The sequence below is a fragment of the Runella limosa DSM 17973 genome (assembly GCF_000482465.1).
GTDB lineage: Bacteria > Bacteroidota > Bacteroidia > Cytophagales > Spirosomataceae > Runella > Runella limosa.
On sequence record NZ_KI519425.1, the window covers coordinates 64561 to 122231 of the forward strand.

Annotated in this window: 43 protein-coding genes (2 of these 43 only partly in view); 17 read left to right on the forward strand and 26 right to left on the reverse strand. The window is 46.3% G+C overall.

The window, feature by feature from the left end; all coding sequences use genetic code 11:
• Positions 1-52: the 5' end (the start) of a hypothetical protein gene (locus K339_RS34580; RefSeq protein ID WP_051398200.1), read on the reverse strand. The gene continues 605 nt to the left of window position 1, outside the view; 52 of the gene's 657 nt are visible here — the first part of the coding sequence; it begins with the start codon at positions 50-52; its stop codon lies off the left edge, out of view.
• Positions 53-131: 79 nt separating this feature from the next.
• Positions 132-842 (reverse strand): ATP-binding cassette domain-containing protein, encoded by a 711-nt coding sequence (locus tag K339_RS0123480; protein WP_028525793.1) that lies wholly within the window; start codon positions 840-842, stop codon positions 132-134.
• Between the two features lie 142 nt (positions 843-984).
• Here K339_RS0123480 and K339_RS0123485 point away from each other — a divergent pair, with 142 nt between their 5' ends.
• A complete protein-coding gene (locus K339_RS0123485) occupies positions 985-3471 on the forward strand; it encodes a T9SS type A sorting domain-containing protein (RefSeq protein WP_169731893.1) in 2487 nt (828 codons plus the stop codon).
• Positions 3472-3540: 69 nt separating this feature from the next.
• Here K339_RS0123485 and K339_RS0123490 read toward each other — a convergent pair whose 3' ends face one another.
• A complete protein-coding gene (locus K339_RS0123490) occupies positions 3541-5049 on the reverse strand; it encodes a DUF4301 family protein (RefSeq protein WP_028525795.1) in 1509 nt (502 codons plus the stop codon).
• A gap of 200 nt (positions 5050-5249) precedes the next feature.
• On the opposite strand from K339_RS0123490, the gene K339_RS34585 reads away from it, so the two are divergent.
• Positions 5250-5705, forward strand: a complete 456-nt coding sequence (locus K339_RS34585; protein WP_051398201.1) for a (deoxy)nucleoside triphosphate pyrophosphohydrolase — start codon at positions 5250-5252, stop codon at positions 5703-5705.
• A gap of 3 nt (positions 5706-5708) precedes the next feature.
• Here the strand turns inward: K339_RS34585 and K339_RS0123500 are convergent, their stop codons facing one another.
• The 3 genes from K339_RS0123500 to K339_RS0123510 form a co-directional block, all read right to left on the reverse strand.
• Positions 5709-6446, reverse strand: a complete 738-nt coding sequence (locus tag K339_RS0123500; protein ID WP_157607721.1) for an RpnC/YadD family protein — start codon at positions 6444-6446, stop codon at positions 5709-5711.
• Between the two features lie 94 nt (positions 6447-6540).
• Positions 6541-9438 (reverse strand): metallophosphoesterase, encoded by a 2898-nt coding sequence (locus tag K339_RS36195; protein WP_051398202.1) that lies wholly within the window; start codon positions 9436-9438, stop codon positions 6541-6543.
• A 47-nt stretch (positions 9439-9485) separates the two neighbouring features.
• Positions 9486-10472, reverse strand: a complete 987-nt coding sequence (locus tag K339_RS0123510) for a hypothetical protein (RefSeq protein ID WP_028525797.1) — start codon at positions 10470-10472, stop codon at positions 9486-9488.
• A gap of 135 nt (positions 10473-10607) precedes the next feature.
• On the opposite strand from K339_RS0123510, the gene K339_RS0123515 reads away from it, so the two are divergent.
• Positions 10608-11252, forward strand: a complete 645-nt coding sequence (locus tag K339_RS0123515) for a hypothetical protein (protein WP_028525798.1) — start codon at positions 10608-10610, stop codon at positions 11250-11252.
• Between the two features lie 205 nt (positions 11253-11457).
• Here K339_RS0123515 and K339_RS0123520 read toward each other — a convergent pair whose 3' ends face one another.
• The 3 genes from K339_RS0123520 to K339_RS34595 form a co-directional block, all read right to left on the reverse strand.
• Complete coding sequence (locus K339_RS0123520) at positions 11458-11793, reverse strand: hypothetical protein (protein WP_157607722.1); 336 nt, start codon at positions 11791-11793, stop codon at positions 11458-11460.
• A gap of 12 nt (positions 11794-11805) precedes the next feature.
• Complete coding sequence (locus tag K339_RS0123525) at positions 11806-14256, reverse strand: penicillin acylase family protein (RefSeq protein ID WP_028525800.1); 2451 nt, start codon at positions 14254-14256, stop codon at positions 11806-11808.
• A gap of 69 nt (positions 14257-14325) precedes the next feature.
• Positions 14326-15414: an AI-2E family transporter gene (locus tag K339_RS34595; protein WP_037301776.1), complete on the reverse strand. Its 1089-nt coding sequence runs from the start codon at positions 15412-15414 to the stop codon at positions 14326-14328.
• Between the two features lie 141 nt (positions 15415-15555).
• On the opposite strand from K339_RS34595, the gene K339_RS0123540 reads away from it, so the two are divergent.
• The gene (locus tag K339_RS0123540) at positions 15556-16404 is read left to right on the forward strand and encodes an SdiA-regulated domain-containing protein (RefSeq protein ID WP_028525801.1); all 849 of its coding nucleotides are present in this window, start codon (positions 15556-15558) and stop codon (positions 16402-16404) included.
• Positions 16405-16513: 109 nt separating this feature from the next.
• Here the strand turns inward: K339_RS0123540 and K339_RS0123545 are convergent, their stop codons facing one another.
• From K339_RS0123545 to K339_RS0123555, 3 genes are all read right to left on the reverse strand, one after another.
• The gene (locus K339_RS0123545; RefSeq protein WP_028525802.1) at positions 16514-18043 is read right to left on the reverse strand and encodes a flotillin family protein; all 1530 of its coding nucleotides are present in this window, start codon (positions 18041-18043) and stop codon (positions 16514-16516) included.
• 57 nt (positions 18044-18100) lie between these two features.
• A complete protein-coding gene (locus K339_RS0123550) occupies positions 18101-18670 on the reverse strand; it encodes a serine protease (protein WP_028525803.1) in 570 nt (189 codons plus the stop codon).
• Between the two features lie 139 nt (positions 18671-18809).
• Positions 18810-20153, reverse strand: a complete 1344-nt coding sequence (locus K339_RS0123555) for an ATP-binding protein (RefSeq protein ID WP_028525804.1) — start codon at positions 20151-20153, stop codon at positions 18810-18812.
• A gap of 193 nt (positions 20154-20346) precedes the next feature.
• Between K339_RS0123555 and K339_RS0123560 the strand changes: the two genes are divergently transcribed.
• Both K339_RS0123560 and K339_RS0123565 read left to right on the forward strand, forming a co-directional pair.
• Complete coding sequence (locus K339_RS0123560; RefSeq protein WP_028525805.1) at positions 20347-21357, forward strand: sterol desaturase family protein; 1011 nt, start codon at positions 20347-20349, stop codon at positions 21355-21357.
• A gap of 328 nt (positions 21358-21685) precedes the next feature.
• Positions 21686-23005, forward strand: coding sequence for a TolB family protein (locus tag K339_RS0123565; RefSeq protein WP_028525806.1), 1320 nt, complete (start codon positions 21686-21688; stop codon positions 23003-23005).
• A 471-nt stretch (positions 23006-23476) separates the two neighbouring features.
• On the opposite strand, the gene alaS is transcribed toward K339_RS0123565, so the two are convergent.
• Entirely contained in the window at positions 23477-26128 is a 2652-nt protein-coding gene (alaS, locus tag K339_RS0123575) for an alanine--tRNA ligase (RefSeq protein ID WP_028525807.1), read from the reverse strand.
• 187 nt (positions 26129-26315) lie between these two features.
• Between alaS and K339_RS0123580 the strand changes: the two genes are divergently transcribed.
• Positions 26316-26729, forward strand: coding sequence for a DUF3592 domain-containing protein (locus K339_RS0123580; protein ID WP_028525808.1), 414 nt, complete (start codon positions 26316-26318; stop codon positions 26727-26729).
• A gap of 17 nt (positions 26730-26746) precedes the next feature.
• Here K339_RS0123580 and K339_RS0123585 read toward each other — a convergent pair whose 3' ends face one another.
• From K339_RS0123585 to K339_RS34600, 5 genes are all read right to left on the reverse strand, one after another.
• Complete coding sequence (locus tag K339_RS0123585; protein ID WP_028525809.1) at positions 26747-26995, reverse strand: DUF4926 domain-containing protein; 249 nt, start codon at positions 26993-26995, stop codon at positions 26747-26749.
• Between the two features lie 5 nt (positions 26996-27000).
• On the reverse strand, positions 27001-27315 hold the full coding sequence (locus K339_RS0123590; RefSeq protein ID WP_028525810.1) for a DUF6883 domain-containing protein: 315 nt from the start codon (positions 27313-27315) through the stop codon (positions 27001-27003).
• A 44-nt stretch (positions 27316-27359) separates the two neighbouring features.
• Complete coding sequence (locus tag K339_RS0123595; protein WP_028525811.1) at positions 27360-28526, reverse strand: AIR synthase related protein; 1167 nt, start codon at positions 28524-28526, stop codon at positions 27360-27362.
• 88 nt (positions 28527-28614) lie between these two features.
• Complete coding sequence (locus K339_RS0123600) at positions 28615-29958, reverse strand: Gfo/Idh/MocA family protein (RefSeq protein WP_028525812.1); 1344 nt, start codon at positions 29956-29958, stop codon at positions 28615-28617.
• Between the two features lie 131 nt (positions 29959-30089).
• Entirely contained in the window at positions 30090-31628 is a 1539-nt protein-coding gene (locus K339_RS34600) for a serine hydrolase domain-containing protein (protein WP_037301825.1), read from the reverse strand.
• A 257-nt stretch (positions 31629-31885) separates the two neighbouring features.
• Between K339_RS34600 and K339_RS0123610 the strand changes: the two genes are divergently transcribed.
• Positions 31886-32398, forward strand: a complete 513-nt coding sequence (locus K339_RS0123610; RefSeq protein WP_051398204.1) for a methyltransferase family protein — start codon at positions 31886-31888, stop codon at positions 32396-32398.
• A 3-nt stretch (positions 32399-32401) separates the two neighbouring features.
• Here the strand turns inward: K339_RS0123610 and K339_RS34605 are convergent, their stop codons facing one another.
• The gene (locus K339_RS34605) at positions 32402-33913 is read right to left on the reverse strand and encodes a sulfatase family protein (protein WP_051398205.1); all 1512 of its coding nucleotides are present in this window, start codon (positions 33911-33913) and stop codon (positions 32402-32404) included.
• A gap of 63 nt (positions 33914-33976) precedes the next feature.
• Between K339_RS34605 and K339_RS0123620 the strand changes: the two genes are divergently transcribed.
• Positions 33977-34687 (forward strand): SDR family oxidoreductase, encoded by a 711-nt coding sequence (locus K339_RS0123620; RefSeq protein ID WP_028525814.1) that lies wholly within the window; start codon positions 33977-33979, stop codon positions 34685-34687.
• 209 nt (positions 34688-34896) lie between these two features.
• On the forward strand, positions 34897-35535 hold the full coding sequence (locus tag K339_RS0123630; protein ID WP_028525815.1) for a porin family protein: 639 nt from the start codon (positions 34897-34899) through the stop codon (positions 35533-35535).
• A gap of 67 nt (positions 35536-35602) precedes the next feature.
• Here K339_RS0123630 and K339_RS0123635 read toward each other — a convergent pair whose 3' ends face one another.
• Positions 35603-37456 carry a vWA domain-containing protein gene (locus K339_RS0123635; protein WP_028525816.1) on the reverse strand — a complete coding sequence of 618 codons (1854 nt, stop codon included), beginning with the start codon at positions 37454-37456 and terminating at the stop codon, positions 35603-35605.
• Positions 37457-37692: 236 nt separating this feature from the next.
• On the opposite strand from K339_RS0123635, the gene K339_RS0123640 reads away from it, so the two are divergent.
• A complete protein-coding gene (locus tag K339_RS0123640; protein ID WP_028525817.1) occupies positions 37693-38274 on the forward strand; it encodes an RNA polymerase sigma factor in 582 nt (193 codons plus the stop codon).
• Positions 38267-39487: an energy transducer TonB gene (locus tag K339_RS0123645; RefSeq protein WP_028525818.1), complete on the forward strand. Its 1221-nt coding sequence runs from the start codon at positions 38267-38269 to the stop codon at positions 39485-39487. Before K339_RS0123640 ends, K339_RS0123645 begins: the two co-directional genes overlap by 8 nt.
• 14 nt (positions 39488-39501) lie before the next feature.
• On the opposite strand, the gene K339_RS0123650 is transcribed toward K339_RS0123645, so the two are convergent.
• Positions 39502-40206 carry an SDR family NAD(P)-dependent oxidoreductase gene (locus K339_RS0123650; RefSeq protein ID WP_028525819.1) on the reverse strand — a complete coding sequence of 235 codons (705 nt, stop codon included), beginning with the start codon at positions 40204-40206 and terminating at the stop codon, positions 39502-39504.
• A gap of 69 nt (positions 40207-40275) precedes the next feature.
• On the opposite strand from K339_RS0123650, the gene K339_RS0123655 reads away from it, so the two are divergent.
• Entirely contained in the window at positions 40276-41229 is a 954-nt protein-coding gene (locus K339_RS0123655; RefSeq protein ID WP_028525820.1) for an aldo/keto reductase, read from the forward strand.
• Here the strand turns inward: K339_RS0123655 and K339_RS0123660 are convergent.
• From K339_RS0123660 to K339_RS0123670, 3 genes are all read right to left on the reverse strand, one after another.
• On the reverse strand, positions 41199-42467 hold the full coding sequence (locus K339_RS0123660) for a sterol desaturase family protein (RefSeq protein ID WP_028525821.1): 1269 nt from the start codon (positions 42465-42467) through the stop codon (positions 41199-41201). The genes K339_RS0123655 and K339_RS0123660 overlap by 31 nt on opposite strands.
• A gap of 98 nt (positions 42468-42565) precedes the next feature.
• Complete coding sequence (gene arsS / locus K339_RS0123665; protein WP_028525822.1) at positions 42566-43627, reverse strand: arsenosugar biosynthesis radical SAM (seleno)protein ArsS; 1062 nt, start codon at positions 43625-43627, stop codon at positions 42566-42568.
• Between the two features lie 39 nt (positions 43628-43666).
• The gene (locus tag K339_RS0123670; protein ID WP_028525823.1) at positions 43667-44002 is read right to left on the reverse strand and encodes an arsenosugar biosynthesis-associated peroxidase-like protein; all 336 of its coding nucleotides are present in this window, start codon (positions 44000-44002) and stop codon (positions 43667-43669) included.
• A gap of 121 nt (positions 44003-44123) precedes the next feature.
• On the opposite strand from K339_RS0123670, the gene rnr reads away from it, so the two are divergent.
• Positions 44124-46451 carry a ribonuclease R gene (gene rnr / locus K339_RS34610; RefSeq protein ID WP_037301827.1) on the forward strand — a complete coding sequence of 776 codons (2328 nt, stop codon included), beginning with the start codon at positions 44124-44126 and terminating at the stop codon, positions 46449-46451.
• 136 nt (positions 46452-46587) lie between these two features.
• Here rnr and K339_RS0123680 read toward each other — a convergent pair whose 3' ends face one another.
• A complete protein-coding gene (locus tag K339_RS0123680) occupies positions 46588-51561 on the reverse strand; it encodes a hypothetical protein (RefSeq protein WP_028525824.1) in 4974 nt (1657 codons plus the stop codon).
• Positions 51562-51657: 96 nt separating this feature from the next.
• Here K339_RS0123680 and K339_RS0123685 point away from each other — a divergent pair, with 96 nt between their 5' ends.
• Both K339_RS0123685 and K339_RS0123690 read left to right on the forward strand, forming a co-directional pair.
• Positions 51658-52932: a DUF2851 family protein gene (locus K339_RS0123685; RefSeq protein WP_028525825.1), complete on the forward strand. Its 1275-nt coding sequence runs from the start codon at positions 51658-51660 to the stop codon at positions 52930-52932.
• An 85-nt stretch (positions 52933-53017) separates the two neighbouring features.
• Positions 53018-54484 carry a M20/M25/M40 family metallo-hydrolase gene (locus K339_RS0123690; RefSeq protein ID WP_028525826.1) on the forward strand — a complete coding sequence of 489 codons (1467 nt, stop codon included), beginning with the start codon at positions 53018-53020 and terminating at the stop codon, positions 54482-54484.
• Between the two features lie 114 nt (positions 54485-54598).
• Here the strand turns inward: K339_RS0123690 and K339_RS0123695 are convergent, their stop codons facing one another.
• Complete coding sequence (locus K339_RS0123695; RefSeq protein ID WP_028525827.1) at positions 54599-55234, reverse strand: DUF1361 domain-containing protein; 636 nt, start codon at positions 55232-55234, stop codon at positions 54599-54601.
• Positions 55235-55644: 410 nt separating this feature from the next.
• Between K339_RS0123695 and K339_RS0123700 the strand changes: the two genes are divergently transcribed.
• Positions 55645-57671: the 5' portion of a SusC/RagA family TonB-linked outer membrane protein gene (locus K339_RS0123700; RefSeq protein WP_037301779.1), read on the forward strand. It continues 1150 nt past the right edge of the window; only the first 2027 of its 3177 coding nucleotides appear in the window; it begins with the start codon at positions 55645-55647; its stop codon lies beyond the right edge, outside the window.

Consider the following 57671-nt stretch of genomic DNA (forward strand, 5'->3'; position numbering starts at 1 on the left):
CTCCAAATGCCCATAAGGAGGCCACGACCAATCCCAAAAATAATTTTCTCATAGTCTCAAATATAAAAAACGTTCAAAAGAGATTACGTTCAAAGGAACAATTCTGTTTCAAAAACGAAAAAAAAGGAGGGCTATTGCGTGGTAAGTTCTCGGAAGACTTCTTCCAACGGTTTACCTTCGCTGCGTAAATCGGCAAGTGTACGATTGGCCACGACTTGTCCCCGATTGATAATGACTGCACGATCGCAAATGGCCTCTACTTCCTGCATGATGTGCGACGAAAAAAGTACGGTTTTTTCTTTTCCAACGCTTTTAATGAGTGTCCTAATCTCAAGAATTTGGTTGGGGTCGAGCCCCGTGGTGGCTTCGTCCAAAATCAAAACGGGCGGGTTGTGAATCAGGGCTTGGGCCAAACCAACGCGCTGGCGATAGCCTTTGGATAATTGCCCGATTTTTTTGTTTTGTTCAAGCTCTAGTCCACATATTTCTACCATTTCACTCACCCGCTGGCGCAGTTTTTCGCCTTTGAGACCATATAAAGCCCCCACAAAACGTAAAAACTCTTTGATGTACATTTCGGTGTAAAGCGGGTTGTGTTCAGGTAGATAGCCAATCGAGCGGCGTACTTCCATCGACTGCTTCGCTACGTCAAATCCACACACTTCTACGCTTCCGCTGGTGGCGTTGAGGTAGCCCGTCGTGATTTTCATAGTCGTCGATTTTCCCGCGCCGTTAGGCCCTAAAAATCCCATGATTTCTCCAGGCTTTACGTCGAAGCTAATGTCGTTGACGGCTTTTTGAGCGCCGTATAGTTTAGTGAGGTGTTGTATCCGAATGGACATGATTTTTCAGAATTGGGGCGAAAATACAAATTTCTCGTTTAGGGTCTTGTATATTTGCTTGATAGAAAACTACAAAGAGAAGGGATTGTTGTATTGCAATGGCACAATTTTGGCGTATAACAATGTAACGGACTTGCGTTTTATGAGATTGTTTAAACGGATTGGGGTTTTATTATTTTTAGGAGTAATCGCTTGGATGAATACGTGGGCACAAACCCCGACGATTACCACAATGGACGTCAGCGGGGCAACGGCCTGTGCTGGGGCCACTTTGTCGGTGGCGTTTACACCAGCCAATATCCCCACACCAGCCAGACGTACTTACACGGTGCAATTGTCAGGAACGGGCGGGACGTTTACAAGTCCTACGGCGTTGGCATCGGGAGCAACTAGCCCGATTGTGGTCACCTTGCCCGCCACAGCTCTTGGTGGGGAGTATCGCTTGCGCGTTGTTTCGGATACGACGGGGGTTACATCAACGCCAACTTCTATTTTTACCATGCTCAGACGCCCTACTGCCACACTCTCGGGCGATACCACGATTACGTTGGGTGGCACGGCAACCTTGACGGTTGCTTTTACAGGAAATGGCCCTTGGACTTATACATTTACCAATACCAACACAGGTACTACGCTCACAAGTCCGCTCAAAGGGATTGTACAACCTACTGTGAGTACTACCTATGCACTTCAGTCGGTTAGTAATGTGTGTGGTGCGGGTACAGTGGCTGGCAGTGCGCGGGTACGCGTTTTACCTATTATTACCTCTACTTTTGCATCTACTTCCGTTTGTGCAGGCTCGACGGCCACGGTGTCGTTTGTCACCACGGGCACGTTTGAATCAACGGCTGCTGTAACCTATACAGCACAGGTATCAGACTCGACGGGAAGTTTTACCAATTCCGTTGCGATTGGGACAGGCACAGCCAGCCCATTGCAAGTTACTTTTCCAGCTTCGTTGTTAGCAGGCAAAAACTACAAAGTACGCGTTATCGCCAGTGCCTCTGCTTCTTCGGTGAGTAGTGGCGTGTTTGCGGTACAGGCCTTGCCTACGGTTATATTGAGTGGTAACACGACGATTGGGGTAGGAGAAAGTGCAAAACTTACGTTGGACTTCACAGGAGAAGGCCCGTGGACGTACGTTTTGTCCAATGATCAGACGGCCACGGTAAACACTACCCCCGCCTTAGTGACGGTTAGCCCTACGACGACGACGACTTATTCTGTTAAATCAGTTCGTAATGCGTGCGGAACAGCCCCCACGCCGACAAGTACTGTTCTGGTAAAGGTCAATCCGCGGGTGAGTGCAGCCGACGTGGCCTTGGGTTCAGTTTGTGTCGGAAGTGTCATAAGTTTACCTTTTGTGGTAACGGGCACTTTTGAAGGCGCGGTTACTTATACCGTTCAGCTCTCAGATGCAACGGGTTCGTTTACAGCGCCTCGTGCGCTTGCAACGGGGACGAGTAGCCCTATTTCAACGACGATTCCTGCCAACGTTGCGGCGGGGGCGGCGTATCGTTTGCGGGTAGTCGCTAGTGTTACTTCAACATCGGTCAATAGCGCTTCTTTTATAATAAAAGTTAGACCAACGGCGGTATTGTCGGGTGCTGCTTCGGTCAATTTTGGTGAATCAGCAACCCTACCTGTGACACTAACGGGCGATGGCCCTTGGTCGCTTGTATTGTCAGACGGAACCACCGCAACTTCGGAAGTAACTCCTGCTCAAGTAATTGTAAAACCCACTCAAACGACGGTATATCAACTAACTTCGGTTCGAAATTCGTGCGGCGAAGGTACTGTTTCGGGGATTGCTTCGGTGACGGTCATTCCGCGCGTAGTTACCGAAAACATCACCTCAGGTATTTGTAGTGGAAAAGAATTTGAAGTAAAATTTTCGCTTGGTGGCGGAACCCTCCCAGCCAATACCGTATTTCAGGCGCAGTTGTCGGACAGTTTAGGGAGTTTTACCAATGCTGTTATTATCGGGACGGGAAGCCGTAGCCCTATTTTAGCCAATATCCCTGCGATTCCGAACGCCAACGGTTACCGAATTCGGGTAGCGGTGGTTGGAAGTACAACGATTACGTCACAGCCGACATCGCCATTTCTGCTAGGACGCCGCCCTACGGCCGCACTGAGTGGAGGCGTAGCGACGCCGCTCAAGCCTGGGGATGAGTTGCTGCTCGTCGTTCAATTTACGGGAGATGCGCCTTGGACATATATAATGTCGGATAATACGACGGGGACGACCAACGAAACCCCCGTTTTGGTCACGGTCAAGCCTACTTTACCAACGACTTATACCCTCACTTCGGTGAGTAACTCGTGCGGGACGGGAACGGTATCGGGTAGTGTAACGGCCAATGTGGTGATTACGGGGATGGAAGAAGAACAAGAAAAAATCATACTAGGGCCTAATCCACTGACAGATCGACTACGGCTAACCATCGACATCCCTACCGCGACCGAGTGGCAGTTGGTCGATGCCCAAGGGCGTTTATTCCAAAGCCGTCAGTGGACAACGGGTGGATACCGAGATGAAATAAATACCCAAGCTCTACCAACTGGGCTGTATTTTCTTAGAATAAAAGTGGGTGATAAATGGCTTGAACGTAAGCTGTTGAAATAATAAAAACAACCCCTTCTGACTCAGTAAACCGTTCAGAAGGGGCTAAAAAAGGCGTTTTTTCAATAAATCTTACGCTTGATGCTCTTTGCGGAGCAAATCGTTGACAGTTTTGACGGGGTTGAAGGTAATCAACGGAACTTCCACAAACACCGTATTCCAGTCAGACATTGAGCCGTTCCAAAGTCCTGGAAGTTCTTGGGCTTTGAGGTCTTTTCCGTCTTTTGATTTTTGGGTAATAAAACCCGTATTGGAGTCGCGATAGCTCATCAACTCAAATTTCTTGCCTTTATAACCACGGAGAGAGCATACCAAATCAACGGGATTGAAGTGTGTTGCGGTATCGAAAAGCGCTTTTTGTGCAGCATCATCCATGTCAATTTGTGCCGATTCTACCACTTGGAGGGAGGTCGTGCCGTCGGGATTCGCCGCCCAGAAAGGCCCACCACCAGGTTCTCCGACGTTTTTCACCATTCCGCACAAACGCACAGGGCGGTCGAGCTTCATGGCAAAATAAGCGAGTTTCTCGGTGTTTGAAAGCATCCAAAAATCTTTGGTAGGCTGCGTAAACATCGTCGTTTCGTAAAACTCCGACAGTTCGCTGATTAGGCTATCGCTGTTTTCACCTGCTTCGATGCGGGTCAAGAAATCAAAAATTTGCTGGCGGTATTTCAACAACAACGCCCCGAGGACTTTTTTGTACGTAAAAGTGGTGTCTTTGAGACTATCGGGTACTACGTTGTCGATGTTTTTGATGAATACCACATCACCGTCTTGGTCGTCGAGGTTGGCCAAAAGCGCCCCGTGCCCCGCAGGACGGAACAACAAGCTACCATCGGCGTTGCGGAAAGGCGTGTTGTCCATGTTCACCGAAATGGTATCCGTAGAAGGTTTTTGTTCTGAAAAGCTCACTTCATAAGTGACGCTGTATTTTTCTTCAAAAGCAGGCCTTACTGCTTCAATCAGGGCTTCAAAACGGCTGCGGTGCTCAGGTGAGACGGTGAAGTGTAGGCGAACAACTCCATTGGCGTTGGCGTAGTTGGCGCCTTCTACCAAATGCTCTTCTACGGGCGTGCGCGCACCTTCTTCATAGTTGTGGAATTTTAACAAACCTTTAGGAAGATTGCCATAATCTAGCCCTTTGCCACTCAAAATATAATCGGCAATTTGTTGGTAATTGCCACCGCTAATGGCCGTTTCAATGTCAACACCGTCGTTGGCCATGGCGGTTTTGAGGTCTTCAAAAAAAGCAAAATCACGAATCCGCTCGCTAAATTCAGGGATAGATTTGTCGCTTTTTCCGTCGTCTTTGAAGGCAAAAAGAGACTTGAACATCCGCGTGGCAGCGCCCGAAGCTGGGACAAACTTCAACAACGAAACGTTTTTGGCTTGTGCATCAAATTCATCGACAAGAGCGGCACTTTCTTCTTCACTTACGCGCACGATGCCGTCACCTACGGTAGCGGCCTTAAGAACTTTCAAAAAAGGGAAACCCGTTTCAAAATGAGAAATCTGCTGTTGGATGGTTTCAAGCGAAATGCCCTGTTTTTCGATTTGGGCGAGGTCTTTTTCAGTAAACATGGGTTTGAATAAGATTATACTGTTTAAGGTTCGGAGATACAAAATCGTATTATGACTACAAAAACTTGGACTTTGCGCTAAAAATAAGGAAGATTCAGGGATGCAAACTATAAAATATTTGTTAATCCTTCGACCGTTCGATAAAAAAAGCGGTTAGAAATGATTTTCCGTACTAACTTTGTATAAAAAAGCGGCTTTGTATGGCAATCCCACCCGAAAGTTCAAAAAAAATTGTGGTAGTACCCTGCGCTATCTTTGAAAAAGATGGGTGTGTTTTTTCGGCCCAGCGCAAGGAAGGGATGTCACTGGCTCTAAAATGGGAATTTCCTGGCGGAAAAGTCGATGAAGGTGAAACGGAAATTGAGGCACTTCACCGCGAAATTATGGAAGAGTTGAGCGTGGAGATTGAAGTAGGAGTACGCCTTGAACCTGCTTACAAAGAAGACCCCAATCGCATTATCTGCCTTGTACCTTACGTGTGTCGGATGCTTACCTCGCCCATCGTTTTGACCGAACACCAACAATATAAATGGGTGCGCCTAGAAGAGGTTCACAAACTAGATTGGGCCGAAGCCGACTTAGAAGTCATTGAGACTTTTCTTCACTATTTAGGCGTCAGCAAACTTCGTCGCCATAAAACAAAGTTAAAGTGTTGACTATTAGGAGTTTTTTGCCTGTAGTTTTTGTTGGACAGACTTGACAAAGTCCACGGTAGTATCTGCTATATCAGCAATTTGTTCAAAAGTCCTGTTCCCTTCTCTAAGCAGAAAAGCGACAAATTTTGATAATTCTTTTTCCTGTCCTTTGATGAAGAAAGGGTCATTTTCGACATCAAAATATTTTGCCATGTTCTTTATCATATCGTCAAACTTTAAATTCAAGTTACGAAGTTTTGCAAGAATCCTCAACTGTCTATAGTGTTTTTTTAACGTATTTGCATCAGTTTTAGTTTCTTCGAGTCTTTGGATGATTTTTGAGAGCACATTTGCAGGTTGTTCGTTGCCGAAATCTCCCAAAACAGCTAAAATAATTTCTTCAGGGTTTATTGAGTTGAGAAATCGTAAATAATCGAATTGGGTGATGTTGATGAGCTGAAACTGAAAATAATTTCCATCCTCTGAAAGTACAGTTCTCATGGTTGGTTCTTTGTTGCCAATGTAAATAACAAATTGCCTAATGGGAAACTTGTATTTTGATTTTAATAAAACCCAGTAATCTGCCATGCGATACACCATTTTTTTGTAGTCATCTACTTGAAATTCAAGGTGTAAAATAAACTTCCTGCCGCTTGGGTCGGTAATTATTCTCAGAACGTCTGCTTCTTTTTCCTTGGTTTGTTGCAGCTTTTCTTTGATTACCGTCGATTCTAAAACTTTGAAGCCCAAAACGCTATTCATCAACGCAGGAATGATGCTCTCAATATTTTCTTTTACGATACGGTCGTAAATATTACCTTCTCTTTTGTGTTCCATAGTAAAGCAAAAAGGGTGTTTACTGTTTCACTACTTTACGGACAATCGTTTGACCTTCTATCATAAAACGTAAAAGATACGTGCCAGGGGCGGTGTCTTCGAGTGATACGTCAAGCCCGTGCAATGTTCCTTTCCTGAAGTGCCCTTTGTTGAGGATTTTACCTTGGGCGTCCAACAATTCCCAGTCGCCCGATTTTTGACCAAAAAACCTAGCTTCTACTTTGACTTTGTTGTGGGTAGGGTTGGGTAATACCCGCAAGTCTTCTTCAGATATAGGCTCAATGGCCGTAATTAGCACACCCACGCGCGCACTTCCACCGATGCTTCCGTTTCCACATACGTTTGTCACTGATTTTAGGGTATAAGTTGTTTCCAACGCTGGTTTTACGCTGATGGTACTGGCGGAGGCAGATACGCTTGCCGAGCTATTGTCCGACAGAACGTAGGTCACAGGAAATGTACCTTGTACGGCTAATCTTAGCTTTGATTCTCCACCAAAAGCAATCGTAGTATCGCCACTAAGGGTAGCTTTGGCGCGTTGTTTGAGCGAAAAAGCGTCGCTTGGCGTGAGGTTTGCGTTGGCATTTTGGGTAGGCTTGATGCGTAAACGGTAACTGCCGCCGATTTCTACATTGGCAGGAATCGTAACTTTAAGGGGACTTTGGCTACCACTTCCGACAGTGCGGGTGGTGGTAAAATTCCCTTCTTTGTCTGATAATTGAGCTTCAAAGCCAATGCCTGTATCAAACCCTCCTGTGACGGTAAAAGGTAAATCAAAGACCGATTCGTCGCAGACAGTGATTGTGGTGGGTAATTGAGTAACTACTTTGGGGGTTATTTCTACCCGTGCGCTTCCACTTGTCGTACCCGTACCACAAGCATTGCTTACAGAAGTGACGGTATAAATGGTAGTGGTTTGGGGCGAAACGTTGATTGTCAGCGGATTAGTTGATGTAGTGCCCGTAGTGTTGTTAGAAAGTTGGTACGTCCACGGCCCTGAACCAGAAAATTGAAGCGTGAGTTGTGCGCTTTGCCCTGCATCAATGGCGGTTGAACCACTCAAGGTAGCCGTGGGTTTTTGCTGAATACGGAAGCCAAGGGATACGACTGGAGCAATCCCTGCGACGTTGGCCATAATTCGAAAACGATAATTGTCCCCCGAGGGCAATGAGGCAGGAAAAGTAGCTAAAAATGCGTTGTTACTTTCGGTGGATAGGGTAACTGGTTGAGAAAAATTTCCCTGATTATCAGATAATTGCAAGGTGTATTTCCAGCGATTACGGTCAGTGTTGGCAACAGAAAACGGCACAGAAAGTACCTCGCCTGCGCAGGCATTGGCTACAGGTTTATCGAACGAAAGGGCAGGCTTTTCACTCACTGACACTACAAAACGGTCTAACAAACAACCCGCTTCGTCGCGGACTGAAAGCGTGGTGTCGCCCGTGAGAGTGAAGGATAACGTGGGCTCATTGCTGCCATTAGACCATTTTGCAGCGCCTTTCCACGATGGTGTGAGTGCCACAGTTTCGCCGTGACGCGCTTTGAGTTGAGTCGTTTTATTAACGTTTTTGAAAATTGTAAATTGATCACGAACCACGCCGTCGTTACAAAGCCATTCAAAATTTAGACGATTGTCCTCTACTTCGATGACGACCGAGCCACCGTTTTGGAAGTTTTTGAAAGGCATCGCAGGGTGGGCTGGCCCATCGAGTCCGTTGTTGCGTCCCGAAGAACCTGCAACTACGTAAATAACGCCTTCATCTCCTCCGTTTTTGACGTACGCACACGAATTGGAACTGCTGTCGTATTTGCCCGATGAAGTGCTGGTCAAATGAGCAGTTTCATTAAATGATGGGGCAAGTCCTGTGTGACCCCGCGTAGGGCGCGAACGTTCGTACAAGTGGCTATGACCGCTCAGTACCAAATCAACTTTAAAGCGCTCTAAAATAGGATTCAGATTTTGTCGAATGAGGACTAATTCCGTTTCGGTATCCGAATCGTGCGAGTTTTTGGTGTAAGGCGGGTGGTGAAACATCACAATCGTCCACGGAAGGCGATTGGCGGCTAAGTCTTTTTTGAGCCATTCCACCTGTGGGCTGAGTGTATCGTACAACCGATATTTATCTTGTTCAATGCCATAGGAGTCTAAGGCTACTACGTGTACATTACCGTAATCAAACGAATAATTCATTTCTGACCCCGACGGGACACCGCCTGACTCGCCGTTTTGGGGCTGGGAGAAAATCTGAAAATAAGCAATCTCGCGGCGGCTTTGCACGCCCGAATAATATTCATGATTACCAGGAATGGCCCAAATAACGTTGTTTTTGAAGAAATAATCTTGGTAAATATTGAAGAAATTGTTCTGGTATTCTTCGTCGGTACCGATGGCATAGGCATTGTCTCCAAGAAACAAAACAGCGTCGGTTTGGCGGTTATCGTTTTGAATGCGTTTTAAGTAAGCATCGCGTACTTCCCGCTGATTGGGTGAACCATCTCCTGCATCGCCTAAGGCCCAAAACCTCACTTTTTGCTTACTTCCCGTGGGCGGAGCCGTTTTGAAATAATACGAATCTCCTTCGTAGGTCGTGCCATTGACTTGGATTCCGTAATAATAGACCGAGTTGGGAGTAAGGCCAGTGATGCTTACTTCGTGTTCGGTCGTGGGAACGTCGCGGCCAACGCTTTGCGTTTTTTGGGAAGAAGAACTCCCGTAGGTAAGCTTACTAACCACCGCCACGTCTGTCCGCCAACGCACTACGATGCCCGTTGAAGAACCCATTTGGAGGTAAGGGCCACGCACGATTTTTTGGGCAAAAAGGGCATTGGAAGCACAAACGATTATTAGAAGTACAAACCAAACAAAGTTGGGTAGTGAAACGACTAAAAAACGACGTTTAAGTAGAAATGGAGCCATGCGAATTGTGATTAGTTAAATCGAATCACAAAGTTGCGCAAAAGAACCTATTTTACCTCAATCGTTACGCTTACTTCTTTCTGAGGTTTGCAGTACCACTCGCCTTGGCAGCGTAAAAAGTACGTGGTGGTTTCTTGCGGCGAAAAACTGCGTTGATTTCGGGGTGAGTAACTGTACCGTTGCATCAGCGTTTTGGTTCCATTGGCGGTCTGGTAAAACCATTCCAACGGCCCCTGACCATATTCGTTGACGGGACAGCCCGAAAATGATAAGACAATTTCTTCCCCCTTAGAAATGGTATATTTTTCGGCGGTGAGCGTGGGAGTAGGAACGTTGCAAGTGGCACATTCTTTTTCCCGAACAACTACGTACTGCACGTTTTGAGCAAAGTCGGAAGCTTTGAAGAAATAGCGCTGCGACCAACTGCCCGTGGTGGAATTTTCAAGAATTACCCGATTGCTGTCAAATGTTTTGGTTGAAGAAAGGCTCACTTCGGCACATTTCACTTCGTCGAGCAGGTTGGAATAACCTTTGCGAAGGGCCACTTTGTACTCGCGGCCTGTGAAAATATTGGTGTAGGTGGTATCTTGGGAAATCAAAATTTCGTAAGGATAAGGCCGAAGGGTGTCCACGGGTGGTAAGTTGACGTCAATGTCGTCGCGATAAGCTTTATCCGTAAATCGAATCAATGCGCGGGCGGCTTTTCGGTCGGTAGTGATGCCTTTAGGGCCGTCCCAAACGATTTTAAATTTGCGGGAAAGAACCGTTTTAAACGAAATAGGCCGACGTACCAACTCACAAGGGTTGGTCAGGCCGCCTCGGTAAAAAATGCCAAACACGGCCGTGGCGTAGTACAGACTATCTTGTGGATTAAAAAAACCACGATCTTGGTCGGTGACTTCTGAAGTGCTGATGGGAGCGCCTGCTTCACACTTGCCCGAAGTGCCTGATGTTCTTCCGTTAAAAAATGGATTTTCGCACCCTATCAGCCCTACCAATCCAATCCATACAATTATTGTCAGCCACTTCTTCATTTCACAAATCGTTTTCGATAGTTTCTCAGACAAATATACGGGGAAATTCACAAAAACGATTCTGCTAGTTTGAGCAAAGTTTATAAAACTGGTATGCTTATTGCTCTGAGCCTGAGTATAACTAAGCTTACGTACATGAAAAAATTATACCTAGTTGCGTTGTTGAGCATGTTAGTGGGAGTGCAGTCGTATGCTCAACGTTTTGTGAAAATCGACGAAGACAGTCGCCGTTTTTGGATGAATGTGGGCGTCGGGCCTGGTTTGATGAAAGCGGGTGGCTCTTACGATTTTAGCCCATTTTTTCTCCCGAAAACAGCTCCTACGTGGCAGGTGTTTTTGTCGCCTTATTACATGGCTTCCAATCGTTTTAACGTTGGCCTAAAGTTGGGAGGCTTTTTCCGACCTTCGTTTGAAGATGTAGAGTCGAAGAGCGTGGTTCAACAAAAATTCACTTCGTTTGGGTTGTTGTACGCCGACTATTATTTGTCGTCGCCCTATCGGATTTTGGAGCGCCCTTGGAAACCGCGTTTTTATCTCGGCTTAGGAGCAGGGGTTTCGTACATTGGTAAATTAGAGGCCAAAGATTTGTTGACCGAAAATCGCTTTACGTTCCGCCGCAAAAACCAAGATGCGTTCATTACGGTAGCACCAAAAATTGGGGTTTCGTTTCGTTACATCAAACTCGAAATTGAGCATACCTTGACGACGCCGTTTAATCCAGATATTACGTCGATTACTATCATTAGCGCCCTTCCATTGGGAAATCCACGGTATTATTAGGGGGTGGTTAGATCTTAATACATTGGTTAAAACACATAGAGCACAATAGAATAAACACATAGAAAACAAAGCCGTTTGCTCTATTTTCTATGTGTAAAATCTATGTGAGCTATGTGTTTATCTATAAAAGAGCGGGTTGTGAGCAACCCTTAACACGAGTCTATGTGAGCTATGTGTTTACCTGTAAAATAGCTGGTTGGCACGGCTAAGGTTTCAGCGCCAAACGGCAATAATGACCTGCTAAACCCGCAAAGCCCGCCACCAATCCTCCCACGAGGGTAACGGCGGTAAAAAGACTAGCGGCGTTTGGTAATTTGAAAATTTCAGCCACTTTTAAGGGGAATTCTCCTCCGCTGGAAAAACTTTGGAACAACGAATACCCTAACCATAAGGTGGAAATTGCGGCAAACGCAATTCCGTACGCTTCTTTGGCATTTTTAGCTTTCCAAAAACATAGCCCAAAACACACGATAGGCATCAGCCACCAAGGGCCTAAAAATTGCGCAATACCGCTTATGACAAGAATAAGAATATAAAGCATGAGTCGGAGAGTTTAGCGTTGTAATTTGACGGTTGATTTGATGCGAGGGTGTTGTTCGTCTTTCGACTTCAAAAACACCAGCTCATTGAGTTCGCCTTTGGCCCATTTATCCACCATGTTGTCGTAGTGGTGACTACCTGGGTTGCCCGACTGCCCCCCTGGGTACAAACCGTAGGCTTTAGGCCACGTTTTGTCGAGCTGCACCACCATCCGCCACGACGGCCCGTGTCCTGCTTCGGTCGTAGCGTTGACAATGCCAGGGCCACCGCCGTTGACGACATCCATCCGTGAAAACGATTTGAACAACGGTACAAGGTGTTTGATGTCAGTGCCTTTTGCTGTACTCCATACCCACGTTTGTGGGTTGTACGGCCCGTATTTTACCGTAAGCGAGTCGATGGTAGCTTTAAAAGTGGTCGTAATAATATCGGCGGCGGTTTCTACCTTGTCGGTCGTTTTTACGTTGTCAAACCACTTCGCATTGGGTTGTTTTTGGAGCATGGCCCACGTACGGTCGCGGGTAGGTTGAGACATGGGCGCTTTTTCGTCTTGGGTTGGAAACTCATCTTCCCAAATTGCCAAACGGAGTTCTTTTACGAAGCGCTCAAAAATGGTAGGGGCGATTTCGTTGGGGTCGTTGCGCAAATTCCACTTGGCCAACACGCCGTAGGCTGGCAAGGCTTTCGCGCTGGGGTCTTTTTCCAAATACTTGAGTAATTCGGGCAGAATGCGGCGTGCTTCTACGTTGAAATTATCATTTTGAAGAAGACGTAAGCTGTCGGGGGTTGCTTTGGTCATGTTGCCCAAACGCTCATTGATACGAATACCCCGTTCGGCAGGGGCAAATTTCCACCCCAAATAATACGGATACGAAGGGTCAGCGGGGAATTGATTGGCCGAACTCACAAAACCACGGGCAGGATTTTTGACGTAGGGCGTTTGCTCTACGGGAATCCACGCTTTCCATTCGTGTTCAGGGTTTGAGCCATCGAGCGAGTATTTTCCTTGCTCTTTCCACTTGAGCGGAAAATGTCCTGCTGAGGTAATGGCAACGTCGTTTTGATTGCTGGCAAATACCACGTTGAATCCAGGAGCGGCCAAATACGGTAAAATCTTGCGGTAATCGTCGTAGTTCTTGCCGTGGTTGATGAGGTACAGCGCCTTCACTGAATTTCCTGCGGCTACGGGGCCAACCCACGTAAGCGCATGACCAACAGGTAAATCAGAGAAGAAAGGTTTTTGCCCTTGGCTATAAAGAATCGGGCCGTGGTGGGTATAAAGGACTGTGTCGCGGATGATGTCGGGCGAGCCTTTTACCTTAAACTCATTGACCCTCGACGTGACAGGGCGCCAGTTGTCGCCGTATTTGTATTCTTTGAACGTATTGTCTTTGAACTGAATTTGGAACAAATCAAACACGTCCGAACCGACGTTGGTCATTCCCCACGCAATGTCTTTGTTGAATCCAATGCCAATACCTGGCCAACCAGGCACGCACACGCCATAGACGTTGACCGTGGGTGAAACCAACTGCATTTGGTACCAAATAGAAGGAAGGCTTAGACCCAAGTGGGGATCGTTGGCAAGCAAAGGTAGCCCAGAGGCTGTACGCGAACCGTGAACCGCCCAGTTGTTGGAGCCAATGCCTGGGTTTTCGGCTTCAAGGTCGAGATTGGCGGCCATGCTTGCTTTCATGAGTTCGGGTACTTTCGGAACGGCAAGCGGCGTAAAATCCCATTTTGTGCTCGAGGGTACAATCGGCGACTCTTCTACGGGATAGTCAGGAAAAAGGTCGTTCATGGTTTCTTTGCCAAACTTCGCCAAAGCGTTGGCCATGCGGTAGTCGTCCGAGCGCGCATTCATGTCTTTGCGCATCACCATCTCTACCAAGGCCGTTTTAAGCGGTGACCAAGCTTCGGGCGTATAGCCAAGAATTTTATACTCGATGGCCAAATCTTTGTAAGAAACCTGTTGAATGTAAGCGTTGACCCCTGCCGAATAAGACTCTACAATGAGTTTAGAGGTTGGGTCGTGGGTAAACGATTCGGCCAATCTCTCGGCTCCTTCGGGCAGTTGGAGACGGCGATTATAGCGGTCAAAATCAAGCGCCAAAGGCCCCATTACTTCGCTCAAACGCCCCGCCGCTACGCGACTATAAAAGTCCATCTGCCAAAGACGGTCGCGGGCAATGATGAAACCTTGGGCGAAATACAAATCTTCGTCGTTGTCGGCAAAAATGTGCGGAACGCCATTATCGTCGTATTTAACGGTTACTTCTCCTTTGAGTCCCTGAAGTTTAAAATCTGCTGGAGGAAGTTTTTCCACTGACTCGGCGTTTTGCCAAAAACCTGTAAACGGACTAAAAAACGGCCCCAAAGCAGGAGCAGGTCCCAAAGGACGGCTGAAAATGTACGTCAGCCCACCAGCTACCAGCAGACTCAACAACGCACGAATGTATTTCATTGGAGAAGATTAAAAAGGGTTTGGTTTTGGTATTTTGTTGATAAAAAAATGAATTAAATGGGGTGCAATTTACTCTTTTTTGTCAAATGTTGGCCAATCGAGCGGTGCACGATCTTCGGCTTCTCCCAATAAATAGCCAAAAGGTTTGAGCGCTTCTACCGAATCAAAAATTACTTTGACAATAGCCGTTACGGGAAGGGCTAAAATCAAGCCCGAAACGCCCCACAATTGTCCCCCAAAAATCAAGACAATCATGGAAGCAAGCGGGTTGACGCTCACCTTTGACCCGACAATGTAAGGGGTAATAAAATTGCCTTCTAACACTTGAATTACCCCAAAAACAGCCAACACGCCCAACGAATACATGGGTGAATCGAGCGCGACCAGGGCCATCAACGCAGGTAAAATAGAGCCTATTAATAGCCCAATGTAAGGAATGAGGAGCAAGCAAGAGGCAAAAAAACCGAAGAAAACGGCGTGCGGAACTCCCAACAGCAACAAACCTGCGGAGTTGAGTACGCCCACAATCAGAATGACCGACACCAATCCAACGAGGTAGCCTTGCACAACCTCATAAATGCGTCGAATCGCTTGATCGACGCGGCGTTTGTGTCGGCTGTCGAATAGTTTGTAAAAAAATTGACGGAAAAAATCGCGGTAAAGCAAGAAGAAAAAAACGAACAAAGGAACAAGCGTTGCTGAAGCCAGCGTACCCGTGGTGGTCGCGACAGCACCCGTCAAGACCGATGCGCTGTTTTTGAGGGCTTCGGTAAGGTACTTGCGGCCTTCGCTGATTTGCTTGCGGCGGCTCATGCCAAAATTGTCACTCAAAAAATCTTGTCCTTGATCAATCCAATAATTGGCTTTTTTCTCCAAACGAGGAAGCTCTTCTCCAAAACTGATGATTTGAATGGACGCCAAGTAAATCAACCCTACCAAAACGGCAAAAAAGATGATTTGGGCAATGGTGATGGCCAACAACCGAGGGAAACGCCAACGTTCTAAAAAAGCACAAATGGGGTAAAGAAGCACGGAAAATAAAACCGAAAACGTAAGCGGCACGATGGTTTCACGGAGCACGTACAAAATATAAACGATAATCACCGACGAAAGTAACCAGCCAGCGAGTCGAAGGGAAAAAGGAAATGATTTTTGCATGGTCGGAAATGGTAAATTCGCTCAAATCTACGTATTTTAAAGGGGAAAAGGCAAGCCCCCGTGCCAAGGGTTGCTCACAACCCGCTCAAGGATAGATAACCACATAGTTCACATAGAATTTTCACATAGAAAATAGAGAAAATGTTTCAAAAACTATTTTGGCTGGCTTTCACGCTGCGCGTAGCGACGTGCGACTGCCACCACGAACGACGAAAAGAAGGCTTCAAACGGGCGAATGCCCGTTATACAGTAACGCAAGTTGGCCAATTGCCGCCACAAATTCACGAAACTTCGGGGCTAGTGTTGGGTGAAAAAGAAGGAACGTTTTGGACGCACAACGACGGCGGAAACCCCGCTGAAATTTATGAAGTTGACCCAAAAGGGGCGTTGCTCCGCACGCTTCCGTTGTCGCCTTTGGTCAACAAAGACTGGGAAGACATCGCCAAAGACGACCGAGGTAACCTCTACCTCGCCGACGTTGGCAATAACGCCAACAATCGCCGCGATTTGGTCATTTATAAATTTCACCCGCTCACACCCGAGCGCGTGGAAAGTATTCGGGTTAGGTACGCTGACCAACGCGCGTTTCCACCCGCCGCCGACTCGCTCAATTTTGATTGTGAAGCGGTGGTTTGGCACCAAAACAAACTCTATTTGTTTTCTAAAAACCGTAGCAAAACCGACCGAATGGTGAAAATGTACGTTGTGCCCGACGCGGCAGGCAGCTACGAGGCCACCTCCCAAGACAGCGTGTATAGCCACGCAATGGTAACGGGGGCCGACGTGAGTCCTGACGGAAAAACGCTGGCATTGCTCACCTACGGAAAAGTATTGCTCTTTGACATTGCCCAAGGTATGAATTTAGAACGCCCTACGCATTGCCTAAAAATAGCTCGTGCTCAGACCGAAGCCATTGTTTTTGTCAACAACACTGACTTTGTCATTTCCAACGAACGAAAGGGGAAACTGTGGAAAGTGACGAAAAAATAGTCCCTTTTGTCATTCGACCTTTGTCATGCCGTAGGCATCTAAAATAACGCGGTAGTAGATGCCTACGGCATGACAAAAAGTGGCATGACAAAGATGGCTACAAAAATCCTTATGATTTAGAATCAGTTGGGAGTTGGATGGTTGGGGTTTCGCCCGATTCTTTGCCTTTCAAATACTCAGGAAGGTTCAAACCTGCCATGTTGAAAAGGTCGTTGAGAGGAGGCACTGATTTCATCATTCCCGAGATAAAATTGGCGGTGGATGAGTTCTCTCCGTTGCTTCCGCCATTGTCCCAAACCGTCACTTTGTCGATTTTGATATTTTTCACGGCTTCTACTTGAATTTGGATTAACTCAGGAAGTTTTTCAATCAACAACAACTGGAAGGCTTTCGACGGGTCGCCACCTGCGGCTTGCACTACTTCTTTGTAGCCCTCGGCTTGTTTGGTCAGGATTTCGTACAACCCTTTTGCTTCGGCCTCCATTTTGGCATAAATCGCGTCGGCTTCCCCTTTGGCTTTTTCGCGGATGCGCTCGGCTTCGGCTTGAGCTTCGATAATGGCGCGTTGTTTGGCGATTTCGGCAGGGACAATCGTGTTGGCCAACTGTGACGAACGTTCGCGTTCGGCGCGGGCGGTTTCTGCTTTTTGTTCTGCTACATACGATTCTTCCAAAGCCATCGCTTGTTGTACTTTTTCGGCGGCGTTGGCGCGGCGGTTGGCTTCGGCTTCACGTTCACGGCGGAGGGCTTCGGAGTTGGCAATCGTAATTTTGGCTTCGTTTTCTCCCCGAACGGCGATGGAGTTGGCTTCCGAAATTTTAATACGCGTGTCTTTTTCGGCTTCGGCTTTCCCGATGGCTTCGTCGCGGAGGGTAGCGGCGATGACGATTTCTTTGTCTTTTTTGGTTTGGGCAATCTGAATATCGCGCTCACGTTGCGTTTCGGCAATGCGGGTATCGCGATCGCGGTCGGCGAGGGCTTTTCCAATTTCCCCCACTTTTTCTTGTTCAGCTACGCTGATTTTGGCTTCGTTGATGGCTTTGGCGGCTGCCTCTTTCCCAAGAGCTTCGATGTACCCCGACTCGTCGCGAAGGTCGGTAACGTTGACGTTAATCAATTTTAAGCCTATTTTTTTCAATTCGGCCTCTACGTTTTGGGTAATATTGGTCAAAAACTTGTCGCGGTCGGAGTTGATTTCTTCAATGGTCATCGTCGCAATCACCAAGCGAAGTTGCCCAAACAAAATATCCTTGGCCAATTCCTGAATCTCTTGCATCGAAAGCCCCAAAAGGCGTTCGGCAGCGTTGTTCATGCTATCGGTTTCGGTTGAGATGGCTACTGTAAAACGGCAAGGAACGTCGATGCGGATGTTTTGGCGGCTAAGGGCATTGGTCAAATTGGCTTCAATCGAAATCGGTTTTAGGTCCAAAAAAGCGTAATCCTGAATCACAGGCCAAACAAAAGCACCCCCGCCGTGGATACAGCGCGCCGAGGAGGTGCCGCCGTCTTTGTTGGTGCCCGTCCGTCCGTAGATGACGAGGATTTTGTCAGAAGGACAGCGCTTGTAACGCGCCAAAAGGGCGGTAATAGTGGCGAAAATAACGACCGCAATCACCGCGATGGTAATCAATGGAGTCATGGTTGTACAGAGATTTAGTTAAAAAATGAATGAAAATAGTTTAGTAAAAAGAGAGAATTAGCACAGTTCCACCACCAAGGTGTCATTGGGCAAAGTAGCAGTCACTTTAACAACCGCTCCCGTGGGAATAGGCGTTGCTTGTTGGGTGACGGCATTGAGCTCGCGCAGCGTATTTTGAACACTCACGTGTACTTTGCCATGACCGCTTTGCTGGGCAGGAATGGTCAGATAAACTTCGGCGGTTTTACCGATGGCGTTTTCGAGCCGCATCACGTTGTTTTGGTTGAGCTTTTGTAATTGTTTGATAATAAAGAAAAATACCCCAACCAGCGCCAGTCCCGCCGATGTAGCAACAATAATGAGGACTAATCGATTGGAAATGAGTTCGTAAAAGCCAAGCCCCGTCCAGCCAAACCCCAACAAAAAGTGAATAAGGTTGCGAAAAGAGAACAATTGAAACGGCCCATCGGTATGCGAGACATCTCCGTCGAAGTCGGCATCGAGGCCATCGGAGGCATCGCTTCCTGCAAACGTCATAACGGTTTGAATCAGGAAAATGAGCGACGCAGGCAATGTAATGTACCACAACCCTTTCACAAAAGGGTCGGCATTCTGTAGGAATTCCATAGCAGATAGCGTTAAAGGTTAAGAATCACTTAAAAATAACGGTACAAAGGTAGATTACCTCGCCCTGCTGGAAGAAATGATTTTAAGGTCGCGCCTTGGAATCACGTGATGGTGCCTTGTAAGTGTGTGATGAGTGGTATCAGCTAAAAAAATGGGCTAAGTAACTTTCCAACCAAGCGGCTAGAAAATAGGGAAGATTGAGGAGGCGATAAGGCTTGCCTTTGCGGGTTTGAACGTGGTCAATAGAAATCTTTCCTGCATAAAAGCGTACTGCCACATCGTGGGGGCAACGATCCATAAATTCGTGTAATGAACGTAGCGCACCACTTGCTCCTGACTTGATTTCTATGGGAATGAGCAGGTTGCGATAAGGATAAACCAGATCCACCTCCGAAGAGGTGCCACCTTCTTCGCGTACCCAAAAGTGAAGGCCTGAATCGGGTAAGTAACGCAATGATTTGAGTTCTTGCACCACCACTTGTTGGATGAGTTTCCCGCGAGAGCTATCATGTAAGTCATTGATGACGAGTAATTCGCGGTGCAGTCCCAGCTGAAAATTAACCAATCCAACATCCAAGTATTGGAGACGAGGGCTTTTTTTGAAATCGGGTAAAGGAGGCAGCGAAACATTAGTAGTGGGATACATCAGCTCCAAGATCTTGGCTTTTTCCAAGGCGTTAATTGCCTCTTTTACCTCTCTTGTTTTGAAAGAAGAATTGCCAAAATTGTTAAAAATGATGCGATTATCAATCTCAAACGGGGCCGTATCCATGATATGGCGTAAAACTGTCCGCTGCGTGAAGTTGGTGGCGTATTTTTCGATGTCGGCTTTGTAGGCTTCTGTGATAGAGGCGTACAAATTGATGAGTCGGCTTAGATTTTTATCTTGGAGGTAACTGGAGGTAATGTTAGGCATACCTCCAACCATCACGTATTCGTGAAAAATTGGGTAAACTAGGGAGAGAAACTGATTATCAATTGGGACGTGATTAAGCGTCGTTAGCAATGCCTGATTGCCCATTCCGCTGAGGTATTCTTGAAAATTGAGTGGATGTAACTCCGCAAATTCGACTCTCCCGACGGGCATTCGGGCAATTTGTTCGATGGCAAATTCTAACAATGAACCTGTTACGATCACATATAAGTGCGGGTAATCTTCGTAGAAGAATCGCAATGCTTCCAAAACCTTAGGTACTTCTTGGACTTCATCAATGAAAATGAGCGTTTTTTTGTCTTGGCTGTCGATTTTTCCTTTGGCTAAGAATAGTAATTGTACGGTGATGGAAAGGTTTTCAACAGTGTCGAAAAGCTGACGGTCAGACGCCCGTTCCAAGTTAAAGTAGAGGTATTGATCAAATGATTGAGCAAACGCTGTCACCAGGGTAGTTTTTCCTACTTGTCTTGCACCGCGCAAAATTAATGGCTTCCGCGAAGGGGATTTTTTCCATTCGTGTAAAAAAAGCTCTAACTGTCTATTTATCATGGCTTTGTTTGATTTAATAGGCAAATTTAAACTTTTTTTGTTCGATTTAATAGGTAAGTTTTGACATGTTTTGTTTGATTTTATAGATAAAATGCTAAAATCAAGAATAGACTGGGTTGATTTTGAAAAGCCGCCCCACAGTAAATTACCCCAAGAGCGTCCTTATGGCAGTAGCTAGTAAACCAGCCCTTTCATGGAAATTTTGGAAACCCTTTACAAAGAAATTTTAGGCTTTTTAGGCGTAAACGGCATCATCAAGATTGTCAGTAGTGGAGATTATAGTGCGTTTAGCACCTTAGATGGCATCCTTACGGCCTTGAGGCCGATGATTCCGCTATTGTTGGTGTTTGAGTTTGGGTTAGGGATTGCCCAGAAAAACCCGCAGACCAAAGTTTATCGTACCAATTTTATCATCTACGTTTTTAATCGGTTTATTTCTCGCTATATCTCCTTGGGCGTAACGGGCTGGATGATTGCTACCCTACAGCCGTATGCTCCTTTCAATGCCCCGCTCAAGTGGTATTGGTTGCTTTATGGCTACGTAGTATGGGAATTTGCGCATTTTATTTACCACTTTTTGGGGCATAAAGTGCGGCTGTTTTGGTGTCTGCACGCTACGCACCACACGCCCGAAGATATGAACCTGTCGGTGGCGCACGCGCACTTTTTCCTTGAAGGCCCCTATGCCGATGCCATTCGTACGTCTATTTGTATTTTGGCGGGGTTAGATCCTAAGTTGCTGTTTTTCATCATGTTTATCGACGGTACGTACGGTACGTTTATCCACGTCGGAGAAAACCTCTTCAAAGATGGTACGCTGGGGCTGCAAAAGATACCTTTCTTTGGCAAATACATCTTGACGCCTTCTGATCATCGGGTGCACCACGCCCGTAATCCACTGTACATGGATACCAACTATTGCAATTTCCTTAATATTTGGGACAGGGTATTTGGTACGTACCAAGTGGAGCGGAAAGACATCCCCATAGAGTACGGCATCACGCGTAAAATCGACTCGGGCAATTTTATGGAGACCTATTTTGGCGAAATTTGGGAGCTACTCAAGGATATGTCAAGCGCCCCCAGTATCAAAGCGTTTTTGTTGTATCCAATCATGCCTCCAGGCTGGAGCCCCGACGGCAACCACCGCACTTCTACGGTCGTTCGGCAGGAATATTTGGAAGGGAAGGAAGCCGTCGCCTAGCGCGAATCCTTCCATTAGTTACGAAATATGGCATTTTTGTGGTGAGGACATTAATTGGAGACTCCTGTAAAAGGAAACGTTTAAAATAGTCGTCACCGCCGATGAAGGCTCCTTCTCCAAGCTGTTCACGGCAGCGTATTGATATTTTGCAAGCCATGCTTTATCCAAGAGAGTTTATTTCTTTTGTGGCTTCTCTTGGATAATTCTTGAGTAGCGGTTAATAAGATACAAGGGTGGACTAAAGTTGAAAAAAACTAAATTTATTACAACTTTTTTTGCTAGTTTAGCGTCATTCTACTAGAAAATTTTAAACTAATAAAAGATTGTTATGAAATACTATTTTCTAGGTTTTTTTCTTGTTTTCTTACTCCAGTGTAAACAAAAGAAGGTAATAAATCCCGAAAAAGTTTACCCTGCTGGGATTCAGTTGAACGGAATTTCAGGAAAGCCAATCAACCTACTTTGGAGAGCCTACGGTGGATACTACTGCGGATTTGAGTGTATTCCTGATGAAGATGATTATGAGCACATTACTCCCGATTATTTTGAAATATACACAGGTACTTCAAAAAATAACCTTACAAAATTTAAAACTATTTCGGGTAAAATAGAAACAATTGATGAGATTTTTTCTGATAATCAGACTGTTTACGTACAAATACAGGCTGTTTATGCTGCTGGTACCAAAAAAATAGCTTCTAATGTGATTATGATTTCTTCTGATAAAGCACCACAAGCTCAGAAACTAGACGTAGAGAATACCAAATACACATTTACCTATCAAGCAGAAACTTATAGCTCGACCTGGATGCAAAGAACAACTTTATTAGGTACCGAGAAAGCTATTTTGATGGGCACAAATAGTAAAAATGAATACGGTACTTGGTATCGAGATTTTTTAAACAATAAACAACAGTGGCTTTGGAATAATATTACACTATCTAGTTGGTCTCCTGACAATAAAAAAGCTCTTTTAAACAAGATTCTTGATAAAAAAACGGAATCAGTTTCTGAATTGTATCTCTTTGATTCCGCAACACTTCAATTAACCCCCATCAATTTTTTGGGAAAATCAGTTATTAGTTTCACATGGGCACCTGATGCGAATTCTATTGCGTTTAGTGTCATCGACGATAATGGTAATTATATCCTTTATACCACAAGTGTAACTAATATCAGGCTCGTTAAGGTATTTGAAACGAATAATAACACAGCTGCATTTACGGCAGGAACACAGGGTTTAGAAGTGATTTCGAAGTTAAAATGGGTACAGAACGACATCCTTTTTCAGAAGACCAATAACTACATCAAAGGAAATCAAACCTTAGGAGAAACTCACGTATATCGCCTAAACATAGATAGTAAGATAATGACGATTGTCCCTGATTTTGAGGAAAGTGACTGGGGGGAAGTTTCGTTAGACACTAACCCTAGCGGAACAAAAATAGCTTTTGTCAGTCGCAGAAGTGGTTATGTATCTATCTGGGTTAAAGATTTGGAGAAAAAGAGAAGTTACCAAGTTTCGAATCAACTTTGCCTACCTTGTAATTTATCGGTTGAACAATGGACTTCTAACAATGAATTAACTTATTCTGCTTCAAACAGCAATACAGGAGAGCTCTCTTTTTACAAAATTAAAGTAGATTGATAAAAATTGGGGTAGGTTATCAAAAGCCTAATGCCTTTGATAACCTACTATTTTGTTACAAAATCCCTTTCGCCTTAGCTAAAGCAGCATCCAAGCCACTGGCATCAGAGCCACCTGCAGTAGCGAAGAAAGGCTGGCCGCCACCGCCTTTTACGCTGAATTCAAAACTGTAAGATCAACACTGCTATAACCCCATGCCTTTAGGCTGGGGCATAGGGATAAACATAGCAACGCTGGGGCTTCAGCCCTGAATTTTGGAATATGGATGCGAGAAATTCAGGGCTGAAGCCCTAGGGCACGCTTTTGTTTACAGCCCCCAGCCTAAAGGCATGGGGTTTGAGGATTATTGAAATGCTTTTGGTGGGTTAAAAAGGTTGTTTATCAATGAGTAAACTGATATTACACCCAACAAAAACGCCCCTGCCCTCATTCATCCGAACAAGAGCAGGGGCGTGCTATGATTGAGAATCGTTACAAAATCCCTTTCGCCTTAGCTAAAGCAGCATCCAAGCCACTAGCATCAGAGCCACCTGCGGTAGCGAAGAAAGGTTGGCCACCACCGCCGCCTTTTACCTCTTTAGCAAGCTCTTTCACGATGTTTCCTGCGTGTTTGCCTTGGGCTACTAAGTCGTCGGAAAGCATTACGGCCAATTGTGGTTTGCCGCCCAATACCGTTCCTAAAACAATATAGAATGGCGCCTGTGATTGTTCTTTCAACTGATACACGAGCGATTTTAAGGCGTCGGCGTTCGGTACTTCCACGCGAGCGACGAGGCTGGAAATGCCATTCGCAGAGGTAACTTGGGTCAACAGGGCATCTTTTACTTGCGCCAACTTCTCGTTTTCGAGGGCTTCGATGCGTTTTTGTAAAGCAGCTTTTTCGGCCAAAAGACCTTCAACGGCTTTGACAACGTCTTTTTGTCCCTTGAACATATCACGAAGGGTATTCGTAATGCGTAATTCGTCGTTCAACAATTCGAGTGCTTTTTCGCCCGTTACAGCTTCTACCCGACGAACCCCTGCTGAGACAGAACCTTCTGAGATAAACTTAAAGAGCGCGATTTCGCCCGTAGCAGGCACGTGCGTACCCCCGCAAAGCTCGACTGAGAAATTGGGATCAAACTCTACAACGCGGACAAAATCACCGTATTTTTCTCCAAACGTTGCCGTCGCACCCATTTTGATGGCGTCATCAATCGGAATATTGACGTGGGTTTTAAGGGCAACGTTTTCGCGGATTTTGGCATTGACAATGGTTTCAATTTGCGAAAGTTCTTCGTCGGTTACTTTAGCAAAGTGCGAAAAGTCAAAACGGGTCACTTCATCGTTTTGGTACGAACCTTTCTGAACGATGTGCGTACCCAACACGCGGCGCATCGCAGCCAACATCAAGTGCGTCGCCGTGTGGTTCCGCATGATATTCTGACGACGATGAGCGTCCACTTTAGCGATGAGTGAGGAGTGAGGAGCGATGAGTAGTTCATCTAAATTCTTATCACGTGAAATGTGAATGAATAAATCATTCTCCTTTTTGGTATCAACGATATTTATCACTTTTCGCTCATCACTCATCACTTCTAGCGTGCCCGTATCGCCCACTTGTCCCCCCATTTCGGCGTAGAAAGGTGTACGGTCGAGTACGATGTGGTATTCTTCGCCAGCTTTGGTTTTTACTTTGCGGTATTTGATAAGCTGGGCGGTTGCTTCGAGGGTATAGTAGCCCAAGAACTCAAAGTCACCCCCCTCACTGATTTCTACCCAGTCGGTTGCTTCTTTGGCAGCATCTTGGCGGCTGCGGTTCTTTTGTTCGGCCAATGCTTTTTCGTAGCCCGCTTCGTCGATTTTGTAGCCTTTTTCCTTCGCCAAAAGCGCCGTTAAATCCACAGGAAAACCGTAGGTGTCGGAAAGTTCAAATACGATGTTTCCATCAATGACTCCTCCCGTTGGGCTAAGCGACTCGAAGCGTTTGATTCCCAATTCTAAGGTGCGTAAGAAGCTCTTTTCTTCTTCCAACACCACGCGTGTCACAAACTCTTCTTGCGACTTGAGTTCTGGGAATACGTTTTTGAATTGTTCGGCCAACACAGGTACCAATTGGCTCATAAATGGCTCGGTAAAGCCCAAATACGAGTATCCATAACGAATGGCACGGCGCAAAATGCGGCGAATCACGTAGCCTGCTTTGGCGTTAGACGGAAGCTGTCCGTCGGCAATGGCGAAACTTACCGCCCGAAGGTGGTCAGCGATGACGCGCATGGCGATGTCGGTATAATCGCTGGTGTTGAGCGTACCGCTTACGCCGTATTTTTTACCGCACATTTTCTCAATTACCTGAATGGTATTTTGAAAAATATCGGTGTCATAGTTCGATTGTTTTCCTTGAATGGCCATGCAAAGGCGCTCAAAGCCCATCCCTGTATCCACGTGTTTGGCAGGAAGCGTAATCAACGACCCGTCGGCCTTGCGCTCAAACTGCATAAATACGTTGTTCCAAATTTCGACTACTTGCGGGTGGTCGGCGTTGACGAGTTCTTTACCTGGTTTCACATCCACTTCGGCTTGGTCGCGGAGGTCGATGTGGATTTCTGAACACGGGCCGCACGGGCCTACGTCGCCCATTTCCCAGAAATTATCTTTTTTATTTCCTAAAATGATTCGCTCTTCGCCGCCTAAAATGGCCTTCCAGATGTCCCACGCTTCTTGGTCAAATGGTACGCCGTCTTTTTCGTCGCCTTTGAATACCGATACGTAGATGCGGTCTTTGGGTAATTTATAAATTCCTGTGAGCAATTCCCACGACCATTCCAAGGCTTCCTTTTTGAAGTAATCCCCAAACGACCAGTTGCCGAGCATTTCAAACATCGTGTGGTGGTAGGTGTCAAAACCTACGTCTTCCAAGTCGTTGTGTTTTCCACTCACGCGCAAGCATTTTTGGGTATCGGCGATACGCTTGCTCGGAGGAGTTCCGTTGCCCAAGAAAAAGTCTTTGAATTGCGCCATGCCCGAGTTGTTAAACATGAGCGTGGGGTCGTTTTTGGCAACAAGCGGTGCCGATGGCACGATAAGGTGTCCTTTACTCTTAAAAAAGTCTAAAAAAGCTTGGCGGATTTCGTGAGAAGTCATCTTCGATTTACGGTTTATAGTCAATAGTCCACAGTCGATAGTCCATTGTTGACAGCGATTACATTCGTTTTGTTAGAATATCAACCTTAGCTGTGAATTGGGCTGCAAAATTACGGAAAAATGCCGTAGCTTTCAGATTGTGCTTTGATTTTGATTAACTTGCGTAAAAGACACATTTGTTTGTGCAATGAAAAAAAAGTCAAATCGGGTTGGTGGAAGTATTTTTGCAATCATTGGGCTGCTGATGATGATTGGAGCGTGGATGTTGTTTCAAAACGACCAGAAATTTGCAAAAGAGGCTGCCTCGGCCACGGGGACAGTTGTGGAGTCGGTGTATGTAAAATCGAGAAAAGGGAAAGGGGGCTACTATCCCGTTGTCGAATTTCAGACGGCGGACGGCAAGCGCATGACGTTTCGGTCGGATACGGGCAGGGGCCGCCCCGTTTACGAAAACGGCGAACAAGTGAGTATTTTATACGAAAAGCAAAACCCTGCGAATGCTAAAATCGCAGGGTTCTGGGAACTATGGGGACTGTCGGCTGTTTTGGCCGTATTTGGGATTATTTTTATGGGAGTAGGTTTGAAAATTAGCAGGAGTTAAGCTAAACGTCTGTTATCTCAGGCTACATTTTCTAAGTCACGATAATTTACGACCATTCGAGAGTGTGGATAAATAAGTTCAGACTCCAGTACAGGTATTACGTCTATGGTTTGTCCTTCATTATCGAAAAACTCCACAATGTACCCTTCTGGGGTTGAATCAGTAGATGAAATGTATTCAACAACTGTTCCCACATCCCCCTTACAAAAACCCATTTGTGGCAAGTCATGGGCTAATAAAACAGTCGAAAATAATTGAAATTTCATTTTTATTAATGCTTTTCAGGGTACAACGTCACAAAACGGAAAATACTATTGTCATCTGCTAATAACCAAATTGTTACAACACGCTTATCTTTCAGTTCACCAGTTACTTTATGTAGCGTGCCACCGAAAGGAGCATTTCGTTGAAAAATAGCCTCATTATTTTGAACAATATTGAGTATGTCACTCTGTAAATCTTCCCAGTTATTTTGGTAATAACCTAGGTGGTTAAGAAAGATAGACTTGTCGTTTTTTTCTTTCCAAACCAACAGATAATCGGTAATCTTCGCTTTTTCAACAACAATGCTATAGCGCACATGCATTCTGAATGTAAATTTAAGAAAAAGAGAGACAAATTAATAGTAGATTACTCATAAACAAACTCCCCAAACTCGCTCTGAACCGTTACTTTTTTACCTTCGTTGGCTTCCACATAGCCGATGATTTGAGCCTGAATACCAAACGATTGTGCAATTTCGATGACGCGTTGGGCGTGTTCCGACGAAAGATATACTTCGAGGCGGTGGCCCATGTTAAACACTTTGTACATTTCCTGCCAACTTGTTCCGCTTTCGGCTTGAATCAATTTAAAGAGCGGAGGAATGGGGAAAAGGTTGTTTTTGACAACGTGCAAATTATCAATAAAGTGAAGCACCTTCGTTTGCGCACCACCACTGCAATGTACCATGCCATGAATCTGCGGGCGGAGTTCGTCCAACAACGTTTTGGCAAACGGGGCGTAGGTACGCGTAGGCGAAAGAATTAATTGACCGACGTTAACAGGCGTATTTTCGACGGCATCCGTGAGGCGTTTTGAACCACTATATACAAGGGCACTGTGGACTTCTGGGTCGAAACTTTCGGGGTATTTTGATGCCAAGTAAGAATCTAACACATCGTGACGCGCCGAGGTAAGGCCGTTGCTTCCCATGCCACCATTGTAGGTAGTTTCGTAAGAAGCCTGCCCAAACGACGCCAGTCCCACAATCACGTCTCCCGCTTGGATGTTATCATTTGAAATCACTTCCGAACGTTTCATCCGCGCAATCACCGTGCTGTTGACCGTGATGGTACGTACCAAATCGCCTACGTCGGCCGTCTCTCCACCCGTGCTGTAAATCTCAACGCCGTGATTGCGAAGCATTTCCAACACATCCTCCGTTCCGTTGATGATTTCAGCAATCACTTCCCCAGGAATTTTATTTTTGTTACGGTCTATGCTCGACGAAATGAGCATCGGCCCCGTTGCTCCTACACAAATGAGGTCGTCGGTATTCATCACAATCGAGTCTTGCGCAATGCCACGCCACACCGACAAATCACCTGTTTCTTTCCAATACAAATACGCCAGCGAGGTTTTGGTACCTGCTCCGTCGGCGTGCATAATGGTGCAGTAGTCGGGGTCACCTGCCAAAATATCAGGGACGATTTTACAGAAAGCTTTGGGGAAGAGTCCTTTATCGAGCTTAGCAATGGCGCGGTGTACGTCTTCTTTTGAGGCCGACACCCCACGTTGTAGGTAACGTTCTGTCATGGAGTTGAAAACAAAATGAGGCGCAAAGTTACCAACTTTACACCTCATTTTCTAACCCTAACGGGCTTTTGAGCTTGCAGAACGTTTTTTATACTTTCGGGAGTTGCCAGCCATTATTGTAATGTGCCTTTATCAGGGCATTGGCCTCTGGGTCGTTTTTGAACGCTCCCGTAGTCGAATCCCAATATACTTTGCGGCCTGTTTTATAAGCGATGTTCCCCATGTGGGCGTTGATTGCAGCCACACTTCCCGTCTCGATACCACATTTCAACAGTTTAGGATTATTGTCTTTGATGGCTTGGACAAAGTTTTTGGTATGCTCATTGAGGTAATCTCCGTTGCGTGCTTGGTCAGGAATATCCTCAATTTTATACACTTTAATCCCATTTTTGGTTTGGGTTTCGGGGTGCAACGACCAGCCACCACGGTGCAATACAAGCGTGCCGTTGTTTCCAATAAATGCAATCCCTTCGGTGAGGCCGTAGTTACCGCCGTCTATACCCGTGGCGTGTTCCCAAAGCATGTTAAAGCCCTCGTATTCATACACTGTTTGGAGTGTATCGGGGGTTTCAGAAGCGTCGTCGGGGTAAGCCAATTTTCCGCCCGAAGCCATGACCGATTTAGGCGCTTTGGCATTCATGGCATATAGAGCAATGTCGATTTCGTGGACGCCCCAGTCGGTCATCAACCCTCCTGCGTAGTCCCAAAACCAACGAAAATTAAAATGAAAACGATTAGGGTTAAAAGGACGTTTTTTGGCAGGTCCAAGCCACATGTCGTAATCTACGCCTGGGGGTGGCGCACTGTCGGGCTTAACGGGGACGGGTTCCATCCAACCTTGGTACGCCCATACTTTTACGAGGCGAATGTTCCCGAGTTTCCCCGAACGAACGTACTCAATCGCCTTTTCGTAGTGGGAGCCGCTTCGTTGCCACTGCCCTATTTGGATAATTTTACCCGCCCGTTTGGCCGCAGCGAGCATGATGTTACATTCTTCAATCGAATTAGCCAGCGGTTTTTCACAATAAACGTGTTTGCCCGCCGCCAATGAATCGGTCAACGCCAAGCAGTGCCAATGGTCGGGAGTACCTACAATCACCGCGTCGATGTCTTTGTTTTCGAGCATTTTGCGATAATCCTTGTACAACTGAGGGCGATTGCCCCGCGCGGTTTGTACATCAGCCGCCCGCTGATCGAGAACACTCTGATCGACATCGGCCAAGGCCACGCACTCTACCTCACTCATTTGGAGGTGTGAGCGTAAATCAGACCACCCCATGCCCTTACATCCAATCACACCAAGTTGCAATTTGTCGTTGGCAGAGACCCGTTTTCGTTGACTTGCCAACAATTCGAGGGGGGTAAAAGAGAATAAACTAGCTCCAGTAGCCACCGAAGCCGAACGAATGAAATCTCTGCGGGACGTTTGCATAAGTTTCTTAGATTTTTATACAAAAAAGGAGGAGAGAGATATAATCTAATGTCGGCTTATTCACGCAAAGAAGCAGAGGGGCAACGCCGCAGAAAAAGATTACTTTGCGCCTCTATCTTCTTGCGTGGAAACTATTTTTTGACCTCCCCAATATGATACTCCTGAATCAACGGAGAACTTTCGGGCGTAAGCGTAAACGACACCCATAGTGTAGCCTTTTCTCCTTCGATAAGATAACGACCTCGAAGCTGATTTTCGGGAACAATTTCTTTCACGCTGATAATTTTACCTGCCTTTTCAAACAACCCCGTTGCTTCTTTTTTGAGGGCTTCCAACGAGTAATCCGCAAAGAAGTTTTCGGCAAAAAGGCCGCTGCTTTCGGCGTTTTGCCAGTTGGGAAGCAGTTGAGTGAGCTGTTGCTGGCGTTGTTTCAAAATATCCGACGCAGGCAATTGACGGGGTTTAAGTTGGGCACCTACAATGAGCGTATCCAAAATTTGCAGATTAATTGGGACTGTTGGGGCGTACGTAACATTGGCAAAAGCCACTACACCGATGCCATACTGAGGCAAAATGCGCCAGTTGCTCCCAAAACCTGGGAGCCCTCCGCTGTGCCCTACGTACTCGCGCCCTTCGCAATCACGCATCCAGTTGAGCCCGTAGCAATAGGCGGAAACCGTAGCGCACGGGCGCCCTGTCGCGTACTTGAACTGCGGAGAAAAGCCGCTGATGTTCCAAGGTTGGTGCATTTCGCGAATCGAACTCCGCTTGAGAGGACCAGCATCGGTATCGTTTTTGGGAGGCCAAGCCGCCAAGTGTAACGCCATATATTTACTAAAGTCCTCGATTGAAGTAATAAGCCCACCCATTGCGCCCCATGCGCCGTCGTGAAGGAGGGCTTCTTCTGTCCATTGGCCGTCGCGCCAACGGTAGCCGTGGGCTAGTTTATCGGCGGGTACTTCTGCATACTCCCATTTGGTATGCGTCATGCCAAGTGGTTTAAAAATAGACTCGTTGATAAACTGTTGGTACGTTTTTCCCGAAACCTTCTGAATAATATAGCCCAAAAGTGTAATCCCCAAGTTGCTATATTCGTAGGCGACTCCTGGCGTATTTGAAAAAGCAATGGGGCTTTGAATCAGCTTCAATAACTCTTCATTGGTGTCGGCCAACTGACGGTCGCCCCAAGGGTTATCTTCGGGAAAACCTGCGGCGTGCGTCAGTAAGTGGCGAATGGTAATGGCGGGCGCGTCAGCCGTAAGTAGTTTTGTATTCCTCATTTCAGGGATGTACTTATCTGCACGGTCGTCCAAATTGAGTTTACCCGCGTCGCGCAATTGCAAAATGGCCATCGTCGTAAAACTCTTGCTCATGGACGCAATTCTGAAAAGCGACTGAGTGGTAGCGGGGATTTTTTTGCTAATGTCGGTGTAGCCCGCTGTGCCCGTATGAATCAGTTTGCCATCGACCACCACCCCGTAGGTAAACCCTGGGAAATGATTTTTTTCGGCGTATTCTTTGTAAATTTTATCAACGGTAGGCAGCACCGCCTCAATTTTTTTCATCCGATCGGGGTCGGTGAACACAGGCGGCTTGTACGACTGCGCAGCGGCTTGGCGACCAAAACAATAACTAATTAGGAGAAAGTAAAGAAAAGGTAGTTTTTTCACTGGTTTTCGTTGTTTGCGTTGGATAGACATCGAAAATAGTGATAACCGCCGAAACTATGCTAGGCTTCTACCAATTTTTGTATTTTAATGGCTTTTTACGGATAACAATGACAAATTGGGTACGAATCTGTGTCAATCTGTCCAATCTGTGTTTTCTGTGTGCTATTTGTAACGCTCATTCAATGAAACTTTATCTACTACAAATCTCCCTTTGGATAGTGTATGGATTCATACACAGCGCTTTAGCAAGTCCAAAGGTGAAACACATTTTTGAACAAAAACTAGGGAGACTTTTTCGCTACTATCGCTTGCTGTACAACGTACTGGCAGTTGGGCTATTGATAGGGCTGTTGTGGTACCAACGTTTACTCCCCAAAGAACGTCTCTGGGCCGCCGAGTGGTGGGTGGGTGGACTTGCAATCACCTTATTTTGGATAGGTGTACTCATTGCCTTGAAAGCACTACTGGGTTACGATTTGGGCGAATTTTTGGGTGTACCCAACCCCCCCACCTCGCCCACTTCCAGCGAATTTCGGACAGGTGGCCTGCTGCGTTATGTACGGCATCCGCTCTACACAGGGACGATTTTGGCCGTATGGGGACTTTTTTTCAATGAGGCTACCCTCCAAACCCTTATTATGGCTGTTTGCATCACGGTGTATATTCGTATTGGTATTGTATATGAAGAACGAAAACTTGTGCGCGAATTTGGAGACACCTACGTGGAATATCGCCGTCGAGTAGCGATGCTGTTTCCGAAATTATTTTAACCCCTACCAACCCTTCAACCCTGGCCAAGATGCGCTTTCAACGTACGGCTGAGGCATTCCTGGTGTGCTTCGTCCGTCTTGAATGTATTTGCGGAGTAAGGCTTTGAGCTGCGTTACTTTTTCGGGATATTGGGCATAAAGGTTGGTTTTTTCGGTAGGGTCGTTTTTCAAATGATAGAGTTGTACCGTGGGCAAACCTTCATAGTCTTTGCCAGGCTTAGGAAAACTCCAGCCTCCTGAACCTGCATCCAAAATCAGCTTCCAATCGCCTTGTCGAATGGAAAACATCCCTTCTACCGAATGATGAACAGTCGCTTCCCGTAGAGGTTTGGCTGGTTTTTTACCAAACAAAATAGGCCCCAAGTCGTAGCTGTCTTCGCCCGCGTTTTGGGGGAGTTTTTTGCCCTGAATCCCCGCACAGGTCGCCATAAAATCGGTTAAACAAATCGTTTGGTCTGATGTTGTGTTGGGCTTAATATGCCCCGCCCATTTGGCAATAAATGGTACTCGGTGTCCTCCTTCATAGCTATCTGCTTTGTAGCCCCTAAACCCATTGCTGGCAAAATGCCCCGCCTTTTCCATGAGTTCAGTACCCGCGTAAGGCGCGCAGCCATTGTCCGCAGTAAAAATAATGAGGGTATTTTTGTCCATTCCCTTTTGGCGAAGTGCCTGCTGGATTTGTCCAACGACATCGTCCACCATCAATACAAAATCTCCGTATTCGTTTAACCCCGATTTATCTTTCCATTGTCCCGTTGGTAAAATCGGCGTGTGGGGGGCGGCTAAGGGTAAATAAAGAAAAAAAGGCTCCGCCGACGTACGGCTTTGAATGTAATCGACCGATTTTTGAACAAATCGTCCCAGTACCTCTTCATGCTTAAAATCGCCCCCCGTTGGGCCTTTTCGCCACCATCCGTATTGCGTTTTAGATTCCGTTTCTCGGTCGGGTTGGGCCGTGACGCGGCCATTTTCTACATATACATAAGGCGGAATGTCGAGCGACGCGGGAATAATGTACGAGTAGTCAAAGCCATATTCATTGGGCGATTTTTTGACGGGCTGAGAAAAATCAACAGGTACAACGGGGTCATTTTTGGGTGCCCAATTGAGCCCCAAATGCCATTTTCCAACGCAAGCAGTTTGATAGCCATTTTGCTTCAAAAAGGAAGCTACCGTCAAACGCTTGTCTTCAATCAGTGCCGAATCGTAACTCCAGGTTACGCCTTTTTTAAGTTTGCTCCGCCACGAGTATCGCCCCGTCAAAATCCCGTAACGCGTGGGCGTACACACCGCCGAGCCTGAGTGGGCATCCGTAAAGCGCATTCCTTCGGCGGCTAATTGATCCAAATGAGGCGTTTTAAACTTCGCATTGGGGTTAAACGCCGACACGTCACCTTGCCCCATGTCATCGGCCAAAATGTAAATAATGTTGGGCTTAGAGGTAGGAGCTTGTAGGAGCCATTGGGGTAAAATACCAAGGCCAACGACTAAAAACAGGGCGATTCGGGATTTCATTTGAAGGAGATGGTGTTGTTGAGAAACGAACAAATAATTGCGATACACGAAAAAGAAAGAACCATGAAAGAAATACTAAGAGCAGCCCTGATTACGGGAGGAACGAAAGGAATTGGCCTAGGAGTAGCCGAAATGCTCATCAAAGAAGGCTACAAAGTGGCCATAACGGGACGCAACGCAGAAACTGTAGAGGCCGTGGCTGCAGAGCTTAATCAACTGCAAGAGGGGGCAGCGCTGGGAATCGTAGCCGACGTAAGAAACTTTGATTCTCAGCAAGCGGCGGTGAATCAGGTGTTGGAAAAATGGGGGCGCCTCGATGTGCTCGTTGCCAACGCAGGGGTGGGGCATTTTGCTCCCATCGAAACGCTGACCCTCGAACAATGGCAAGAAACGATTGACATCAACCTCACGGGCGTTTTTTACAGCACCAAGGCGTCGTTGGCCGCCCTCACCGCATCGAAAGGCTATTTGATTACGATTGCGAGTTTGGCAGGTACCAACTTTTTTGCCAACGGCTCGGCCTACAATGCTAGCAAATTTGGCTTGGTAGGTTTTACGCAAGCGGTGATGATGGACGTGCGTAGCGCTGGTATCAAAGCAACGACCATTATGCCAGGTTCGGTAGCGACGCATTTTAATAATCATGAGCCTTCCGAAAAAGATGCGTGGAAAATTCAACCCGAAGACATTGGGCAAATTGTGGTGGATTTGTTGAAAATGAACCCACGCACCCTTCCAAGTAAAATCGAAGTTCGCCCTACAATGCCGAAATAAGTAGTGATTCGGGTTTCTAATAAGTAGTGGCTCGGGTTTCTCAAAACCCGAGTAAAGGTTGCTCACAACCCACTCCTTAGAGAATAGCCCCCACAGATTTGCCCAAAAATGAGGAAAATTTTCCCCGTTTTTGGGCTGGTTTTTTTCTTAGAACAAGTGGAATGAGGTTTTTGAAGGAAAAGTACAACCACAAAAACTCACTCACAACCATGAAAAGAAGTGCTTATTTCCTCCTAATAATTGCCTTGATTTCAACAGGAAGACAGGCAATTGCCCAAGAAAACGTCTCTTTTGGCCCGATTGTCGGGGTAAATTTTTCGAGATTGACCAATCACCCTATTTATAACGACTGGAAAGTCGGCAACTCGGCGGGTATTTTTATCAACTACAGCGGAGAAAGCCGTTTAGGAGTCAATGGACAACTTTTGTATTCAAGAATTGGAGGCGAATCGGGGAACGGAGCCTCAAAAGGCCACCTCGATTACATTCAAGTACCCATCATGGGAACATATTATCTCAATGGCCGTGGCAACGCGCTTCGTCCCAAATTGATGGCAGGGCCTTACGTTGGATTTTTGGTCAAAGCCGTCAATGAAAGCAACGTAAATATCAACCCCGAAGGCGCGGCGCGGGCTTACAAAGGCGTAGATGCGGGAGCGGCTTTGGGCGCAGGGCTCAACTATTCCATCAAAAATAAAGTATGGCTCAACGCCGATTTGCGCTACAACATTGGCCTTACCAACGTGATGGCGAACGCTTCGGATGTACACAACCGCTCTTGGGGACTCAACGTCGGCGTAAGTTTTCCACTGGGTAACTATTCTCCAAGCACAGGAAAGTTTAGATAGGTTAGGTTTTATATAGTGGCTGAAAATGACCCGTAGGCAGGCGATAAGCCCACCTACGGGCATTTTTTTATTCGTCTTTTTTAGCAATTGTTTTGGAGGTATCCAACGACTGAGCCAACTTGACCAAGCGCATAAATTCAGCGCGATAGCCTTCTGGGTCTTTGGAAATAGCTCCTTTGGCAAGGTCAATAACTTGACCATAAGATGCTTCCCCTTTAAACTCCGAGCTGCGGAGCAATAGTCCCCATTCGGCTACCGATGCCGCAAAACGGAAGTTGTTGGAGGTGTTGGCCAAAGGTATAGTTGCATTACGCACAGGTACTTCAAAAAGGCGGCTTGTCTCGCTATCGGGTTGTTTGTAGCGAAGTTTGATGGTCACCAGCTCGTCCGAAGAAGTGGTCACTTCCGCACTTTTTTGGTATTTTAGGTCATCTACCTTATTCAAATAAGCGCTTTCCACTCCCACAGGAATGATTTCGTACAAGGCTGTCACGGTATGACCGCTGCCCATTTCGCCCGCGTCTTTTTTATCATCGTGAAAATCTTCGTTGGCAAGCACTCTGTTTTCATACCCAATCAAGCGGTACCCTTTCACGAATTTCGGATTGAATTCTAACTGTAATTTTACGTCTTTCGCCACGGTAAAAAGTGTCCCGCCGAATTCGTGTACAAACACTTTTTGCGCTTCTTGTAAATTGTCGATGTACGCATAATTTCCGTTTCCTTTGTCGGCCAAGGTTTCCATTTTATTGTCTTTGTAATTGCCCATTCCAAAACCTAACACACTCAAATACACCCCACTTTTGCGTTTTTCTTCCACCAATCGTTGAAGTTCGCCCTCGCTCGAAACTCCGACGTTGAAGTCGCCATCGCTGGCTAGAATAACGCGGTTATTTCCTCCTTTGATAAAATGGTCTTGGGCAATTTTGTACGCTAATTTAATCCCCTCACCTCCCGCGGTTGAGCCTCCCGCTTGGAGGTTATCCAAGGCATCTTTGATGGTAGATGTCTGATTACCAGGAGTAGAGGGTAAAACAGTTCCTGCTGCTCCTGCATACACCACAATGGCCACGCGGTCGCTGGGACGAAGCTGATTGACCAATAATTTGAAGGCTTCTTTGACCAAAGGCAATTTGTTGGGCATCTCCATCGACCCCGATACATCCACCAAAAACACCAAGTTCGATGCAGGCAGGTTATCGCTAGGAATGGTTTTAGCTTGCAACCCGATGTGAAGCAATTTCAAGCCTTTATTCCAAGGAGAATCTGACAGTTCGGTTTGAAGCACCACGGGGTGTTCGCCTTTGGGCTGTGGATAGTCGTAGTCAAAATAGTTAATCATTTCTTCCACCCGCACCATGTCTTTTTGAGGAAATTGTCCCAAATTCAACAATCGGCGCACGTTACTGTAAGCCGCCCGATCTACGTCAATCGAAAACGTGGTGAGTGGGTTGTTTTTAGGATTATGAAAACCGTTTTCGTTGATGCCTTTGTACTCTTCGGCATTAAAGTCCATTTGCATGGGGGGAGGAGTACCCATCAATGCAAAAGAAGAAGCGGGTGCTGCCGCGCTTTTTGCTGCACGCTTACTGAGGCCAGTTACCACGACCTCTTGCAAAGCATCGTGAGCTACTTTGAGTTTGACATTCACCACCGAATCTTTGCCGATGGTACGTTCGACGGTTTGGTAGCCAACAAAGTTAAATATGAGCTTGTCGCCTCTGCGAGCTGCCAGCGAATACTGTCCGTTGAGGTCGGTAGTGGTGCCTTTGTTAGTCCCTTTAACAATGATTGCTACTCCTGAAATGGGAGTCAAAAGAACTTCTTCAAGGACAACGCCCGTGACTGTAACGGGTGTAGATTGAGCGCAAGCAAACAAAGTGAATACGCTTAAAATCAGACAAAAAAGATTTGTTTTCATGGTTGTGATTTGTTAGTTTCAACCAATGGATGCAATCTCTTACCCGATTCCATAAAAGTTTTTGAATTTTTTTTGTGGAATTTTCTCTATTCGCTCATCTACTGTCTGTGAGGGTGTACGAATGTAGGTATATGCTTTTTTTCTACGATGATGTTAGGGCTACGCCCCTCAAAAATAAAAAGGGGCATCGCCCTAGTATCTTGTCATTTTTCAATACTTAAAACGAAGAGAAAGACTTGTTCTTAAAATTATTTCGCCGAAAAACAGCTCTTACCGATGCAGACTACCTCTCGGAATACCGCCGAACGGGTAATCTCACCGACTTGGGCGAATTGTACGAACGCCACATGGAAATGGTTTTTGCGATATGTTTCAGGTACTTGCATGACGAAGACGACGCAAAAGACGCGGTGATGCAGGTATTTGAACAATTGATTACCGACCTTCGGACAAACGACGTTCGGAATTTCAAAAGCTGGCTGCATAGCCTCACGCGCAACTATTGCTTAATGCAACTGCGTTCTAAACGCATCATGGTAAGCGACGAAGGGCTTTTTGATGACGAAGCCTACGAGGCGCTAGTAGCTCATACACCCGAAAACAACGACGAGCTAGACGTTCAACTTGCTGATTTGGGCGACTGTTTACAAACGTTGGTTGTCGAACAACGCAAAAGTGTAGAGCTGTTTTATTTCCAACAACTTTGCTACCAACAAATCGCCGACCAAACGGGTTTTGCGTTAACAAAAGTGAAAAGTTATCTCCAAAACGGTAAGCGAAACCTCAAACTGTGCATGGAGGGCAAACAACATGGCTAAATCAAAACAACATACTCCGCCTTCGACGCACCAACTGCGCCAGTATGTAGCAGGGACACTGACTCCCCAAGATCAACACAAGGTCGAAAAAGAGGCATTGCAAAACCAACAAGTCGATGATACGTTAGAAGGACTCCAAGCCATGAAAAAAGCTGGCGTGGACGAGTCGGAAGCGCTGTTGGATGTTCGTAGGCGGCTTCAACAACGAATTTCGCCCCAAAAACGCAGGCTAGTGCCCTATTACTATGCCTCGGCCGCTGCGGTGGTCATGGCCGTGGGGTTAGGTTGGTGGTTGGTACAGCGGCAAGACTTACCCGAATCAACGGTTAAAACAGCGGCAGAGACGGTATTGCCGTCGGCTCCTGTTCCTGAAAGTGCGCCTATTTTAGCAGAAAAACAGGCCACACTTTCTGCCAAACCCAGTACCCAAAGGCTTGCTCGAAAACCAATCCAAGAACAAGTGGCCGCCGTGTCTCCCACCCAAGATGCGTTGGAAACCGAGCCCGCAGAGGGTAGTGCAGCAAGCATTGTAGAAGAAAAAAAGGCGGAGGAAGTCGCCGCTGTAGTTCCTGCGCAGGAGTTGGCCGCGAAGCCCGCGCAGGCGAAAAGTCGCGTCGCGTCGGCTCCTGCGGCGGCGCTTCCCCTCGATACGTTTACGCTACGAGGCAAGATATTGGAAGAGGAAACACGAGAAGCACTCGCAGGAAGTATCATTTCGGTGAAAGGCCGTAACCGAGGTACTTCTTCGGCTACCGATGGAACGTTTTTTCTACGAGGTGTGCGCCCCAATGACAACGTAAGTATTGGCGCTGTCGGATTTACTCCTGTCCAAATCACGGTGAAAGATTCGGTTTTAGCCCCAGTTTTGTTAAAAGCAGAGCAAAATGCACTGAGTGAGGTGGTAGTCACAGGCTATAACAAACGTGCTCAAAAGCCCAAAGTTGGTCAGACTTCAAAAGCGTATTCGGACTATATACAAGGAGAAATTGACGCTTTTCTAAAACAAAACCCCCAAAGCCCTCGCGGACGAGTAGTTGTAGCATTTACGGTCAACGAGCAAGGGGAATTAAGTGATTTTGAGAACAAAAACGGAGCAAATGGTCAGCTGTTTGAGGAGGCCGTTCGCATCCTCAAACAGGGAGAAAAATGGACTCCGACTTATAAAAAAGGTAAGCCACAATCAGAAAGAAAAACGCAGGCATTTCGGTTTTAAAGGCAATGGGAGGATTACTTCAATCTTCCCATGCCACCATCTACGTTGAGTACTTGCCCCGTAATCCAGCTACCTTCGTCCGAAAGCAGCAACTTCGCTACGGCGGCCAAATCTTGGGGTGTACCTACGCGCCCAATCGGATGGCGTTTGTTGGAAGCCTCACGTTTCTCATCGCTCGACAACAATGAGGCGGCCAGTGGCGTATCAGTCAACGAAGGTGCAATGGCATTGCATCGAATTTTAGTAGCCGCAAACTCCGCTGCCAGCGAACGAGTCAGCCCTTCTACCGCTCCTTTGGCCGTGGCAATCGACGCGTGAAAACCCATCCCCGTTTGTACAGCAACCGTGCTAAACAGTACAATGGAAGCGCCGCCTGCTTTGCGAAGTCGGGCAAGATTGGCCTGAATCGCAGCTACCGCTCCCAACACATTGACATTAAAATCGGCTTGAAAATCGGCCAACGAAAAGCGTTGGAAAGGTTTGAGATTGATGCTACCTGGGGCGTACACGAGGCCATGAAGGGTATCGGGTAATACATCAAAAAGACCTTCGATGGGCTGAGTGACGTCCCACGTAATGTGTTGACTTTGAATACCATGAGGTGCGCGGCGTGAAGCCGTAAACAACGAGGCCCCTTCGGCTTGAAGGGTTTGGGCAATGGCAAGGCCAATTCCAGAACTTGCCCCGATGATAAGAATGTTTTTTCCTTGAAATGACATTAGAAAAAGGAGTTTGCTATATTTAACTCGTAGGGCCAGTGGATGGTTTTAAGATAACTTATTTTTGAGATGAACTACTTAACTTTTGAAAACGGAGACAAAATGCCCGCCTTGGGGCTTGGGACGTGGAAATCGGCCAAGGGAGAAGTATATACGGCCGTAAAGACCGCTATTGAGATTGGCTATCGGCATTTCGATTGCGCTTTGGTGTATGGCAATGAGCAAGAAATCGGCCAGGCGTTTGCGGATGCAATGAAAGAAGGGACGGTAAAAAGAGAAGAGCTGTGGATTACGTCGAAACTTTGGAACAACAGCCACGAAAAACAGTATATTTTGCCTTCAATCAACACCACTTTAAAAGATTTACAGCTCGATTACCTAGACTTGTACCTCATCCATTGGCCTGTAGCGCTCAAACGAGCGGTAGCTTACCCCCAAACAGGCGAAGATATGCTCAGTCTTACGGACGCCCCTCTTTCAGAAACTTGGGCAGAAATGATTGTCTTAAAAGAAATGGGTCTGACCCGCCACATCGGGGTTTCCAATTTTAGCATTAAAAAACTGGAAGAAGTAACTGCCGCCACGGGCGTTCGTCCTGAGGTAAATCAGTTGGAACTGCACCCGTTTTTACAACAATGGCCCATGGTGGACTATTGCCGTCAGCACGGCATCGTTTTGACGGGTTATTGCCCCTTAGGCTCGTCAGACCGACCAGCTAATCGGATTGTGGACGGCGAACCAAAATTGTTTGAAAATGAAGTAATTCGCGCTTTGGCACAGGCACGCGGATGTTCGGCCGCGCAGTTGATGCTCGCGTGGGCCGTCAATCGGGGAACGTCCGTGATTCCAAAGTCGGTCAACGCAGGACGCTTGCAAGAAAACTTAGCCGCTGTCGACATAAAGCTGACTGAGCAAGAAATGAAAGCCATGCGGGAATTAGACTTGCAGTACCGTTACATCAAAGGTAATTTTTGGTGCTTAGAAGGGTCTGATTACACCTTGGAAAGCCTTTGGGATGAATAAAAAGTAAGCGACCGTGCAAACAACGCCACCACTACGCTCGAAAGCACAAAGTAACTAGCCAGCGCTACTGTGCCCCAAGGCAGCGTTTCTGACATTCCAAACCAGCCGTTTTGGTAAATCAAAAACAGTCCAATGGCGTTTTTGAGCGCTTCCCATGCCCAAGCGTAGGGGTTTTTGTCCATGAGTTCGGTATAGGCAAAAACGCATAGAAACAAGAAACCGCCATAGACAAAAATGTTGGGCGTGCCTATTTTAGCAATGTTGATAAAGAAGTAATTGATGAGTGCAAAAGTGAACAAAAACTGAATCCACGTCCAAGTGCGCAGTGCTACCGAAGCCTCTGGGGCGTACTTTTGGAAGTGGTACGGGTCGTCGATTTTGTAAACAGGATAACGCTCGATAACGTCGGCAGGGCGCCAGCCTGTTGGCATGAACCAAATCCGAAACTTATCCTTCCAACTGTTTGTCCGATAGGCATCTTGTATCAACAACCACAAATGTTGGAAATTGATTTTGATGGGATTCCACGTTTGAACGGGGCGAGTGATGCCATAAACAGGCGGGACGTCGGGAAGTTCTTCTTGAAACGTACCAAAAAGCTTATCCCAAATGATAAAAATCTGCCCATGGTTTTTGTCCAAATAAATGGGATTCATGGCGTGGTGTACGCGGTGGTGTGAGGGCGTCACGATGATGTGTTCTAAGATGCCCATTTTGCCAATGTAAATAGTATGGTACCAAAACTGCGCAAACAAATGCAGCGGCGCGACAATCGCAATGACTTTAGGCTCTACGCCCAACAAGGCTGCAGGAAGCAAGAAAATCGTAAATAGATTGACAAACGACGAAATGCTTTGGCGCAAGGCACAGGCCAAATCAAACTCTTCGCTGCTGTGGTGAATGGCGTGTTTGTTCCAAAAAAAGTTGATTTGGTGGCTCAGGCGGTGTACCCAATAGCCCGAAAAATCGAGGGCAATGAAAGCGATTATATAGACCCAAATGGTGGACTGTACTTTGTACAGTGCCCAGTGTTCGACCATATAGCCGTAAGTCAGAATCGAAACACTAATGCCCAGCACGTCTTTGATGATGTTGGTATAGCCAGAGCTAAGGCTAGAAAGTACGTCCATGGTACGGAAAGGGTGCTTTTTTACTGCCCAACCGTATAACTTTTCGAGTAAAACTAGACCCAAAAAAATGGGCATGGCAATGAGAAGAATGCGTCCGTAGGTTTCCATTGGGTGATTTTTCTAACAAATTATGCAAGCATACTGTTTTTAATCACAAATGTAAGAAATTGTTGACTTTTTTCAAGAGTCAACAATTTCTGGACAATTTAAGCCACTTCGCCACCGCAACTACTGCCAGCGCCTGCGGTGCATCCGTAGCAGTGTTGATTGATGACGATGTCTCGTTCATTAAGTGTTTGAAAATCAAAGTCTTTTAAGTGCTTCACCGAGCCTGCCACTTTTAAATCCAGCATTTGGTTAAAATCACAGTCGAACAAGTAGCCGTCCCAGCCAATCGACAAGGTATTGCGGCACATCACGTTACTAGCCGCTACGGGATTAAAAGCATTGACGAGCTTTTCCATGTAAGAGCCGTAGTTGCCACTCACCAACAAATAGTCCAAAAAGCGACTGATAGGGATGTTGGTGATGCAAAAAAGGCTGTTGAAGTCAATGTTAAATTTGGTTTTTAGCGCTCGCTTAAATTCGCGCTCCAGCCCTGCCTGCCCACTGGGTAAAAAAGCACCCGCAGGGTTATAGACCAAGTTGAGGGTCAAGCCTGAATTTTCTTGCCCATACCCAACGGCGTTGAGGAGCTGGAGCGCTTTGATAGAGTCTTCAAATACGCCATTACCGCGTTGAGAATCAGTGCGGTTGGAGGTATAAAATGGCAACGAAGAAACCACTTCTACCCGATGCTTTTTGAAGAAATCGGGGAGGTCGTGGTACTTAGGATTGGCCAAAATGATGGTAAGGTTACAGCGAACGATGATTTTGATCTCCTGACTGATTTCGCGAATTTTCTCCACAAACCACCGAAAATGAGGGTTCATTTCGGGGGCACCGCCCGTGAGGTCAACGATTTTGAAGGGGTGCTTTTTCAAGACATCCAAACACAACTGCATGGTGTCTTGCGTCATAATCTCCTTGCGGTCGGGCCCTGCGTCCACGTGGCAATGTTTACACACTTGATTGCACATTTTTCCCACATTGATTTGAAAAATATCAATTTGCGTGGGTTTCAACGGAAACAAACCGATGGGCGCGAGTTTTTCCTGAAATAAGGGAAAGCTATGCCCTAATTTTGCCGAATCGTTCAGTACATCTAGCTGGTACTGGGTGTTTCCGAGTTCGTGTTTTTGTGCCTTGAGAGATTTGACGGGATTCATGAAGAAGTGTTTATGAGGCGAAATGGGCAAGTGTACAAACTACATCGTAACTTCTTTCGCCTTGTTAATCATTTGAGTGCTGTGGACTAAGGTAATACCTGCGGCCATGACGGCACTTACGTGTACGGCTTCCATCATTTCGTCTTCTGAGCAGCCTTTTTCGAGGGTGTCGGTGGTGTAAGCGTCAATGCAATAGGGGCATTTGAGCACGTGGGCAACGGCTAGTGCAATCAGTGATTTTTCGCGAGAGGTAAGGGCGCCTTCGGCGAATACGTCTCCGTAGTATTTGAAAAAATCTTGCGCTAAGTTTTTTGCACCAAAATCGCCAATGGCGCCAAATTTTTTAAGGTCTTCAGAGTTGTAGTACGATGCCATAGTTTAAAATGTCTGGGGTGTTTACTTATTTACGCAAATAGAGGGGTTTTGGTTTTAAAAACTAGAGAAATGCAATGATTTTCGAGAAAAAATGGTTAATTTGAGTAGAAGTATGAAAAATATGAAGAATAAGTCACAGAAAACGCGTAGCCCTAAAAAGAAACAAGGGGGACGTACGCACCGACAAATAGTCTCGTTTTTGGATGAACTCAAATCCGAGATTGCTACTTTTTTTGAAATCAATACCGAGCAGCCTTTTGAATTGCATGAGCTTCACAACCATTTTGATGCAGAGGATTCAAAACTTCGTCTTATTTTCAATGGATTGCTCGATGAGCTTGTCGAAGAAGGGAAAGTAATTAGAACCAAAGAAGGGTTGTATGCGACCAACGAAAATGCGAATGTGTTTATCGGGAAAGTCGAACACGTCAATAAAAATTATGCCTTTATTGTACTGGATACCCAGAAATCAAGCGAGCAACCTAAGTTAGAAAATACGGATATTTGGGTGGATTCCGACGATTTACGCGGAGCGATTGATGGCGATACTGTTCGGGTAAAACTTTTTAGCGAATACCGAAGTGGCCGCCGCCGCGAAGGCCGAGTGGAAGAGATTTTAGAGCGTGGACGGGTCGAACTGGTGGGTGAAGTCGAACTTTGGCCCAAGTATGGTATCGTGGCTTTGGACAACCGTCGCATTTATGACGATGTGTATATTCCTGAGCCCAAACTCAAAAATGCGCAAGACGGAGACAAGGTGCTGTTGAAAATTACGCAGTATCCAACCCGCTCGCGGCGTATGGAAGGAGAAGTGCTGGAAGTATTAGGAAAAGCAGGCACCCACGAAACCGAAATGCACGCGATTTTGGCCGAATTTGGGTTGCCTTATAAATTTCCTGAAGATGTAGAAGCGGAATCAAATGCGATTTCGGAGGTAATAGAAAAGGACGAAATAAAGCGCCGTCGTGATATGCGGGAGGTGACAACGTTTACCATTGACCCTGCCGATGCCAAAGACTTTGACGATGCACTTTCGGTGCAGTTGTTGGAAAATGGTCATTTCGAAATCGGGGTTCACATCGCTGACGTTTCCCACTATGTACGTCCTAACACGGCGTTGGAGCGGGAAGCGTATGCGCGTGCTACGTCGGTGTATTTGGTGGACAGAACGGTGCCGATGTTGCCCGAAAAATTATCCAATAACTTGTGTTCGTTGCGGCCTAATGAAGATAAGCTGACGTTTTCGGTGGTGTTTGAGTTAAACGAAAACGCCAAAATCGTCAACGAATGGTTTGGCCGTACGGTGATTCATTCTGATAAGCGTTTTACCTACGAGGAAGCGCAAGACGTACTCGAAGCGACTGCGCGCGGCGAAGAAGCAGCAGGGCCTTTTGCCAAAGAATTGACGTTGCTCAACCAGCTAGCGTACAAGCTCCGCGATGAGCGTTTTGCCAAAGGAGCGGTCAATTTTGAAACCACTGAAGTGAAGTTTAGGTTGGACGAAAACGGCAAGCCACTGGGGTTATACACCAAAATCCGCAAAGACGCCCACAAGCTGATTGAGGAATTTATGTTGTTGGCCAACAAACGCGTACCCGAATACATTTACCGAAAATCGAAAAATAAGGAGCAGCCCAATACCATGGTGTATCGGATTCACGAGGAGCCCGACATGGAAAAGCTACGGATGTTTGCGGCCTTCGCGGGTCGATTGGGTTATAAAATGAAGCTCGACGACGAAAAAGTAGTGGCAAAGTCGCTCAATCAATTGATGTCGGATTTGGAAGGGAAACCCGAACAAAATGCGCTCGAACAATTGGCGATTCGAACCATGGCCAAGGCGCGATACAGCACCGAAGATGTTGGCCACTTTGGCTTGGCGTTCCGTCGGTATTCGCACTTTACTTCGCCCATTCGACGCTATCCCGATATGATGGCGCACCGTTTGTTGCAGCATTATCTGGACGGAAAACCATCGCCTGACCGAGCCGAGTATGAGCCTGCTTGTAAGCATTCGTCGTCGAGGGAGCAATTGGCTGCCAATGCCGAACGGGCAAGTATCAAGTACAAGCAAGTGGAATTTATGGCCTCGATGGACCCTGAGCGCGTTTGGGACGGGATTATTACGGGCGTTACTGAATTTGGCTTGTTTGTCGAAATTACCGAAACGGCCTCGGAAGGATTGGTCAGAATGAATGACCTAAACGATGATTTTTATGAATTAGACAAAGAAAACTACCGATTGGTAGGAAAGCGCACGCAGCGTTTTTACACGTTTGGAGATACGGTAAAAGTAAAAGTCAAAGACACCAATATTTCGCGTCGAAGTATGGATTTGACCTTGGCGGAAACTACTTCCAATGTCGTTTCTGCGTTGCCTGTGCGTGGCCGTGGTAGAGGAAGTGTGAAAGAAAAACGCCCTCGTACCAAGGAAAAGCGCCGCAAATAACCTCTAAAAAGAGCCCTGCCAAGTTTTTGAAACTTGGCAGGGCTGAGGTTGCATTATTTTTAACGTTTGGAACAGTTTGCGTCGGAGACGCTGGGCCTTGTTTCGCCCCGAGCTGTAGCTCGGGGCGAGCGAGCTTTTAGAAACCTTCTTTCTCTTCTTCCTTCTCTTTCTTCTTCGTTGGGGTTTTGGCAGGTGGTGTTTGCGCTACTTTGGCACCAGGTTTTGCTTTAGGGTCAGTAGCTGTCGTTTTTGCTGCCGTTTTGGTATCTTTTGCTTTTGAATCCGTTGTGGCTTTGGCGTCTTTTGTCGCAGGTTTGGTACTCTTATCCGCCACTTTTACTTCTTCCTCCTCAGGCTCTTCGGCAGGTGTCGTCGTTGTTGCTTTTTGTGCAGCGGTAGGGGCTGATTTTGATGCAGTCGATGGCGCAGTGGTTTTCGCAGGAGCACCTTTGGCAGGAGCTTTGGTGTCTTTGGCCAGTGGTTTTTTCACTTTTGGACGGTAATAAGCCGTAAAACGATCCACAAACAAATCACGTTCTTCAAAGCCAATTGGCAGAATAGAACCGTCCTTTTTGTCTTTGGATTTCACCGAAATCAAATCGTTTATTTCTTGCACCGACGAGACCATTGCTAGCTTGTCTTGTTGCCAATCAAAATAGTACCACACATCTTCGGAAGCTTCGATGTAGATACTCACTTCGTCGCCACGGGCATTTTTGCGAATCTCCACCATACCTTCTAGCTCGGCGTTGATGTCGGTATTGCCAAGGTTGGAGACCCCAATTTTGCCCACACTATAAAACGCATTTTGAGGTGCCGACCAGCGAAGATTGACATTTGATAAAACGAGTGTACTGTTGAATTTAGGCGAAGCATCAAACAGTGGTTTGTAGGCAGCAGCACTGCGACTGATGTAGCCGTCGGTGGCTTTGCGGCCAATGAGGGCGGCCAATTTATTACCCAAACGCTCGATACTTGGTTCGGCAGGGTCGCTGTTTTGTTCGTCTAAGTTGGTTTGAACAAGGTTTTCGGCCGCTTTGGTAATAATCTCACGGTTCGCAGGGAAGTTGAGCGACATGAGGGTATTGAAACGGTACGTACTGCTGTCGATGTTGGCCTGCACTCCCCCCGAAACCATGAAGAGCTGTTCGGCTTCCTTGGTGCTGCGGTCGTTGATGAGGCTTATTTTACCTGAATAAGTAATGGTGCCTTTGGTATCGTTGAAAGTATAAGCATTTTCTTCGTCCACTAGCTCATCGGCGGTTTTGGTTTCAGGCGTCACGCGGAACGCTTTTAGCTTATCATCAAAGCGTAAAAGTCCGTAGGCTTCAAAGATAATTTGATCGTTGCGTGCTTCTTTCCCCGATAAAAATGTTGGATACAATCCATCAGTACCTGCCCGATAATGCAACCCAACCGAAATAGGCATATCTGCTTCATTTTTGAGGGCAGGTGTTACTTTGAGCGCTACGTCTTTGGTAGGGGTTTCTTTAAACGGGATCCATGAAGCGACCAAATCGGGACGTTTTTTGAGAATGGGTTTGACATAGCCATCAAATTGCAGGTTCGGTTCGGGGGCAAGCATGGTCATAGCTCCTTTGTATTGAAGGCGAGGAGCCGCTACAAAGTTGTCGAGTTCCACAATTTCTGCCTTGGCCACGGTGTAAGAAGTTTTTTCTTTGGAAGGCGCTGTGCGGTTGCTGCCCGACGACGCTGCTACGCCTTGGCGCAGGCCAAAGTTCCCCATCTTGACAGGAATGGTGTCGTTTGAAACGGTCGTGTAAAGATAGGTAGCGTCGCCCGTAAACTTCGTGCGTGATTCAATCTTGATGTTACCGTTTTTGAGGCGGTGGTATTCGTTGAGCGTATCAAGTACCAAACGCGCATTTTTGAAAGGTGTCATTTCGCCGTTGCGGTGAATCACCACAAGCCCTTTGTCAGGCAATACCTTCGCATCGGCCGATTTGATAAACGGTACGCCTCCGATATTGAGGGTCATTTTTTCGATTTCATACAAAGCCGAAGAACCGTTAAATGTCAACCCTGCTTGTTCGGGAGCAATGGAGGTAAAGGTGGAGGTGGCCACGTCGCCTTTCATGGCAATGGTTTTGGCGTTGATGTTCCACTGGGCACGGTTGATAGAGGTTTGGTACGACGCAAATGGGAACTCCATGAGTGGGTTTTCCAGCGTATTTTTACTGGTCGAAATACCGACTAATCCCTTCACAAGGTTAAAGTCCACGTCCACGTTAGAGCCTAACAACACAGGGCGGGTGGCATTGGTGGCCGATATAATTTTGTACTGCGATTCGCCCGCAAAGAACCCTTCTTTGTTAAACTTAATGTCCTGAGAAGTCAGTTCGGAGTCGTCGCGGCGAAGTAGCCCTTTTCCGTAGAGTCCTGTTGAGCGAAGCACAATTCGCCCGTCTAGCTTGGTTGTTCCGTTGTAAAAATTAAAAGTATTCCCTTTGGTGGTCAACGACATACTGTCGGCTTTGGGCGTCCAGCGCAGAGTGAAATTTCTCAAATCCACCCTAGGGAAATATGCTTTGCCGATGGTCGCTTCTTTGACTTCGGCCTGTGCCCCATTGGCCACCAGTGAATCTGACATAAACAAGAGGCTTTCGGTTGGAATGCGCGCACTCAAGTGGGTAATTTCGCCTTGCGAACGTAACCCTTGTTTGTCCATCACGAGTTCTTTGGTAAACTTCACGACGGTATTGGTGCCATATACTTTGTAGCCCGTAGCAGGTGGGATATACTTGAAACCCAGTGAGTTGTCGGGCATGGAGCGGAGTTCGGCTTGGAAAGTGGGGAAAATTCCGTTGGAGTTGAACGTCCCGATAAATACAATGTCTTGCAGACCAAGGCTATCGTAGTCGAGCGACGGGATTTTAAAGAAAACTTTGCGGTCGTATTTGAAATTTCCACGGTCAGGCTGGTCAAAATAAACCGTCATCCCTTCGGGTACGTGCAAGCGGGGGAAAACGGAGTTTTTACGCCCGCCTGATTTGTTGCTGGGGTCGTTCAGATAAATACGTCCTGATTTTTCATATACAATATCGCCGCCCACTTCGGTGTTGCTTCCTTTGTCGTAGGCTGTTTTTGGTACAAAAGTGATGTTGTCAATTTTATTCAAATCGACAAAAAACTTGTCGTAATTAAACATCAAATCGCGGCCATTGAAACGGAAGTTGGCCGAAACCAACAAACCATTCATGCGAAAGTCGCGGTTTTTGAGCACCCTGATTTCTTTGTCCGAAGGCGAAGCGACAATTTTGAGCGAGTCACTAATGGTAAATTTATCAACTCCTCTAATGGTCAGTATATTGTCTTTGAGGTCGATGCTGGCGTTGGCGATGTCGTTGTTGGCAGGGTACAACGACGAGACTCTGAAGTTGTCAAAATCGGTTTGTTTGTTGTTGGCCATCACGTACAAAGCTCCTTTGTTGGTAAAGCGGAAAAGACCAGTTTTAGGGTCAATGGACAAAAATCCGTCGTAGTACAGTTGCATAAAAGCCGAGCGAACGGCGTTCATATCGCGTTTGAAAAACTGCGCAACTTCTTCGGGGGCAAAGCTGGTGACTTTTTGTTTGGTAACGTAGTTAGACGCCATTTGCAGCGGATGAAAACCCGACTGCTGGTTCATGGCACGGAAGCGTTCGGGTTTGAAATAGCTAAACGATTCGAACGAAATGGGAACGACATTTTTTCCCGAAATGCGCAAAAACTCAATTTGATTTTTGGGAAAATTCCAGCGAAGCATTTCCGCGTCGATGTACATTTTGTGGTACGAATCGGAATAAGGCGTATAGTGAAAGCCTGATTTGACCGAAGCAGGTTGCGTTTTGACTGTCCCCGTGGCCTCGCTGTACGAAAGCTGAACGCCAGGGTGATGCAGTGAATCAGTGCCCATGTAGCTAGTGAAGGTAGCGATGGGAGAGGTAATCAACGAATCTGTGATGTCGAAGTGGCGGCTGCTCGATTTGAACGCTAATTTTCCGTTGTAATTGACCATCACCGTTGAAGGAGATTGGCTCAATGAAGCGCTGGTCATTTTTTGACCCACCAACGAAATCCCCCCTTGGTACAAGATGTTTTTGCTCAATCCCTTGATTTGGGCGTCGTTACGGTACGAAATAAAACGAGGATAGGGCGAAGGTTGGCCTTTGGTGCGGCGTTTGCTTTCGTATTCAAATACCCCTTCGACGGGAGCGTTGAGTTTGGCGCCGTACTGAAGTTTGGCGTCGTCGGTTACGAGTTTAGGAAGGCTCACGTTGAAGCTGTAGGCACTCAGATTGACAAAAATATCAGGAGTTCCCGCTGTTTCCCACGTTACTTTTCCCCCCATACCTACCCAATTTCCTTCGCGAATGGCCAATTTTCCGCTGGTCTGGACGATGGGCACTGAATCGTTAGCGGTGAGCATCACGAGGTTGGTATTCTTAAACTCCACAATCGCCCCTGATAGGTCGGGGAGGAGCTTTTTTTCGTAGGCAGGCATGACTGTCATCACATTTGCGGTATCCGTGACTGCTCCCCAGCCGTCGTTTGCCGCACTATTTTTTGCTGCTTCTACGGTCTTGATAAGTTCAGCATTGGCGTCACTGAAGCGAAAGCTGAAAGTACCTTCGAAGGCGTAAAGGCGATTGAAGTTTGAGGTATAAATCAGGCGATTTTCGAACAGATTGCGTGCTGTCTCAAAATACTTTAAAGTCGCTTTGGTATCGTAGGCTTCTAGTGCTTGGGTGGTGGTAGTTAGGTAGCCATCTACTTCGTTGGGGGCTGCGTGCGTTCCGTTGAATGCCGCGTATAGTCCATTGAAAAATTGCTCAAAATGAGGTGTCGTAGGTTTATATCCTTTGGCCACCATGCGTTTGGTGAGGGTAACGATACTTTTTTGGTGCGCTTGCGTCAAACGACTGTCCAACCAAAGGGTTTCGAGGTTTTTGGCGGCTTTGAGATAGGTAGGGTTGCCGCTTGCAGCCATCATTTTTTGCACGTCGGCTATAAACTGCGCAGGGTCGTCAGAAAGTTTGACGACTTGAGCGTGAAGAACCAACCCTGTAAGCCATAAAAAAACGATGAAGTAGGGCGTAAAACGTTTCATAGTATCTGCGGAATTTGTCGAAACCAAAACTAGGTATAGAACTATCAATATATCTATTTAACTCAATTTAATTCAAAATTATTTCAATAAAGCGCTATGTCCGAAGATTTTCTGTACTTCTTGTGGCAGTTTCAGTATTTTGACGCTGCTCACCTCACAACTACGGCGGGAGAATCGCTCCAAGTACTGGCCATTGGACAACGAAATGCCCACGCAGGCCCCGATTTTATCAATGGGCGTGTCATAGTAGAAAATATCGAATGGGCAGGAAGTATCGAAATGCACTTGAGAAGCTCAGACTGGCACCGACATGCCCATACCACCGACCGTGCCTATGAGAGCGTTGTTTTGCACGTGGTTTGGGAAAACGATGCAGATATTTGTCGGCACGATGGTACGGCAGTTCCTACGTTGGCCTTAAAAGATATCACCTCACCCAAACTGCTGCACAAATATCACGTACTGATAGGAAGCAAAGCAACGATTCCGTGCGAAAATCAATTGGAAGCTGTTTCGGACTTGCAAAAACGCATGATGCTCGACCGCGCGGCTACGCAGCGTCTTGAGCGTAAAGCGCAGGGCGTATTGGAATTGTTGACCCAAAACCACCAAGATTGGGAAGAAACGACGTATCAATTGTTAGCCCAAAATTTCGGTTTTAAAGTCAATGCTGAACCGATGCTTCGGCTGGCGCAGGGCTTACCTCTCAAAATTCTTCACAAACACCGCGATAGCCTTTTTCAATTGGAAGCCCTGCTCTTTGGACAAGCGGGACTTTTGATGCCCGCAGACGAATACGCACTGTCTTTGCAGAAAGAGTACGCGTTTTTGGCGGCAAAATATAGTTTGAAATCCACCCAACTACAGGCCCACGAATGGAAGTTTTTGCGCTTGCGTCCTGCCAATTTTCCAACGGTTCGGTTAGCGCAGTTGGCGGCGTTTGTTCAGCAACAACCCAGTCTATTTTCCCTCTTTATTCACGGTGAAAATGTTAAAAAATTGGAGGAAGTACTCCGCGTCAAGCAGTCGGCCTATTGGCAGACACATTATCACTTTCAAAAAACAACGGCGGCGAAAGTAGCTACCCTAGGAAAAGCATCGGTCGAAAATATTGTTGTCAATACGGTCGTTCCTTTATTAGCAGCTTATGCTGAAGCAAAAGATAATCTAGATTTTATGAGCAAAGCAACGGAATTATTGGAACAACTTCCTGCCGAAACAAACCATCTCATCGACCTGTGGCATCAGATGGGGGTAGAATCAAAAACAGCCTTTGATTCCCAAGCTATTATCGAACTCTATACCCATTTTTGTGTAAAAAAGGGATGTTTACAATGTGCTATTGGTACATCGTTGCTGAAATCTCCCTGACCGTTAGATAAATACTTAGATTCTTTTTAAACCAAACACTTACTATTTTTGTATTCTTTAAAGTTGTAAAACTATACAAGCCCCCATGTATCGCCACCTTTTTCCTTCCTTTTTGGTCAGTGCGAGTTTTTGCGTAATTGTTGCATTTCGAGACAACAGCGAATTTGTCTCGGCTTTTCAAAAAATTAACAACGAAACCCTGAAAAACAGCCAAGCGTACGAAACCCTCGGCGATGCTACTTCGACCATCGGACATCGTCTGACGGGAAGTCCGAACGGAGCCAAGGCAGAGCAGTATGCCTTCAATCTTCTCAAAAAATATGGCTACACAGATGTTAAGTTCCAATCCTTTGAGGTAGAATCGTGGATGCGTGATACTGTGACTTTGGATGTAGTGCCCAATAAAAGTGATAATTTCAGGACGGTGCCCGTGGTGGCGTTGGCGCATTCGCCCGTTCGTGCCAAAGTTAGCGGGGCGATTGTTGACGTAGGCAATGGCTTGGAAGAAGATTTTGAAGCGGTCAAAGACATTATCAAAGGCAAAGTAGCACTCGTAAATATTGGCTTAGTCAACGGAAAAGCAGGGCAAAAGAATTTGCACCGTTCCGAAAAAACGGCTTTGGCCATCAAATATGGCGCAAATGCGATTATCACCGTCAACCAAGTTGTAGGGAATGTGCTTTTGACAGGGACAGCCTCAGTGACGGGTGCGTTGATAGGCATTCCTGCCGTAAATATCTCGCGCGAAAGTGGCGAAGAAATTCGGAATTGGATGAAGGTGGACAACGACCTTCATGCCATTGTGGATATGACCAACGTGAGTAAAAAAATAAAAGCGCGGAATGTCATTGCCACGATTCCAGGCAAAAGCGACGACAGAATCGTGATTGGAGGACACCTTGATTCGTGGGATTTGGCAACAGGCGCAGCCGATAACGGCCTAGGATCATTTACGATTATGGACATCGCTCGTACGTTTAAAGCCTTAAAAATCAAGCCTAAACGGACAATTGATTTCGTGTTGTTTATGGGGGAAGAGCAAGGCTTGTTAGGATCGCGGCAGATGGTGAAAGAATTGGCCAAGGCCAAACAGTTGGAGAAGGTCAAATTTATGATGAATCTCGACATGACCAACAACGTATTTGGAATGAGCGTGGGAGGGCGCGACGAACTGATTCCGTTCTTCCAAGCTGTGGGGGAGCAAATCAAAAAAGTGGACGATACCTACTCAAACATCGTTAGCAGCCGCGCAGGACTCCACTCAGACCACCAACCGTTTATGTTGGAAGGCATTCCGACGGGAGCACCTGCGGGACGTCTCGGCGCTAATGTTTATGGATGTTATCACGCTGACTGTGATAAATTTGATTTGATTAATCGCGATGAAATGGTCAATGGCGTTCGTTTTTCGGCCATGCTGCTGTATGCTTTGGCCAATGCCAACGATTTGCCCGCCCAAAAACTAGATACCTACAAAACCCGCGATTTAATGGTTGCGCAAGGGCTCAAAAAAGAGTTGGTTCTTGGCAAAGATTGGAAATGGACGGATTGAGAATGGTGCCAAGGGTTGCTCACAACCTGGAGAATTGTGCTAAGGGTTGCTCACAACCCGCCCGATAATGAACAAAGAGCAAACCTGATTCCGCAACAAATAACGCCAAATACGCTACTCAGCTTTAGAGCGTGCCAATACCCAAAATGCCCCGTAGGTGGATAACATCACGAAGGAAAATGCCAGCGTGAGTTGTAGTGCTACAGGGTTGTGTAGTAGGTTATTCCCAATATACCGAACCAACGATAGAGGGTGAGTAGCTACGTGCCAGCTATTCCATCGACCAAATCTCCCCAAGTAGATTCCATAACTTGCGACTACCAAACTCCCCCCAATCAGCAGCCAACTTGTGATTCGGCTGTAATAATCCTCCAAAAGTGCATGGATTTTTAGAACGGAATAAAAGCCCGTTAGCAATCCAGCCAAGGCAAAAGAAAAACTCATCAAAGCGTCGTACCAAATCAAATGGTCGGGAGAAGCCCTCAGGTGAATTAGGTCGGTGATAAGGTAAGGAGCATTGGGAAAAAACAACAACCAAGCTGCTGCTCCCAGTAACACGCCTCGTTGGTGGATAAAACGATGCTGGGCTAAATCTTCTACAATACAAGCAATTCCGAACGGAACCCAAGCCAGAAAAAGATTCCACGTAAGGAAAATTCCTCCAAAATTTTCGGTAAACGTAACGCGGCCACAAAGCAAAATAATGCTTATGAGCGATACCGCAGCGAGTAGATGGTTTTTGTTTTTCATGTATATTAAAAGTACTTTGAAATACAAAGTAAATTAAAAATGCCTATTTATGTCAATAGGTAAGCTGATTTTTATTTTTCTAAGAATTATGACTTAGGTCTTTTTTTAAAGAGAAAGCCAACTCAATCTTTGTCGTGATGTAGGCGAAGTAGTAAAAACGGTTATTCAAAAAATACTAAAATGTAGTCGTCGAAAAACAACCTTTGGGTTATGTGTCAAAAACAAGTATAAGCTACTTTGGGGAGATTTTTCCCCATCAAAAAAAGCGTTAAAGGTAGGGTTTTGGTGGGTACATTTGGCGTTTTGGTATGTATGCAGAGTAACTTTAATCTAATTTTTATCCTAACATTTTTTTAATTTATTACATTTGCCACCAGTAGTATTTCTTAATCTAAACTAAAAAATCAAGTATGAAACACAGGTTTACACTGCTGGCCGCAGTGGCTATGCTATTTTGTGGCCTAACGTTGTTTGCCCAAGACCGCACAATTACGGGCAAAGTAACGGCCGATGACGGTTCGGTCCTTCCAGGAGTAAGCGTAACGGTACGCGGAACAACCCGCGGAGCTACTACCGATGGCGACGGGAGCTACAAAGTATCTGTTCCTAAGGGCGCTCAATTAGTATTCAGTTTTATTGGTTTTGCTAACCAAGAAGTAAGTGTTGGTAATCAGAATGTGATTGACATTAAACTTATTCCTGATGTTTCGCAGCTTCAGGAAGTAGTGGTGACTGCTTTGGGTATTTCTCGCGACAAACGAGCAATTAACACTTCGGTGCAAGAAATCAAAGCCGATAAACTTACCGCCGCTCGTGATGCAAACGTCGCCAACGCTCTTGCTGGTAAAATTGCAGGGGTACAAGTACTCGGACAATCGGGCGCTAAATTTGGAACGCCTGATATTCGTGTGCGTGGGGTTAACACACTGACTGGTGGTAGTCCGCTTTATATGGTCGATGGAACACCAACCGATATTAATGCTGTCAACATGGACGATGTTGAAAATCTTTCAGTATTGAAAGGGCCAGCAGCAACTGCCTTGTATGGAAACCGCGCGGCAGGTGGGGTAATTTTGATTACCACAAAACGCGCTAAATCTGGTGAAGCTCGTTTAGACATCAATCATAGCACGACGCTTGATATGGTTGGTCTTCTTCCTAAGTATCAGAACGAATACGGTGGTGGTTACTCGCAAGATTGGGAAATTTTCAAGTTCAATCCTGCTATTCACCCAGCATCATGGTCGTCGTTTGATGGACACAAAATGTTGGATTATTCTGCTGACGAAAGTTGGGGGCCAAAAATTGATGGCTCTCCTCACCGTTCGGCATGGTCGTGGCAGCCTGGTCCTGAATTTGGCCAACTTACTCCTTTTGTAGCTAATCCTAACAACGTTCGTGATTTCTTTGAAAAACCAGTTAGTCACAACTCTAACATTTCTTTTTCAAAAGGAGGAGATAATTACCAAACGCGTATCTCTTATACGCACATCATCAACAATGGTATCGTTCCTAACAGTAGCCAAACGCGTGATTTTGTAAGCGCTAAGAACTCCCTCACTGTTTTTAAAGGACTAACTGCTGATTTGAATGTTAATTATTCGGCCACTAGGGGGGTGAATATTCCTGCCGATAACTACGGTTCAAGTGGTGGTAGCAACTCAACAGGGTTGGGAGGAGCTATTTTGAATGGATTTAACCAAACAATCGGTTCTTTTAACCAATGGTTTCAGCGCCAGTTGAGCATTGAAGATTTGAAAAACTATAAGAATGCTGATGGAACATACCGTAGTTGGAATATCGGTGGGCCATTAGATGCGAAACCTAAATATTGGGATAGCCCATATACTCAAGTATATGACAACACCAATAGCCGTCGGGATACGCGTATTTTTGGTGACTTTGGCCTTAACTACAAATTTACCGATTACTTAAAATTAGCTTTGGTAGCACGTCGTGATCAGCGTCAATACTTCCAAGAAGGGCGTATTGCAGCTGGTACTTTGAATGAAGGTGGTAAAGGAGGGTACTCAAACTTAGTACTTAACTCTCGCGAAAATAACTATGAGGGTCTTTTAAGTTTTAATAAAAACTACGGAAAGCTTTCGGTGGTTGCCAACGCAGGTGGTAACATTCGTTATAACCTCTCGGAATATTTCATCCAAGCTACCGTAGGAGGGCTTACTACGCCTGGTTTTTATAACATCGCGGCGTCTAAAGACCGTCCAAGTGTTTCTAATACAAAAGGAGAACGTCGTGTCAACAGTTTGTACGGAAACGTAAGCTTAGGATACAATAACATGTTCTTCTTGGAAGGGTCTTTGCGTAATGACTGGTCATCTACGTTACCTAAAGGCAATAACTCCTATTTGTACCCTTCGCTTTCGGGAAGCATCGTTTTCTCAGATTTGTTGCCTAACAGTGGTTTCTTATCATA

Coding starts and splice junctions, on each gene's coding strand:
- K339_RS0123480 (WP_028525793.1), bottom strand. CDS start 842: ATGTCCATTCGGATACAACACCTCACTAAACTATACGGCGCTCAAAAA.
- K339_RS0123485 (WP_169731893.1), top strand. CDS start 985: ATGAGATTGTTTAAACGGATTGGGGTTTTATTATTTTTAGGAGTAATC.
- K339_RS0123490 (WP_028525795.1), bottom strand. CDS start 5,049: ATGTTTACTGAAAAAGACCTCGCCCAAATCGAAAAACAGGGCATTTCG.
- K339_RS34585 (WP_051398201.1), top strand. CDS start 5,250: ATGGCAATCCCACCCGAAAGTTCAAAAAAAATTGTGGTAGTACCCTGC.
- K339_RS0123500 (WP_157607721.1), bottom strand. CDS start 6,446: ATGAATAGCGTTTTGGGCTTCAAAGTTTTAGAATCGACGGTAATCAAA.
- K339_RS36195 (WP_051398202.1), bottom strand. CDS start 9,438: ATGGCTCCATTTCTACTTAAACGTCGTTTTTTAGTCGTTTCACTACCC.
- K339_RS0123510 (WP_028525797.1), bottom strand. CDS start 10,472: ATGAAGAAGTGGCTGACAATAATTGTATGGATTGGATTGGTAGGGCTG.
- K339_RS0123515 (WP_028525798.1), top strand. CDS start 10,608: ATGAAAAAATTATACCTAGTTGCGTTGTTGAGCATGTTAGTGGGAGTG.
- K339_RS0123520 (WP_157607722.1), bottom strand. CDS start 11,793: ATGCTTTATATTCTTATTCTTGTCATAAGCGGTATTGCGCAATTTTTA.
- K339_RS0123525 (WP_028525800.1), bottom strand. CDS start 14,256: ATGAAATACATTCGTGCGTTGTTGAGTCTGCTGGTAGCTGGTGGGCTG.
- K339_RS34595 (WP_037301776.1), bottom strand. CDS start 15,414: ATGCAAAAATCATTTCCTTTTTCCCTTCGACTCGCTGGCTGGTTACTT.
- K339_RS0123540 (WP_028525801.1), top strand. CDS start 15,556: ATGTTTCAAAAACTATTTTGGCTGGCTTTCACGCTGCGCGTAGCGACG.
- K339_RS0123545 (WP_028525802.1), bottom strand. CDS start 18,043: ATGACTCCATTGATTACCATCGCGGTGATTGCGGTCGTTATTTTCGCC.
- K339_RS0123550 (WP_028525803.1), bottom strand. CDS start 18,670: ATGGAATTCCTACAGAATGCCGACCCTTTTGTGAAAGGGTTGTGGTAC.
- K339_RS0123555 (WP_028525804.1), bottom strand. CDS start 20,153: ATGATAAATAGACAGTTAGAGCTTTTTTTACACGAATGGAAAAAATCC.
- K339_RS0123560 (WP_028525805.1), top strand. CDS start 20,347: ATGGAAATTTTGGAAACCCTTTACAAAGAAATTTTAGGCTTTTTAGGC.
- K339_RS0123565 (WP_028525806.1), top strand. CDS start 21,686: ATGAAATACTATTTTCTAGGTTTTTTTCTTGTTTTCTTACTCCAGTGT.
- alaS (WP_028525807.1), bottom strand. CDS start 26,128: ATGACTTCTCACGAAATCCGCCAAGCTTTTTTAGACTTTTTTAAGAGT.
- K339_RS0123580 (WP_028525808.1), top strand. CDS start 26,316: ATGAAAAAAAAGTCAAATCGGGTTGGTGGAAGTATTTTTGCAATCATT.
- K339_RS0123585 (WP_028525809.1), bottom strand. CDS start 26,995: ATGAAATTTCAATTATTTTCGACTGTTTTATTAGCCCATGACTTGCCA.
- K339_RS0123590 (WP_028525810.1), bottom strand. CDS start 27,315: ATGCATGTGCGCTATAGCATTGTTGTTGAAAAAGCGAAGATTACCGAT.
- K339_RS0123595 (WP_028525811.1), bottom strand. CDS start 28,526: ATGACAGAACGTTACCTACAACGTGGGGTGTCGGCCTCAAAAGAAGAC.
- K339_RS0123600 (WP_028525812.1), bottom strand. CDS start 29,958: ATGCAAACGTCCCGCAGAGATTTCATTCGTTCGGCTTCGGTGGCTACT.
- K339_RS34605 (WP_051398205.1), bottom strand. CDS start 33,913: ATGAAATCCCGAATCGCCCTGTTTTTAGTCGTTGGCCTTGGTATTTTA.
- K339_RS0123620 (WP_028525814.1), top strand. CDS start 33,977: ATGAAAGAAATACTAAGAGCAGCCCTGATTACGGGAGGAACGAAAGGA.
- K339_RS0123630 (WP_028525815.1), top strand. CDS start 34,897: ATGAAAAGAAGTGCTTATTTCCTCCTAATAATTGCCTTGATTTCAACA.
- K339_RS0123635 (WP_028525816.1), bottom strand. CDS start 37,456: ATGAAAACAAATCTTTTTTGTCTGATTTTAAGCGTATTCACTTTGTTT.
- K339_RS0123645 (WP_028525818.1), top strand. CDS start 38,267: ATGGCTAAATCAAAACAACATACTCCGCCTTCGACGCACCAACTGCGC.
- K339_RS0123650 (WP_028525819.1), bottom strand. CDS start 40,206: ATGTCATTTCAAGGAAAAAACATTCTTATCATCGGGGCAAGTTCTGGA.
- K339_RS0123655 (WP_028525820.1), top strand. CDS start 40,276: ATGAACTACTTAACTTTTGAAAACGGAGACAAAATGCCCGCCTTGGGG.
- K339_RS0123660 (WP_028525821.1), bottom strand. CDS start 42,467: ATGGAAACCTACGGACGCATTCTTCTCATTGCCATGCCCATTTTTTTG.
- arsS (WP_028525822.1), bottom strand. CDS start 43,627: ATGAATCCCGTCAAATCTCTCAAGGCACAAAAACACGAACTCGGAAAC.
- K339_RS0123670 (WP_028525823.1), bottom strand. CDS start 44,002: ATGGCATCGTACTACAACTCTGAAGACCTTAAAAAATTTGGCGCCATT.
- rnr (WP_037301827.1), top strand. CDS start 44,124: ATGAAGAATAAGTCACAGAAAACGCGTAGCCCTAAAAAGAAACAAGGG.
- K339_RS0123680 (WP_028525824.1), bottom strand. CDS start 51,561: ATGAAACGTTTTACGCCCTACTTCATCGTTTTTTTATGGCTTACAGGG.
- K339_RS0123685 (WP_028525825.1), top strand. CDS start 51,658: ATGTCCGAAGATTTTCTGTACTTCTTGTGGCAGTTTCAGTATTTTGAC.
- K339_RS0123690 (WP_028525826.1), top strand. CDS start 53,018: ATGTATCGCCACCTTTTTCCTTCCTTTTTGGTCAGTGCGAGTTTTTGC.
- K339_RS0123695 (WP_028525827.1), bottom strand. CDS start 55,234: ATGAAAAACAAAAACCATCTACTCGCTGCGGTATCGCTCATAAGCATT.